The sequence below is a fragment of the Bacillus sp. SRI_025 genome, assembly GCF_057592095.1.
The window spans coordinates 287414-345084 of the sequence record NZ_JBYEGB010000003.1; the positions used below are offsets into that span (position 1 = coordinate 287414).

General features: G+C 42.3%; 54 protein-coding genes and 1 riboswitch (2 of these 55 running past the window's edge). Of the genes, 19 read left to right on the top strand and 35 right to left on the bottom strand.

Going from position 1 to position 57671, the window contains the following annotated elements; all coding sequences use genetic code 11:
- From carB to AC20OE_RS11225, 8 genes are all read right to left on the bottom strand, one after another.
- Positions 1-895, bottom strand: the beginning of a protein-coding gene (gene carB / locus AC20OE_RS11190) for a carbamoyl-phosphate synthase (glutamine-hydrolyzing) large subunit (protein ID WP_268503016.1). Its footprint begins 2186 nt before the window's first position; the window shows 895 of its 3081 coding nt (coding positions 1-895); its start codon is at positions 893-895; its stop codon lies off the left edge, out of view.
- On the bottom strand, positions 888-1949 hold the full coding sequence (locus AC20OE_RS11195; RefSeq protein WP_039177774.1) for a carbamoyl phosphate synthase small subunit: 1062 nt from the start codon (positions 1947-1949) through the stop codon (positions 888-890). Before AC20OE_RS11195 ends, carB begins: the two co-directional genes overlap by 8 nt.
- A 70-nt stretch (positions 1950-2019) precedes the next feature.
- Entirely contained in the window at positions 2020-3171 is a 1152-nt protein-coding gene (argD, locus tag AC20OE_RS11200; RefSeq protein ID WP_039177771.1) for an acetylornithine transaminase, read from the bottom strand.
- Complete coding sequence (gene argB / locus AC20OE_RS11205; RefSeq protein WP_039177767.1) at positions 3168-3944, bottom strand: acetylglutamate kinase; 777 nt, start codon at positions 3942-3944, stop codon at positions 3168-3170. Before argB ends, argD begins: the two co-directional genes overlap by 4 nt.
- A 14-nt stretch (positions 3945-3958) precedes the next feature.
- Positions 3959-5179 (bottom strand): bifunctional ornithine acetyltransferase/N-acetylglutamate synthase, encoded by a 1221-nt coding sequence (gene argJ, locus AC20OE_RS11210; protein WP_058838838.1) that lies wholly within the window; start codon positions 5177-5179, stop codon positions 3959-3961.
- Between the two features lie 22 nt (positions 5180-5201).
- Positions 5202-6239 (bottom strand): N-acetyl-gamma-glutamyl-phosphate reductase, encoded by a 1038-nt coding sequence (gene argC, locus AC20OE_RS11215; RefSeq protein ID WP_058838837.1) that lies wholly within the window; start codon positions 6237-6239, stop codon positions 5202-5204.
- Between the two features lie 263 nt (positions 6240-6502).
- The gene (locus AC20OE_RS11220) at positions 6503-6811 is read right to left on the bottom strand and encodes a metal-sulfur cluster assembly factor (RefSeq protein WP_024425066.1); all 309 of its coding nucleotides are present in this window, start codon (positions 6809-6811) and stop codon (positions 6503-6505) included.
- 46 nt (positions 6812-6857) lie between these two features.
- Positions 6858-7643, bottom strand: a complete 786-nt coding sequence (locus AC20OE_RS11225) for an alpha/beta fold hydrolase (protein WP_047201775.1) — start codon at positions 7641-7643, stop codon at positions 6858-6860.
- A gap of 137 nt (positions 7644-7780) precedes the next feature.
- Between AC20OE_RS11225 and AC20OE_RS11230 the strand changes: the two genes are divergently transcribed.
- From AC20OE_RS11230 to AC20OE_RS11240, 3 genes are all read left to right on the top strand, one after another.
- Positions 7781-8593 (top strand): Cof-type HAD-IIB family hydrolase, encoded by an 813-nt coding sequence (locus AC20OE_RS11230; RefSeq protein WP_487268857.1) that lies wholly within the window; start codon positions 7781-7783, stop codon positions 8591-8593.
- 88 nt (positions 8594-8681) lie between these two features.
- Complete coding sequence (locus AC20OE_RS11235) at positions 8682-8831, top strand: hypothetical protein (protein ID WP_024425069.1); 150 nt, start codon at positions 8682-8684, stop codon at positions 8829-8831.
- Complete coding sequence (locus AC20OE_RS11240; protein ID WP_024425070.1) at positions 8828-9019, top strand: DUF3813 domain-containing protein; 192 nt, start codon at positions 8828-8830, stop codon at positions 9017-9019. Before AC20OE_RS11235 ends, AC20OE_RS11240 begins: the two co-directional genes overlap by 4 nt.
- A gap of 50 nt (positions 9020-9069) precedes the next feature.
- On the opposite strand, the gene AC20OE_RS11245 is transcribed toward AC20OE_RS11240, so the two are convergent.
- Together AC20OE_RS11245 and AC20OE_RS11250 are read right to left on the bottom strand one after the other, a co-directional pair.
- Positions 9070-9525: a BsuPI-related putative proteinase inhibitor gene (locus tag AC20OE_RS11245; protein WP_039177744.1), complete on the bottom strand. Its 456-nt coding sequence runs from the start codon at positions 9523-9525 to the stop codon at positions 9070-9072.
- A gap of 14 nt (positions 9526-9539) precedes the next feature.
- Positions 9540-10382 carry a YitT family protein gene (locus tag AC20OE_RS11250; protein ID WP_039177740.1) on the bottom strand — a complete coding sequence of 281 codons (843 nt, stop codon included), beginning with the start codon at positions 10380-10382 and terminating at the stop codon, positions 9540-9542.
- 139 nt (positions 10383-10521) lie between these two features.
- Here AC20OE_RS11250 and AC20OE_RS11255 point away from each other — a divergent pair, with 139 nt between their 5' ends.
- Positions 10522-11379, top strand: coding sequence for a DegV family protein (locus tag AC20OE_RS11255; RefSeq protein WP_487268858.1), 858 nt, complete (start codon positions 10522-10524; stop codon positions 11377-11379).
- Positions 11380-11420: 41 nt separating this feature from the next.
- On the opposite strand, the gene AC20OE_RS11260 is transcribed toward AC20OE_RS11255, so the two are convergent.
- The 3 genes from AC20OE_RS11260 to AC20OE_RS11270 form a co-directional block, all read right to left on the bottom strand.
- On the bottom strand, positions 11421-13070 hold the full coding sequence (locus tag AC20OE_RS11260; protein ID WP_268473882.1) for a methyl-accepting chemotaxis protein: 1650 nt from the start codon (positions 13068-13070) through the stop codon (positions 11421-11423).
- Positions 13067-14044 carry a BMP family lipoprotein gene (locus AC20OE_RS11265; RefSeq protein WP_039177730.1) on the bottom strand — a complete coding sequence of 326 codons (978 nt, stop codon included), beginning with the start codon at positions 14042-14044 and terminating at the stop codon, positions 13067-13069. The genes AC20OE_RS11260 and AC20OE_RS11265 overlap by 4 nt, the downstream gene beginning before the upstream one ends.
- Before the next feature lie 343 nt (positions 14045-14387).
- The gene (locus tag AC20OE_RS11270; RefSeq protein ID WP_041089776.1) at positions 14388-15236 is read right to left on the bottom strand and encodes a CvfB family protein; all 849 of its coding nucleotides are present in this window, start codon (positions 15234-15236) and stop codon (positions 14388-14390) included.
- Positions 15237-15473: 237 nt separating this feature from the next.
- On the opposite strand from AC20OE_RS11270, the gene AC20OE_RS11275 reads away from it, so the two are divergent.
- The 4 genes from AC20OE_RS11275 (at position 15474) to AC20OE_RS11290 (ending at position 22489) form a co-directional block, all read left to right on the top strand.
- On the top strand, positions 15474-15965 hold the full coding sequence (locus AC20OE_RS11275; RefSeq protein ID WP_012009527.1) for a YajQ family cyclic di-GMP-binding protein: 492 nt from the start codon (positions 15474-15476) through the stop codon (positions 15963-15965).
- An 81-nt stretch (positions 15966-16046) separates the two neighbouring features.
- Positions 16047-16165: riboswitch (SAM riboswitch) on the top strand.
- Positions 16166-16243: 78 nt separating this feature from the next.
- The gene (locus AC20OE_RS11280; protein ID WP_487268859.1) at positions 16244-18085 is read left to right on the top strand and encodes a bifunctional homocysteine S-methyltransferase/methylenetetrahydrofolate reductase; all 1842 of its coding nucleotides are present in this window, start codon (positions 16244-16246) and stop codon (positions 18083-18085) included.
- The gene (gene metH, locus AC20OE_RS11285; protein WP_366204624.1) at positions 18069-21497 is read left to right on the top strand and encodes a methionine synthase; all 3429 of its coding nucleotides are present in this window, start codon (positions 18069-18071) and stop codon (positions 21495-21497) included. Before AC20OE_RS11280 ends, metH begins: the two co-directional genes overlap by 17 nt.
- Before the next feature lie 134 nt (positions 21498-21631).
- Positions 21632-22489, top strand: a complete 858-nt coding sequence (locus AC20OE_RS11290; RefSeq protein ID WP_366204623.1) for a GNAT family N-acetyltransferase — start codon at positions 21632-21634, stop codon at positions 22487-22489.
- A 43-nt stretch (positions 22490-22532) separates the two neighbouring features.
- On the opposite strand, the gene AC20OE_RS11295 is transcribed toward AC20OE_RS11290, so the two are convergent.
- From AC20OE_RS11295 to AC20OE_RS11320, 6 genes are read right to left on the bottom strand one after another with little or no spacing between them, the layout of a single operon-like run.
- The gene (locus AC20OE_RS11295) at positions 22533-24347 is read right to left on the bottom strand and encodes an IucA/IucC family protein (RefSeq protein ID WP_039177718.1); all 1815 of its coding nucleotides are present in this window, start codon (positions 24345-24347) and stop codon (positions 22533-22535) included.
- Between the two features lie 13 nt (positions 24348-24360).
- A complete protein-coding gene (locus AC20OE_RS11300) occupies positions 24361-25710 on the bottom strand; it encodes a lysine N(6)-hydroxylase/L-ornithine N(5)-oxygenase family protein (protein WP_064498280.1) in 1350 nt (449 codons plus the stop codon).
- The gene (locus AC20OE_RS11305) at positions 25685-26239 is read right to left on the bottom strand and encodes a GNAT family N-acetyltransferase (protein WP_024426511.1); all 555 of its coding nucleotides are present in this window, start codon (positions 26237-26239) and stop codon (positions 25685-25687) included. Before AC20OE_RS11305 ends, AC20OE_RS11300 begins: the two co-directional genes overlap by 26 nt.
- Positions 26236-28017 (bottom strand): IucA/IucC family protein, encoded by a 1782-nt coding sequence (locus AC20OE_RS11310; RefSeq protein ID WP_487268860.1) that lies wholly within the window; start codon positions 28015-28017, stop codon positions 26236-26238. The genes AC20OE_RS11305 and AC20OE_RS11310 overlap by 4 nt, the downstream gene beginning before the upstream one ends.
- Complete coding sequence (locus AC20OE_RS11315) at positions 28014-29501, bottom strand: pyridoxal phosphate-dependent decarboxylase family protein (protein ID WP_106025284.1); 1488 nt, start codon at positions 29499-29501, stop codon at positions 28014-28016. The genes AC20OE_RS11310 and AC20OE_RS11315 overlap by 4 nt, the downstream gene beginning before the upstream one ends.
- Positions 29488-30834, bottom strand: a complete 1347-nt coding sequence (locus AC20OE_RS11320) for an aspartate aminotransferase family protein (RefSeq protein ID WP_039177704.1) — start codon at positions 30832-30834, stop codon at positions 29488-29490. The genes AC20OE_RS11315 and AC20OE_RS11320 overlap by 14 nt, the downstream gene beginning before the upstream one ends.
- 386 nt (positions 30835-31220) lie before the next feature.
- On the opposite strand from AC20OE_RS11320, the gene AC20OE_RS11325 reads away from it, so the two are divergent.
- Positions 31221-31757 carry a serine O-acetyltransferase gene (locus AC20OE_RS11325; RefSeq protein WP_041089754.1) on the top strand — a complete coding sequence of 179 codons (537 nt, stop codon included), beginning with the start codon at positions 31221-31223 and terminating at the stop codon, positions 31755-31757.
- Here AC20OE_RS11325 and AC20OE_RS11330 read toward each other — a convergent pair.
- The 4 genes from AC20OE_RS11330 to AC20OE_RS11345 all read right to left on the bottom strand — a co-directional run bounded on the left by AC20OE_RS11330 (position 31752) and on the right by AC20OE_RS11345 (position 33817).
- Positions 31752-32009 carry a hypothetical protein gene (locus tag AC20OE_RS11330; RefSeq protein ID WP_039177699.1) on the bottom strand — a complete coding sequence of 86 codons (258 nt, stop codon included), beginning with the start codon at positions 32007-32009 and terminating at the stop codon, positions 31752-31754. The genes AC20OE_RS11325 and AC20OE_RS11330 overlap by 6 nt on opposite strands.
- A gap of 34 nt (positions 32010-32043) precedes the next feature.
- Entirely contained in the window at positions 32044-32313 is a 270-nt protein-coding gene (locus tag AC20OE_RS11335) for a hypothetical protein (protein WP_251181135.1), read from the bottom strand.
- 65 nt (positions 32314-32378) lie between these two features.
- Positions 32379-32936: a GNAT family N-acetyltransferase gene (locus tag AC20OE_RS11340; RefSeq protein ID WP_487268861.1), complete on the bottom strand. Its 558-nt coding sequence runs from the start codon at positions 32934-32936 to the stop codon at positions 32379-32381.
- Positions 32937-32950: 14 nt separating this feature from the next.
- Positions 32951-33817 (bottom strand): AraC family transcriptional regulator, encoded by an 867-nt coding sequence (locus tag AC20OE_RS11345; RefSeq protein ID WP_126682035.1) that lies wholly within the window; start codon positions 33815-33817, stop codon positions 32951-32953.
- Positions 33818-33930: 113 nt separating this feature from the next.
- Here AC20OE_RS11345 and AC20OE_RS11350 point away from each other — a divergent pair, with 113 nt between their 5' ends.
- Positions 33931-35307: an MATE family efflux transporter gene (locus AC20OE_RS11350; RefSeq protein WP_039177690.1), complete on the top strand. Its 1377-nt coding sequence runs from the start codon at positions 33931-33933 to the stop codon at positions 35305-35307.
- 227 nt (positions 35308-35534) lie between these two features.
- Here the strand turns inward: AC20OE_RS11350 and AC20OE_RS11355 are convergent, their stop codons facing one another.
- The 4 genes from AC20OE_RS11355 to asnB all read right to left on the bottom strand — a co-directional run bounded on the left by AC20OE_RS11355 (position 35535) and on the right by asnB (position 41345).
- A complete protein-coding gene (locus AC20OE_RS11355; protein ID WP_099663133.1) occupies positions 35535-36374 on the bottom strand; it encodes a phytoene/squalene synthase family protein in 840 nt (279 codons plus the stop codon).
- Positions 36367-37842: a phytoene desaturase family protein gene (locus tag AC20OE_RS11360; RefSeq protein ID WP_106025289.1), complete on the bottom strand. Its 1476-nt coding sequence runs from the start codon at positions 37840-37842 to the stop codon at positions 36367-36369. Before AC20OE_RS11360 ends, AC20OE_RS11355 begins: the two co-directional genes overlap by 8 nt.
- On the bottom strand, positions 37839-39356 hold the full coding sequence (locus AC20OE_RS11365) for a phytoene desaturase family protein (protein WP_126682038.1): 1518 nt from the start codon (positions 39354-39356) through the stop codon (positions 37839-37841). The genes AC20OE_RS11360 and AC20OE_RS11365 overlap by 4 nt, the downstream gene beginning before the upstream one ends.
- A gap of 147 nt (positions 39357-39503) precedes the next feature.
- The gene (gene asnB / locus AC20OE_RS11370; RefSeq protein WP_099663130.1) at positions 39504-41345 is read right to left on the bottom strand and encodes an asparagine synthase (glutamine-hydrolyzing); all 1842 of its coding nucleotides are present in this window, start codon (positions 41343-41345) and stop codon (positions 39504-39506) included.
- Positions 41346-41499: 154 nt separating this feature from the next.
- Here asnB and AC20OE_RS11375 point away from each other — a divergent pair, with 154 nt between their 5' ends.
- Positions 41500-42027, top strand: a complete 528-nt coding sequence (locus tag AC20OE_RS11375; RefSeq protein WP_487268862.1) for a DUF2777 family protein — start codon at positions 41500-41502, stop codon at positions 42025-42027.
- A gap of 38 nt (positions 42028-42065) precedes the next feature.
- Here the strand turns inward: AC20OE_RS11375 and AC20OE_RS11380 are convergent, their stop codons facing one another.
- From AC20OE_RS11380 to AC20OE_RS11390, 3 genes are all read right to left on the bottom strand, one after another.
- Positions 42066-42434: a YisL family protein gene (locus AC20OE_RS11380; protein ID WP_034282135.1), complete on the bottom strand. Its 369-nt coding sequence runs from the start codon at positions 42432-42434 to the stop codon at positions 42066-42068.
- Between the two features lie 92 nt (positions 42435-42526).
- Positions 42527-43432 carry a fumarylacetoacetate hydrolase family protein gene (locus AC20OE_RS11385; RefSeq protein WP_342503151.1) on the bottom strand — a complete coding sequence of 302 codons (906 nt, stop codon included), beginning with the start codon at positions 43430-43432 and terminating at the stop codon, positions 42527-42529.
- Between the two features lie 126 nt (positions 43433-43558).
- On the bottom strand, positions 43559-44206 hold the full coding sequence (locus tag AC20OE_RS11390; protein ID WP_487268863.1) for a CotG/ExsB N-terminal domain-containing protein: 648 nt from the start codon (positions 44204-44206) through the stop codon (positions 43559-43561).
- A 205-nt stretch (positions 44207-44411) separates the two neighbouring features.
- On the opposite strand from AC20OE_RS11390, the gene AC20OE_RS11395 reads away from it, so the two are divergent.
- From AC20OE_RS11395 to AC20OE_RS11430, 8 genes are all read left to right on the top strand, one after another.
- Positions 44412-45506: a CotH kinase family protein gene (locus AC20OE_RS11395; RefSeq protein ID WP_487268864.1), complete on the top strand. Its 1095-nt coding sequence runs from the start codon at positions 44412-44414 to the stop codon at positions 45504-45506.
- A 122-nt stretch (positions 45507-45628) separates the two neighbouring features.
- A complete protein-coding gene (locus tag AC20OE_RS11400; RefSeq protein ID WP_039177669.1) occupies positions 45629-45790 on the top strand; it encodes an aspartyl-phosphate phosphatase Spo0E family protein in 162 nt (53 codons plus the stop codon).
- 127 nt (positions 45791-45917) lie between these two features.
- The gene (locus AC20OE_RS11405) at positions 45918-46139 is read left to right on the top strand and encodes a spore germination protein (RefSeq protein WP_024425506.1); all 222 of its coding nucleotides are present in this window, start codon (positions 45918-45920) and stop codon (positions 46137-46139) included.
- Between the two features lie 14 nt (positions 46140-46153).
- Entirely contained in the window at positions 46154-46387 is a 234-nt protein-coding gene (locus AC20OE_RS11410; protein ID WP_003210877.1) for a spore germination protein GerPB, read from the top strand.
- 30 nt (positions 46388-46417) lie between these two features.
- Positions 46418-47032 (top strand): spore germination protein GerPC, encoded by a 615-nt coding sequence (locus tag AC20OE_RS11415; protein ID WP_039177664.1) that lies wholly within the window; start codon positions 46418-46420, stop codon positions 47030-47032.
- The gene (locus AC20OE_RS11420; protein WP_003210893.1) at positions 47029-47205 is read left to right on the top strand and encodes a germination protein GerPD; all 177 of its coding nucleotides are present in this window, start codon (positions 47029-47031) and stop codon (positions 47203-47205) included. The genes AC20OE_RS11415 and AC20OE_RS11420 overlap by 4 nt, the downstream gene beginning before the upstream one ends.
- Entirely contained in the window at positions 47205-47636 is a 432-nt protein-coding gene (locus tag AC20OE_RS11425; RefSeq protein ID WP_024425504.1) for a spore germination protein GerPE, read from the top strand. The genes AC20OE_RS11420 and AC20OE_RS11425 overlap by 1 nt, the downstream gene beginning before the upstream one ends.
- Positions 47637-47658: 22 nt before the next feature.
- Entirely contained in the window at positions 47659-47877 is a 219-nt protein-coding gene (locus tag AC20OE_RS11430; protein ID WP_003211468.1) for a spore germination protein, read from the top strand.
- Between the two features lie 47 nt (positions 47878-47924).
- Here the strand turns inward: AC20OE_RS11430 and AC20OE_RS11435 are convergent, their stop codons facing one another.
- The 5 genes in view from AC20OE_RS11435 to addB are tightly spaced (at most 25 nt apart) and all read right to left on the bottom strand, a layout consistent with a single transcriptional unit that may run on beyond the window.
- Positions 47925-48224, bottom strand: a complete 300-nt coding sequence (locus tag AC20OE_RS11435; protein ID WP_039177660.1) for an HNH endonuclease family protein — start codon at positions 48222-48224, stop codon at positions 47925-47927.
- 18 nt (positions 48225-48242) lie between these two features.
- The gene (locus AC20OE_RS11440) at positions 48243-51638 is read right to left on the bottom strand and encodes an AAA family ATPase (protein ID WP_487268865.1); all 3396 of its coding nucleotides are present in this window, start codon (positions 51636-51638) and stop codon (positions 48243-48245) included.
- Positions 51635-52810, bottom strand: a complete 1176-nt coding sequence (sbcD, locus tag AC20OE_RS11445; RefSeq protein WP_487268866.1) for an exonuclease subunit SbcD — start codon at positions 52808-52810, stop codon at positions 51635-51637. Before sbcD ends, AC20OE_RS11440 begins: the two co-directional genes overlap by 4 nt.
- Positions 52811-52835: 25 nt before the next feature.
- Complete coding sequence (gene addA / locus AC20OE_RS11450; RefSeq protein ID WP_487268867.1) at positions 52836-56540, bottom strand: helicase-exonuclease AddAB subunit AddA; 3705 nt, start codon at positions 56538-56540, stop codon at positions 52836-52838.
- A protein-coding gene (gene addB / locus AC20OE_RS11455; RefSeq protein ID WP_487268868.1) for a helicase-exonuclease AddAB subunit AddB crosses the window boundary here: on the bottom strand, positions 56518-57671 show its end. Its footprint extends 2356 nt past the window's final position; 1154 of the gene's 3510 nt are visible here — the last part of the coding sequence; its start codon lies off the right edge, out of view; its stop codon occupies positions 56518-56520. Before addB ends, addA begins: the two co-directional genes overlap by 23 nt.

The window sequence follows — 57671 nt, forward strand, 5'->3', positions numbered from 1 at the left end:
CCTCAATGACAAAGTATTCTTTACTGAGTGGATCAAGGGCAAATTGGATGTTGCAACCACCGACTACATCCAGTGCTGAAATGATTTTCAGGCTCGCTGAACGGAGCATTTGATAATCCTGATCCGTTAATGTCTGGGAAGGTGCAACGACAATTGAGTCTCCTGTATGCACACCAACTGGATCAATATTTTCCATGTTGCATACCGTGATACACGTATTTTGACGGTCTCTCATGACCTCATATTCGACTTCTTTAAAGCCAGCTATGCTTTTTTCAACTAAACACTGGTGAATCGGACTCGCTAAAAGAGCTCCTTCAATGAGCGGCTTAAATGCCTCTTCTGTTAGAGCGATTCCGCCGCCTTTACCGCCAAGTGTGTATGCTGGTCTTAGGATGACTGGGAAGCCGACTTCTTTTGCAAATTGAAGGGCATCTTCCGCATTATCCACAATTTCACTATCTGGCACAGGTTCGTTCAAATGCTTCATGAGAGCACGGAATTTCTCTCGATCTTCACCGTTTTCAATTGTTTCAACTGACGTTCCGAGCAGAGTTACCCCATGCTTTTTCAGCACACCGGCTTTTTCTAGCTCGACAGCAAGGTTTAAAGCCGTCTGTCCGCCAAGGTTGGCTAAAAGACCATCTGGTTTTTCCTTTTCAATGATTCTTGTCACTGAATCAACTGAAAGCGGTTCAAAATAGATTTCATCAGCAAATGACTCGTCTGTCATAATGGTTGCTGGGTTATTATTCACTAAGATGACTTTGTAGCCTTCTTCTTTTAAGGCCATACATCCTTGTGTTCCTGAGTAATCAAATTCTGCTGCCTGACCAATGATGATTGGACCAGACCCGATGACTAGAATGGTTTGTATGCTTTGATCTTTAGGCATGTGCGACTTCTCTCCTTGCTTGTTTCACTTTCTCAATAAAATCATCGAATACCCATTCACTTTCAGCAGGCCCTGGGTGTGCTTCTGGATGAAATTGAACTGACATAATCAGCTTTTCTTTATGAATGAATCCTTCTACAGATCCATCATTGACATGAAGGAATTTCACATCCACTTCTTTGTCATTCATGCTTTTTTCATTCACCACATAGCTGTGGTTCTGACTTGTCATAAAGACACGTTTGGATTCTGTATCCTGTACAGGATGATTCGCTCCCCTGTGGCCAAATGGCAGCTTATACGTATCCCCGCCAAGTGCTAGAGCGATTAATTGGTGACCTAAGCAGATTCCAAGTGTCGGGAATGTCATCATGATGTCATGAATCGTTTTTAAATATGGTGTCATGGTTTTCGGATCTCCAGGTCCGTTTGACAGCAGGATCGCATCTGGTTTGATCTCAAACACCTTTTCCATTTGTTTATATGGAATGACGGTTACTTTACAGCCGCGCGCTGCAAGCGAATCTGCAATTGATTTTTTAAAGCCAAAATCAATGAGCGCCACATGTTCCTCACCACTGCCTTGTGTGTAGATCTCGCTATCTGTCACCTGTGCGACGACATTGTCTTGTTTCATTGCAGGCGGCGTTTCGTTTTCGTCTACACTGAGCACAGCGTTCATCGTTCCATTTGCCCGGATGTTTTGCACGACTGCGCGCGTATCTGTATGTGTCAGAAGCGGAATATTCCACTTTTGTAAATAATCTTTTAAGCTGACCGCTGCAAGATGATGTGAAAAATGCTCTGCTGCCTCGTAAACAACCACCGCTTTTACTTGAGGCTTTTTGCTCTCAAAGTCTTCATGATTAATGCCGTAATTTCCGATCAGCGGATATGTGAAAACAATGATCTGACCTTTATAGGAAGGATCTGTGAGCACCTCTTGATAACCTGTCATACCTGTAAAAAAGACCACTTCACCTGTGATGCCAGCTTCTCCTGTCAGATCTCCTTCAAAAGAGGCTCCATCTTCTAAATTTAAATAACCTTTCATGCTTATGTCACCCCAAAATTGAATAATTAATGATACAAATGTATTTTTATACGTTTCTTTGTAAAAAAATTTACACCGAAACTGTTTTATTGGCTAATACTTGAACAATTGCTTCGATCGCTTGATCCAGCTCTGCTTTCTTCACATTCAGCGGAGGTAATAAACGAATGACATTGGGACCAGCTGGAAGCACCAGCAACCCCAGTTCTCTAAGAGCTGTGATATATTCACCGACTGGCTGACCACATTCAATACCTGCCATCAATCCTTTTCCCCGCACCTCTTTTACGATATTCAGCTGTTTGACATTTTGCAGCTTTTCTAACAAGTAATCACCCTTTTCTTTCACTTCTGAAAGAAACTCTTCTTGGAAAATTACATCGAGTGTCGCATTCACAGCGGCCATGGCAAGCATATTTCCACCAAATGTTGTACCATGTGAACCTGGGGAGAATGCATCTCCTAGAGCTTTTTTCCCTATAACTGCACCAACTGGAAAGCCGTTTCCTAACCCTTTTGCTGCAGAGATAATATCAGGATCAAGACACGTCTCTTCGTACGCAAATGCTGTTCCTGTACGACCGATGCCCGTTTGAATTTCGTCTACAATCAGCAGTGCTTCATGCTTTTCACAAAATGCTTGAACTGCTTCTAGAAATTCTGGTGTCGCTGGATTCACTCCACCTTCACCTTGCACAACCTCCAGCATCACCGCTGCCACATCATCGACTGCACAGGCTGACATAGCGTCTGGATCATTAAACGGTACATAGTGAAAGCCTTCTAGCATAGGACCAAAGCCAGTTTTGATTTTATCTTGACCTGTGGCAGCCATACCAGCATACGTGCGCCCATGGAAAGAGTGCAAAAATGTGATGATATTTGTTTTCCCTGTCGCTTTACGTGCTAATTTAATGGCACCTTCATTTGCCTCTGCGCCGCTATTGCAGAAAAAAACGAGATCGCCTGAACTGTTTGCTGCCAGCTTTTCTGCTGCTTTTTCTTGCAGACCATTTTCAAACAGATTCGACACATGCCAGACGTGATCAAGCTGTTCCTTAATGGCTTGATTGACCTTTGGATGATTGTGGCCTAAATTTGTTACTGCAATGCCTTGGATAAAGTCTAAATATTTTTTCCCATTTGTATCGACTGCCCAAGAACCTGCTGCCTCTTTAATTTCAACATTCCACCGTCCATAATTTTGAAAAAGATGACTCACAGGACCGCCTCCTTTTGTTTTACGATTCTTGTGCCTTTAAAGGTTTCTCCTGTAAAGATACTGCCTTTGCCATTTACGATCATCACTTCATCTACATCACCTGATAAAGCACTCAAAGCGGATTGTACTTTTGGAATCATTCCCCCGGAAATAATGCCTTCATCAATGAGTGAAAGGGCTTCTTGTTCGGTGACGACATCTAATAGTTCACCATTTTTTAAAATGCCTTCAACATCTGTGACAAACATGAGCTTATCAGCTTTCATGGCTCCGGCGACAGCTGATGCTGCTAAATCAGCATTCACATTTAAGGTTTGGCATTCTTCCGTCATAGACAGCGGCGCAATTACAGGAATGAATTGTTTCTCCATGAGTGCTTCCGCCATTTCTGGATGAACTTCTTTGATTTCGCCAACGTACCCATAAACGTCTTGATCAAGGAAATCGGCGACAAGCATCTGCCCATCTTTACCGGATACGCCGACAGATGGTATATCATGCTTTGCGAGCTCTGACACAAAGTATTTATTGACTGTTCCCGAGAGAACCATTTCGGCTACCTCTAACACAGGCTTCGTTGTTTTACGCTGACCGTCAACAAATTCTGTTTTCACTTCTAATTTTTGCAGCATGTCGGTGATTTCAGGTCCTCCGCCATGCACGATAGCCAGCTTAAACCCAGCAGCTTGAAGTGAGCGGACATTTTCATAGAAGGTATCTGAAAGTTCTCGAATGACACTGCCTCCACACTTGAACACGATCGTTTTATCCATGTCTATCTCCTTCTTTATGTGCGATAGCTCGCGTTAATTTTCACATAATCATAGGTGAGATCACAGCCCCAAGCTGCTGCTTCACCATTTCCCTCACTCATTTGAATGAAAATCGTAATCTCATCCTGCTCTAGATATGCTTTTGCTTCCTCTTCTGAGAATGGCTGCGGTTCATTGTGTTTGAATAAACATTGTCCGCCTAAATAAACTTCTACCTCTTCCGGAGTGACGGAAGCTGCGCTATGACCAATGGCTCCAACGATTCGGCCCCAGTTAGCATCCGTACCATATATGGCGGTTTTGACAAGACTTGAACCAACGATTTTTTTCGCAATGATGCCGGCTTCCAAATTATTTTTAGCACCAGCGACTTTCGCTTCGATTAATTTCGTTGCACCTTCTCCATCTCTCGCAATCTCTTTGGCTAAATCCTCACAAGCTAGTTTTAATCCTTCTTTAAACAATGGCCATTCTGGATGCTCTTCATTGAGTACATCGTTTTCTGCCATGCCATTTGCCATCACGAGCACCATATCGTTTGTCGACGTTTCTCCATCGACGGTAATTTGATTAAAGGTCACATCTGTAATGTCACGAAGCGCTTGCTGTAACGCTTCCTGTTCGACATTTGCATCTGTTGTGACAAAGCCAAGCATTGTCGCCATGTTCGGGTGAATCATGCCAGAGCCTTTTGCTGCGCCTGAAATGATGATCTCTTTTCCGTCTATCGTAAGGGTGTATGTTGTATTTTTAATGACAGTATCTGTCGTTAAGATCGCTTCTTCAAAATGGCCTTTTTCGGCTTTTGCTTCTTTTAACTCGGCGATGCCCTTTTTGATTTTATCCATCTCCAGACATTCCCCAATGACACCAGTAGAAGAAACAGCAATGTAATCAGGTACTACACCTAACATATCTGCACAGGCTGCCTGCATGTCGTACGCGTCTTTTAATCCCTGCTCACCAGTACATGCATTGGCGATGGCACTATTGACAATGACACCTTTTAATTGTCCTGTCTTTTTTAAGCTTTGTTGTGTGACTTTGAGAGGCGCAGCTTGAAAGTGACTTTGTGTGTAGACCGCTGCACTTGCTGCTGGTACTTCGCTGACGATGAGGCCAAGGTCTTTTTTTGAATAGCGCAAGCCAATGTGAATCCCCTTCGCTTCAAAGCCTTTTGGTGATGATACGTCACCGTCTATTTTGACAATGCTTTTTTCATTCAATTCGATCATGTTTGTTGTCTCCCCTGTTCTCTTATGGATAAAGAGGTGTCATTGTGAGGCCCGCCTCTTCATGTAAGCCTTTGATGATGTTGAAGTTTTGAACCGCTTGGCCGGCCGCGCCTTTCATGAGATTGTCTATGACCGACACGATTGTAAGTCTCCCTGTTCGCTCATCTAAATGAAAGCCAATATCACAGAAGTTACTGCCATATACTTCTTTCGTTTGTGGATAAACGCCGTGATCTCTCACTCTGACAAAATAGGAATCTTCGTAAAAGCCTTTCATTCGCTTCATCAATTCTTCTTTTGTGACATCCGTTTTTAACTGTGTATACATCGTCGCCATAATCCCTCTTGTCATCGGGACAAGATGCGTAGAAAATGTGACGTTCGCCGTCTGCGGATTCCATTCTCTTAATATTTGCTCTATTTCTGGCGTATGCTGATGCTCATTCACCTTATAAATTTTAAAGTTATCGTTTAGTTCTGAAAAATGCGTTCCAAGTGAGGCAGATCGTCCGGCACCGGACACCCCTGTTTTTGCATCTATTATAATCATAGATTCATCGATGACATTCTGTTTGATGAGCGGTGCTAAACCGAGAAGAACTGCGGTAGGAAAGCAGCCCGGATTGGCAATCACTTCAGCTTGTTGAATTTTGTCACGATTCAGTTCGGATAAACCGTACACCGCTTGTTGAACAGATGCTTCATCCGCTGCCCTTCGTTTATACCAAGCTTCATAGGTGTCTCCATCTTGAATGCGCAAATCACCTGATAAATCAATGATCGGCACTCCTTGATTCATAAGCTTTGGCGTCAGTTCACTTGATACGCCTGCTGGAGTCGCTAAAAACACAGCATCTGTCTCTTGCACAATAGCAGCCGGGTCAATGGTTTTTAATGTTTGGTCAGTAATCGCTGTTAGATGTGGATAAGATTGACTGTATGATTGCCCATCACCACTTGATGAATACAATATACATTCCTCCACATGCGGGTGATGCTTGAAGATACGAACCAATTCCGCACCACCGTACCCTGTAGCACCTATAATACCTATTTTCAACGTCAATACACCCTCTTGATCTTTGTGAAATTATTTAACATTATAACATGTATAAAAATTAATTCAATTGTATATTTAATATTTGTTTTCATTTTTTTTCAACAAAAAAACCGCATATCTTCATGAGACATGCGGATTTATCTTTCGTTTTTGATATAGATGACCATGAGCGCACTGCATAAATATAATATAGAGCACCTTAATTTTTCATAAAAAAAACCTGGCATGAGTTTATCTCATACCAGGCATTTTTCATTTTGTGCTTATTGAATACCGAGCGCGATTTTTGCGTATCTTGACATTTTGTCTCGTGTCCAAGGCGGATTCCATACGATGTGAACTTCTGTTTCTTTTACTTCTGGAAGATCACTTAATGCTTTTTTGACTTCATCCACAATAATTGGTGCAAGAGGACAACCCATTGATGTTAAGGTCATGGTGATATCCGCTTTTCCATTCTCATCAAGATCGACATCATAGACAAGTCCAAGGTTGACGATGTCGACATTCAGCTCAGGGTCAATCACCTGTTCTAGGGCGCCTAAAATATTTTCTTTCAATGCTTCATCCATGATATCCACTCCTTTTTCCATTAGTATAACGTACTTTTTGTTATGACTAAACGTTTGTGCTTTTCAGATGAGTCACAAACCAGTCAATCGTTTCAAACATCGCTTGTCTTGAGACCTTATGGCCAGCTTGTCCATCAGTGATAAAGCGAATCAGGTGCGGATCCTGCTTATATTGTGTGGACGCTAACTCATCGTATAGGGATTTTGCGTGCCTGTACGGGACCACAGGATCATTTTCTGCATGCCAGAATAACAGCGGTCTTTTGTTTAATCGATCCGTTTGCAGCGTTAAATCATATGGACGCAGGGCGTCTAATTGCAGATGAACCTCTTCGTCTGTAATGTCTTTCATCAACCCTTTGTGACGCATGTCCATGATCTGTGCTTTTAGAAACGTCGTATAGTTCGGACTCCCCATCAGGCTGACAGCGGCTTTGATCCAGTCATGTTTGGCAAGTGCACCAAAGGTAGTGATGCCGCCCATGGAAGTACCTGCAACGCCTATCAAATCGGCTTCAATCAATTGTTTTTCTTGAAAGTATGTTTTGAGTATATCGATTTCACGAATTTCGTTCAGGACAATTTCCCAGAACTTTGATGCCAGTTCCTCTAAGCTGAGGTTTTCTGATCTTACACCATGATAAGCACAGTCAGGCAAAATGACTCTCATGCCTTTTTCCGCCAGATGGAAGGCGAAGTGTAAATTATGCTCTCGTGCACTTGTAAATCCGTGAATAAAAAATACAAGCGGCAGCGGTTTGTCTTTATTTTCAGCTTTTACGATATGTAAAAATGGAATATCGCGCGTAATTTGCTCATCAATGGTGATCACAGCCTATGAATCCTCCTTTATCATTCCCGTCTTTGTTTATTTTAACATGTAGACAACAAAGATGTGATAAAGATACACTATAGAAAGAGGCGCTAACATGAATTGCCTCCTATCACTTACAGATCAAAGGAGATTTTATGGAGACTAAACCTTATCTAATCGCACTTGACCTGGATGGCACATTATTAAAAGATGATAAAACCATTTCTGCGCACACACTTGACGTCATTCAAAAAGTGAGAGACAGCGGGCATCACGTCTGTATATCAACAGGCCGGCCATTTCGATCCAGCTCTCCTTATTATCAGCAATTACAGCTTGATTCACCAATTGTGAATTTTAACGGAGCGTTTGTCCATCATCCTCTTGATGAGAAATGGGGCAGATTTCATACGTCACTTGATCTTCAAGTGGTCAAACAGCTTGTAGACATTAGTGAAGAGTATAAAGTGCACAATGTGTTAGCTGAAGTGTTAGACGATTTGTATTTCCATTATCATGATGAAAAACTCATTGATATCTTTAATATGAATGCAAACAAAGTCACTGTTGGGGACCTAAGGGACAACCTTGGAGAGAATGTGACGAGCGTGTTAATTCATGCAAAAGAAGAGGACGTCGGAGCTATTCGAAGCTATTTATCAGATGTTCATGCAGAAGTGATTGATCACAGACGCTGGGCTGCCCCGTGGCACGTGATTGAAATCATTAAAACAGGCATGAACAAAGCTGTTGGATTGCAAAAGATCAGTGATTATTACGGTGTTCCTAAGGAGCGGATTATGGCATTCGGAGATGAAGACAACGATTTAGAAATGCTTGAATTTGCTGGATGCGGTGTGGCAATGGGCAACGGAATTGATGCCGTGAAACGTGTTTCAAATGAAGTCACTGATACGAATGAACAAGACGGGATTGCAAAGTTTCTAACGAATTACTTCTCGCTTTAATTTTTCCATTCATACATAGCAGATGGAAGCGGGCATACTACCGTTAGACAGGTTGTCCTGTCAGCTTGTGTAAAGGGGCGGATTCCGAATGGGTAAAAGAAGCAAATCGAAACGCTTTATACAACAAGGTAAAGATTCAGTCAGTCTTCATGACGCACGTTTTCCTTACCGTTCGACACTTGAAGAAGCGTCAGACAGAGGAAATATGAAGACTGATGCTTCTGGAGGTTCATTGTGAGAAACGAACTTTTTGATCAAGCCAAATCATTTACTGAAGAAGCTCTTACTTCTTCATTTTCATCTGGGTTAGAGCGTCAACAGGCAGTCAAACGAGCGAAAAATGCCGTATCCTCTGCATTTGCCAATTCAACAGATGCAGAAAGAAACCAGCTGCATACCTTCCAAGACTTGCTTGATGATCTCTGACATAAAAAAGCTGTCCACATTTGATGGACAGCTTTTTCTAATTCCCATGCTTATTTGACTTGGAATGTTTTCTTCTCCGTGATTTGTTTCAGCCCTTCTGCTTTTCCTTTAAACGTTACAACCGCTTCGTATGTTCCGGGCTTTACACCGTTTGACCACGTGTCTTGAAAATCATAGGCCTCGCCTTTTTTCAGCACAAAAGTTTGGATGGCCTGTGTGAACATACGGTCTTTAGAATAGCGATATTGTTCGTTCCCGTTTTCATCATACACACTGAGCTCGAATTTTTGGCTTGTGTTAAAGGTAAATTCAATATCTCGATCTGATTCATTTTTCAGTGACATGTTAAATTGAACTGAAGAACCTTTCTGGACGGGGTCTACTGTGAGTACAACCGTTTTTTCTCCCATTTGACCGGAAACCTCCTTGTCTGGTTCATCCTTTTTTTGTTGTCCACAAGCGGCTAAAAACAATAGAATGAGAAGAAGTACCAACCCTTTTTTCATCTGCTACCCACCTTTTAATCTCGTCTGAAAAATCCAAGAATATTGGTTGTCTGCACAATATTTGTAAAGGCTTTTGGATCGACTTCTTTAATAATTTGTTCAAGTTCATACAGCTCATACCTTGTAATGACGATCACCATCATTTCCTTTTGCTCGTTGGTGAATGCGCCTTTTGCAGGTACAGTCGTAATACCTCTGACCATTTTTCCGTAAATGGCTTCTTTGATTTCATCTGCTTTTTTCGTCACAATCATCGCGGTCAGCTTCTCATGTCTTGTATGGATGGCATCAATGACCCTTGTGGTCACATATAATGTGACAAGCGTATATAATGCTTTCTCCCAACCTTGTAATAATCCTGCTGTAAAAATGATGATCCCATTTAAAATGAAGAAATACGTGCCAACTGGTTTGTCTTTCCATTTTGCTAATACCATAGCAACGATGTCGAGTCCGCCTGTCGATGCCCCGTATTTGAGCGTGATCCCAATCCCTACGGCGGATATGACACCGCCAAACACAGCATTTAATAAAATATCATGGGAAACACTCGTTTCTGGTAAAACGCCAAGGAAAATGGTTGTTAGTGCAACACTGATGATGCTGTACAAAGTAAAGGAACGGCCAACTTTCATCCAGCCTAAAATGCCGACTGGAATGTTTAAAATAAATAATAGAATCCCTGTTGATACATAAAATGGCGCATATTGATCGATTAAGCTGGATAGCAGCTGGGCTACCCCTGTAAAACCGCTCGCATATACGTCAGCTGGGATTAAGAATAAATTCAGTCCAATCGCATTGAGTAATGCACCAATAACGACGACAATGAGTTTTTTTGCTTCTCCAATGAACATGTTGTCATTCCTCCACTTACCATTCTCTCTATGGTTTTCCCTAAAATTTAGAATTTGAACACGAAAAGATGATTTCTATGATATAGTTAGGCTAAAAAGATGTAAAATATGGCTTATTTTTTAGAAAGAAGGGATTTATATGACTGTTCATATCATAGCAGACAGTGCTGCTGATCTGCCTCTTTCTTATTATGATGAACATAACATAACGCTCATTCCGCTCCGCGTGTTGCTTGGCGAGCAGGAATTTGAAGATTTGATCACCATTGAACCAAAACAAGTATTTGATGCGATGAGACAAGGAGCCAGTCCAAAAACGTCACAGGCTTCACCAAACCGGATCAAGGAAGCCTTTGTTTCTGCCGCTCAAACCCATACATCTGCCATCTATGTCGCTTTTTCATCAGAGCTTTCAGGTACATATCAGACAGCTGTGATGATGGCAAATGAAGTGAAGGAAGAATATCCTGATTTTGATTTACGAATCATTGATTCTAAATGCGCTTCACTCGGCTATGGGCTTGCTGTCAAACACGCTCAGTCACTTGCCATTGACGGAAATACAATACAAGAAATTGAAACGTCTGTAAAGCATTTTTGTGAATCTTTACAACATATTTTTACTGTAGACGATTTAACGTATTTAGCAAGAGGCGGAAGAATCAGTAAAGCGTCCGCATTTGTGGGCGGTTTGTTAAGCATTAAACCCATTTTACATGTCGAAGATGGAAAACTCATCCCGCTAGAAAAAATCCGCGGACGTAAAAAGCTGCTGAAACGCATTATTGAACTAATGAAAGAACGCGGAACGGATTGGCCTAATCAAACGGTTGGCATTAGTCATGGTGATGATCCTGCACTTGCAGAAGACATGAAACAACTGATTGAAGACGAATTTCATCCTAAAGAAATTGATATTCATATCATCGGCGCCGCTGTGGGGTCCCATTCAGGACCTAGCACGCTTGCGATCTTTTTTACAGGCAAACGATCATAAAAAGCACCCTTCCCTGACACAACACGGGAAGGGTGTTTTTCTTATGAAAGTTTAAATCGCTGGACGGTTTCATTTAACCTTGCCGTCATACTCATCAATTCTTCAACTTGTTTGTTCATTTGATGGAACGATTGCAGCTGTTCATTGGCTGAGGCAGAAATTTCTTCACTGCCAGCTGCTGTTTCTTCTACTACTGCACTAATATTTTCAATCGAGTGCAGTACTTGTCCGCCAAGTTCTGTTGATTGGATAATTTGGTCATTTAAGACCGCCATTTCTTGTTTAATATGCTGCGCTTTTGTTTCTATATCTTCAAAGGAGTGTGAGGTTTTGTCCATCGCATCCTGCTGCTGAAGTGAAAGCTTGACCCCTTCTTGAACCGTTTGACTAATGGATTGAATCCCTCTTTCAATATGACTGACCATGTCAAAAATTTGCCTTGTTGCATTAGACGATTCATCGGCAAGCTTGCGAATTTCATCTGCTACAACGGCAAAGCCTTTTCCAGCTTCGCCTGCTCTTGCCGCTTCAATGGCTGCGTTTAAGGAAAGTAAGTTTGTTTGGTCCGCAATGTCAGAAACCGTTTTGGCCATGGCTGAGATTCCGCTGGCGTATTGCGTGAATTCTCCTGCTGATTCTTCGATTTGTCTCGTGGCATGTGTATTTTTTTCAATCGCTGATTTTGTTTCTGTTAACGTGTGCTTTCCGCTTTCTACGGCTTCAATGGCATCCTCTGTACTGCGGATGACCGTTTGTGAGCGTTCAGAATTTTTACGTCCATGCTGGTCCATTTTCTCAATCAAGCTGACGCCATGCTGGAGATCTTCTGAAATCGCTTGTGACCCATTGGCCATTTCGTCTGTTGAGACAGATACTTGATTGGCAGATTCCATCATCTTTTTATTTTCATCATTCAGGTGGATCGAGAATGTCTCTACTCGGCTTGAGACATGGCTGATTTCTTTAATCAGACTAATCAACTGATCTGTCATTTGATTAAAGGATTCATTCAAGCCGCCGATTTCATCCTTACGCTGAATATCTGTCCGCTCCACAGCAAGATTCCCTTCTGCGATCTGCTTTGCTCTGTAGGATAGTGATTTGATAGGTGTCACGATGGATCGCGTTAGTCCAATATTCAAAAAGACGGCAATGACAATCAGTGTGAGGGCTGAGACGAGTGCACTTGTAATAATCCATTGTACATTGTCTGCTGCATCCTCTAGATTTTGTTTATACGCTTCTTCTGCTCTTTTATTCATCGTATGCACATCGTTTAAAACGCCATCAATTCTTGCTGCCACACGTCTTGCATCCGAGGCGTTTTTTTCGCCAATGGCATTGTTGGCTTCTTTGGTCCACGTGTCATATTTTGAATTTAACCTTGTTAATGCCTCTTTGTTCAAATTTCCAGCATGCTTGTTTAACGTTTGCAGCTGTTTTTTTGCTGTAGAAATATCGTTTTGAACGATCTCTAGCTGTTCATCTGAAAGTGTCATCGAATAATTGGTCATCGCTTGCTCGACACTTTCAAAGCTTGCCTTCGTTTTTTGTACGTTTAATAAGGTTTGGACATCTGCTTCATTTGATGATTGGATCTTTGTCATGCTGACAATGATAAAGGCGATGACGCCAACTGCTAAAAGAAGTGAGATAAGTGAGTTGAGTAAAATTTTGACGCGTAAACTCATGATGCGCCCCCCTCTTCTTTTAGAAGCGTCTGCTTCAGACCATTTAATTTTTTGGTCAGTGTCTCAGCATTTTTTAAGATCCGGATTTTTGCCATATCGATTCCATCATTGCTTAAGTCATAGACAACATGACCGCTTTTAATTTGATTGTTCTTGACGACCTGTTCGCTGAATTGATAAACCACTTCATCGACTTTTTTCACCATAGATGAAATCACAGCTTTTTCCGCAGTATAGTACTGATCGCTGTCCACACCAATGGCATATTTGCCTTGCGATTGCGCTTCTTTTAATACACCAACACCTGAATAACCGGCTGCGGCATATAAAACGTCTGCTTTCTTTTTGATCATATCTTTGGCTATTTTACCGCCCTTGCCTGCATCACTAAATGTACCTGCATAGGTAGATAAGATTTTGATTTTTGGATTGACTGATTTGGCGCCTTTTTGAAACCCTTTTTCAAAACGATGAATGACGTCTGCATCAACACCGCCAACAAATCCAATGACATCGCTTTTTGTTGTCATCGCAGCAAGTGCACCTGCTAAATAGCTGCCTTCCTCTTCTTTAAACGTCACAGAGGTCACATTTTTCAGCTCAGATACGGCATCGATCAGAAGAAACTGCTTCTTCGGATATTTCTTTGCGACTTTTTCTAGGTCTTCTTGCATACTAAAACCTACACCGATAATGAGATCATTACCATCTTTTACGAGTTCTGTCAGCCCTTTTTCATATGTATCAGTTTCTGCAATTTCTCTATAATCAAATTCAATGCCAAGCTCATCACGTGCTTTTTCTAATCCTTTAAATGATGAATCGTTAAATGATTGATCACCAAGACCATCATCTGTGAGCATAACGCCAATATGCTTCGCAGTTGATTTTGGCGACCCCTCCTGTTGATTACCGCATGCGGCGAGCACCATAAGCATGGCTGCCATCAGAAGCAATGAAATCTTCACTTTCATCCAAAAACACACTCCTTTTATCATCCTTACTCCTTTTTTATCGGATTTGAGGGGCGTTGTTTCAATGCTATAGTGAAGGTTTTCATGACTTTTTTCATAGAAAAAATCCATTATTTAAGACAAAAATAAAAAAGTGAGCAAATGCTCACTTTTAGATCATTGACAAAGGGCTAAAACGAACTTTATTTTAGAACTTTGTCTTCTTTTCAGCGTGACCTGAAAACCTTTGCAGCCCTAGGAAGGACGAGTACCGGAGCGGAGCGAATTGAGTATTCGTGAGCACCGGCACGCAGGACTGACACCGAATGCGAGGGTTTGTCTGCACGCTGAAGTGAGCAAATGCTCACTTTTTCTCGTATGTCCAGCCTTCTTTTTGGTAAACGAGATCATTTTTCATCAGATGACCTAGTGCTCGTTTAAAGGCGGCTTTGCTCATTTGAAATCTTTCGCGGATATCCTCTGGATCACTTTTGTCTCCGTAAGGCATGGCGCCGTTTCTTGTTCTCATATAGGTTAAAATTTCTTCTGCATCGACAGATAATGCATCCTGTTTTCTAGGAAGCAGAGAAACGTTCACGGTTCCATCCTCTTTCACTGCAATAACGCGTCCTGTAACGGTCGATCCTAGTCTTGGCTCTTCCTTTCGTTCCGTGCGGTGAATAAACCCTCGCACACCTGTATCTGTCAACATAAAAGAACCTGTCGCAATTAAACGATAGATTGTTCCAGTAATTTCTTTGTTCATTAAGGTTTCTGGTGCCTCAGTAAACAATTCACTGATCACGTCTTCTGTGGCTGGTTTTGCGAACATTCTGCCGTAACTTGTGACTTTCAGCATACAGTAGAGTTTGTCTCCTTTTTTCGGCCATGCTTCCTCAAATGGCGGGAGGTGTTCTGTTGCCACAAGTGCATCCTTTGACAGTCCAACATCGACAAATGCGCCCATGTCTTCTACCACGTCTACAACTTCTACCCAGCCATATGTATGTGCGTTAATTGTAGGAATTTTCATTGTGGCAGCGAGTCTTTCTTCATGATCTACATATAAATAAACCTCTACTTCATCTCGGTCATCAAGATCCTCTGTCATTTCACTGCGGTGCAGGAGAACCGAATCTTCACCATCTGTCAAAAAGTAGCCGTATTCCATTTCGTTCTCTATTTGCAAGGTCAGTTGCTCACCTGGTCTCATGTTCTCTTCCTTCCTATCTGCCCATAAAAGAGCGTTCGTTCATCTTTTGATTCACTTTATTCTACTATACTTCTCCCCGCATGAACATCTCTAGTTCTGTTAGCTAAAGTGGACAAACTGGTCACGATTTATACCGCAGCCGGCTGAACTCTTTGCCTCAACTCTTCGATAAAGTTTCTTCTTCGCCTATTGGCATGATAAAATAGACGCAATATCAATACTTGGAGGTCATGTGTGATGGCAAAAGAAAGCTCATTTGACATTGTATCGAAAGTCGAACTGCCTGAGGTGCAAAACGCTGTTCAAGCAGCGCTGAAAGAAATTAAAAACCGTTATGATTTTAAAGGAAGTAAAAGTGATATTTCTCTCGAAAAAGAAGAACTTGTTCTCATTTCTGATGATGACTTCAAGCTTGAGCAGCTAAAAGATGTACTTGTGACAAAGCTGATCAAACGAAATGTGCCAACTAAAAACATCGATTACGGAAAAACCGAGCATGCCCTTGGCGGTACAGTACGCCAGCGTGCGAAGCTGATCAGCGGGATTGATCAAGACAACGCTAAAAAGATCAACGCACTCATCAAGCAGTCTGGCATCAAAGTGAAATCACAATTTCAGGATGACCAAGTGCGTGTGACAGGGAAAAATAAAGATGATTTACAAGAGGTTATTTCTCTTATGCGTAAGGCTGATTTGCCGATTGATGTCCAATTTATAAATTTTCGATAAATTTCAAATTTTCCATTGATTATTTCTGCATTTTTCGTTACAGTTGATGGAAGTTCAATTCATTGACATGTTCATATTGCTTTCTTATCAAGAGAGGCAGAGGGACTGGCCCTGTGAAGCCTCAGCAACCGGTGTAGTAGAAATCTATTTTCTATGACCAAGGTGCTAAATCCAGCAAGCAACTGCTTGGAAGATAAGGAGAAGAATTACGATACAGCCAAAAAGTCTTCTTCTTATCAGAAGGCTTTTTTTGTTACATAGAAATAAGGAGGAATACAATGGGCCTATTACAAGACTTACAAAATCGCGTGCTGATAGCTGATGGAGCGATGGGAACACTTTTATACTCTTACGGCATTGACCGCTGTTTTGAAGAATTAAATTTATCGAAAGAGGATGAAGTGAAACGCGTGCACGAAGCATATGTGCAGGCAGGCGCTGACATCATCCAAACGAACACATACGGTGCGAATTATATTAAACTGTCCCGCTACGGCTTAGAGGAAGAAACGAAACGCATCAATACAAAAGCGGTACAAATTGCAAAAGCAGCCGCTGGCTCCGCTTATGTTCTCGGAACAATTGGCGGCATTCGAACGTTTAACAAAAATGCCTACTCTATAGAAGAAATCAAACGAAGCTTTAGAGAGCAGCTGTACATCCTATTAAATGAAGAGCCTGACGGATTATTGCTTGAAACGTATTATGACATAGAAGAAGCGAAGGCTGTTCTCCAAATTGCTCGCAAAGAAACGACTCTCCCGATTGTCATGAATGTCTCTATGCATGAACAAGGCGTTTTGCAGGATGGTACCCCGCTGAAGGATGGTTTATCTGAGTTATCATCTCTTGGTGCAGATGTCGTCGGCATCAACTGCAGGCTGGGCCCTTATCACATGATTCAGGCACTCGAAGGCGTTCCACTTTTAGAAAATTCGCATTTATCAGTCTATCCTAACAGCAGTCTCCCCTCTCTTGAAGAAGGCAGACTCGTCTATGATACAGATAACGATTATTTCCGAAAAAGTGCACTTGAATTTAGAAATCAGGGCGCACGCATTATCGGAGGCTGCTGTGGAACAACACCTCAGCATATTAGCGCAATGGCTGAAGCGATCAAAGATTTAGCACCGATCACTGAAAAAGAAGTGAAAGTGTTAAAAGAAGAAATCATTTCCATCCAAGATCAGCGCACTGAGCCAGGTCTTGATGAGCTGGCTGTGGAAAAACGATCGATTATCGTAGAGCTCGATCCGCCGAAGAAGCTGAACTTCGAAAAATTTCTCGTTGCTGCAAATGAATTAAAGAATGCTGGCATTGATGCGTTAACGTTAGCCGATAATTCTCTTGCGACTCCGCGCATTAGCAATGTCGCTTGCGGCGCATTATTAAAGCAGCAGCTTGATATGCGTTCTCTTGTTCATATCACATGCCGCGACCGTAATTTGATTGGGTTACAATCCCATTTAATGGGGCTCGATACTCTTGGATTAACCGATATTTTAGCGATCACAGGCGATCCATCTAAAATTGGAGACTTCCCAGGTGCAACATCTGTGTATGATTTAACCTCCTTTGATTTGATTCGTCTCATCAAGCAATTTAATGAAGGCCTTTCTTTCTCAGGAAAGCCTCTTGGCAAAAAGACCAATTTTTCAGTGGCTGGCGCGTTTAACCCAAATGTGCGTCATATTGATAAAGCGGTCAAACGTCTTGAGAAAAAAATCGAATACGGCGCTGATTATTTTATTTCACAGCCTGTTTATTCTGAAGAACAGCTTGTGAAAATTCATGAGGAAAGCCGCCACTTGGATAAACCAATTTACATCGGAATTATGCCGTTAACAAGCAGCCGAAATGCAGAGTTTATTCATCACGAAATTCCCGGCATCAAATTATCTGATTCTATTCGTGACATTATGGCTAAGGCTGGCGAGGATAAAGAAAAGCAGCGAGCAGAAGGTTTAGCGATTGCCCGCTCTTTATTAGATACAGCCTGCGAATTGTTTAATGGCATTTATTTAATTACTCCTTTCCTTCGATCAGATTTAACAGCAGAACTGACCACCTACATCCATCAGAAAGAAAAGGAGTCTAACATCCATGTCAACTATCACTGAACAGCTCAAAAAACGCATCCTCGTCCTTGATGGTGCAATGGGCACAATGATTCAAAACGCCAACCTGACAGCAGAGGACTTTGGCGGAGAAGAGTATGAGGGCTGTAACGAGTATTTGAATGTGACAGCCCCTCACATCATCCGTGCGATCCATAGGGAATACCTCGAAGCAAGTGCCGATCTCATTGAAACAAATACGTTCGGCGCGACAAAGCTCGTCCTTGATGAATATGGGCTTGGCCACCTTGCCTATGAACTCAATGTTCGAGCTGCACAGCTGGCAAAGGCTGAAGCAGACCGTTTCTCCACACCGGATAAGCCACGTTTTGTTGTAGGCGCAATGGGCCCAACAACGAAAACATTATCTGTAACAGGCGGCACAACCTTCAGTGAGCTCGTCAGAAACTATGAAGAACAGGCCCACGCTCTAATTGACGGAAAGTGTGATGCCCTTCTTTTAGAAACAAGCCAAGACATGCTGAATGTAAAAGCTGGTTTCAAAGGAATTCAGGAAGCCTTTCAGCAGACGGGCATTCAATTACCACTCATGGTATCAGGAACGATTGAACCAATGGGCACCACCCTTGCTGGTCAGGATATCGAAGCCTTTTATATCTCTCTTGAGCATATGAAACCCATCAGTGTGGGCCTGAACTGTGCGACTGGTCCAGAATTTATGACAGACCACATCCGCACGCTCTCCTCCATCGCAAAGTCAGCGGTGAGCTGCTATCCGAATGCTGGTCTCCCAGATGAAGAAGGCCAATATCATGAATCCCCTGCTTCTCTTGCTAAAAAAATCGCTGCCTTTGCTAAGGAAGGCTGGTTAAATATTGTCGGCGGCTGTTGCGGAACGACACCTGCACATATTCAAGCATTGTCAGATGAAGTACGCACGATTCAGCCGCGTCATATCACTCGCGAATCACCGCAGCATACCGTATCAGGAATTGAGCCCCTTATTTATGAGGATTCAATGCGTCCTCTTTTTGTAGGCGAACGGACCAATGTCATTGGTTCTCGCAAATTCAAACGGCTCATTGCGGAACAAAAGTTTGAAGAAGCAGCAGAAATTGCTCGTGCTCAGGTGAAAAATGGCGCTCACGTCGTTGATGTGTGTCTCGCCGATCCAGACCGTGATGAGGCAGCAGACATGGAAGGCTTTTTACAAGAAGCGATGAAAAAGGTGAAAGCTCCTTTTGTCATTGATTCAACGGATAAACACGTGATTGAAAAGGCACTCACCTATTCTCAAGGGAAAGCCATCATCAATTCTATTAATCTTGAGGATGGCGTGGAACGTTTTGAAGAGATTCTACCTCTTGTGAAGCTATATGGCGGTGCACTTGTTGTTGGCACAATTGATGAAATAGGAATGGCTGTGACAGCAGAACGAAAGCTTGAAATTGCTATACGTTCGCATGATTTGTTAACGAAGAAATATGGAATTCCTGCAAGTGACATTATTTTTGATCCGCTTGTCTTTCCTGTAGGCACTGGAGACGAGCAATATATTGGCGCCGCTGAAGAAACGATCAAAGGCATTAAAATGATCAAGGAAACCCTGCCCGAGTGCCTCACCATTTTAGGCATCAGCAATGTATCTTTCGGACTTCCGCCTGTTGGCAGAGAAATCTTAAATGCCGTCTATTTGTATCACTGCGTGCAAGCAGGACTTGACTATGCCATCGTGAATACGGAAAAGCTTGAGCGCTTCGCATCCATTCCAAAGGAAGAAATCAAACTAGCTGAAACCTTGCTTTATGAAACAAATGACCAAACACTGGCTGAATTCACCCAATTTTACCGCGGCAAAAAGAAAACGGAGAAAAAACCAAAGGTCTCCTTATCACTTGATGAAAGGCTGGCGCTCTACGTCGTCGAAGGAACGAAAGAAGGTCTCATCGATGATTTATCCCTTGCTTTGGAGCAATATGAATCGCCGCTTCATATTATCAATGGTCCGTTAATGCAGGGAATGGCTGAGGTTGGTCGTCTTTTTAATCAAAACGAACTGATTGTCGCCGAGGTGCTTCAATCAGCAGAGGTCATGAAAGCATCTGTTTCGTTCCTTGAGCAATATATGGAAAAGCAGCATGCGAGCGGGAAAGGAAAGATTCTTCTTGCGACCGTAAAAGGAGATGTCCATGATATCGGGAAAAACCTTGTCGACATCATTTTGAGCAATAACGGCTTTCAAGTAGTCGACCTCGGCATCAAGGTGACACCTCAAACATTGATTGAAGCTGTGCAAAAGGAAAAACCAGATATGATCGGATTATCAGGCTTACTTGTAAAGTCCGCACAGCAAATGGTATTAACCGCTCAGGATTTACAAAAGGCCAATATTTCTGTTCCTATTTTGGTCGGCGGTGCTGCCCTTTCTCGCAAATTTACGAAAATGAAAATTTCGCCTCATTATGATGGACCTGTTCTTTATGCAAAAGATGCCATGGACGGTCTGTCATTAGCCAATGAGTTAAAAGCGAATCCACTGCAATTTCAAACAAAGCCCGAAGAGGAGCCAGTGGCACCTTTCAAGGAGAAAGAAGGAAAGCAGCCGAAAGCTGTCATTGAATTACTAGAAAAACGCGCAGCCCTTCCTCAGGCACCGGTATTTACGCCAGAAGATACCGCACGCCATTATGTGAGGGACATCGATTTGCATCATATTATGCCTTATGTGAATGAACAAATGCTCATTGGTCATCATCTCGGCTTAAAGGGAAAGGTCAAAACCTTATTAGCTGAACAGCATCCAAAAGCATTGGAATTAAAACAGCTTGTCACAGATCTTCTAAACGAAGGCAGAGAGAAAAACTGGTTTGCGCCAGCATTTGTGTATCAATTCTTCCCTGCCGGTTCAGACGGAAATGATTTGCATATTTATGATCCCGAAAAGCCTGACCGCATCATTGAAACGTTCCAATTTCCAAGGCAGGAGAAGCTCCCGTACCGCTCCATTTCTGATTATGTACGGAAAAGTGATGAAAACGAGAAAGATTATATTGCCTTATTCGCCGTCACAGCTGGCGCGCGTATACGTGAAGTCGCGCAGCAATTTAAGCAGGAAGGAGATTATTTAAAAATGCATGCTGTCCAAGCTCTGGCACTTGAGCTTGCAGAAGGATTAGCTGAAAGAACCCACCAAGTGATTCGTGACAAATGGGGCTTCCCTGACCCAGTCGATTTTACAATGGAAAAACGATTCCAAGCAAAATATCAAGGGCAGCGCTATTCCTTTGGTTATCCAGCGTGTCCAAATCTTGAGGACCAAGAAAAGCTGTTCAAGCTGCTTCAGCCTGAAAAAATCGGCATCCACCTGACAGATGGATTCATGATGGAACCTGAAGCATCTGTTTCAGCGATCGTCGTCTCCCACCCTGAAGCTCGATATTTTAATGTTCATTAAGTCTAGAACCTCCGTGATTGGGGGTTCTTTTTTGATACACGCTGAGAGGAAAAGGATCTCCCTTTTCCTTTTTCTTATGCTTTCTTATGGTACGATACATATAGATGAAATCAGCTAAGAAGGAGTTGCGTGTATTGGAAAACGTTGTACAACGAACATTAACACTTGACGACATACCCGATCTTATCGCATTGTCAAAAGAGGTCGACTGGCCTGATTACAATGCGGATGAGCTTACATCTCTTTTAACAAACGGATATTTTACTGGTTTTTCAACAACGGATGGACAAGTCATCTCTTGTGCGGGACTTTTTCAATATGATAAAGCAGCATCAATTGGTGCAGTTATTGTATCTGAGACGCATCGCGGCTTAGGCCTTGCACGGAAAATGATTGACACCCTGCTTCGCCGGAGCGATCAAAGCGTTCCTGTCGTTTTAACCGCTACTGTACAAGGACAGCCCGTTTACGAAAAAATCGGATTTCAAACGACCGGCTATATTCATACATACAAAGCACAGACCACGAATCCATCGGCTTTTCGTGTGTCAGGTGGGATTCACCTTTCTCCTGCTGATGAAGCGGACCTTCCGTCTATTGAAGCACTTGACGAAAAAGGTGCAGGCACCAATCGATCTAGCTTTATAAAAAAGCGAATGGAACGAGCATCGTTCCGGCTGATCGCAAAGAATGAGCATCATGAAACAACTGGCTTTGCATTTGGCATCGAAACCCCTGCTAATCTCATGATTGGACCGCTTACAGCAAACGATGAACAAACCGCTCTCTCGCTCATCCAATCACTCATCTCGTCTTATTCAGGGACAATTCGTTTAGATATGCAGCAAGAAACAGCTGAGCGCCTGCATGAAACACTTGTTGAAGCAGGATTTACAAAAACAAACGTAGCCCATTTCATGATGATTCGCGGGAAAGAAAAACTAAATGATCCCGCCCTTTTCTATTTCCTTGCCTCTCAAGCATTTTCTTAAAAAACAAACAAGCTGTAGACACTTGATGTCTACAGCTTTTCTATTACTTCTCTCCAACTGACGAAAGAACATGAGCGAGTGCATTTGTGACCTTCCCATGCTCTGATGCATGCGGGCGGTCATCTCCATCTCCATAGCCATAATCAATCATTCGATTACGATTTAAGCAAAGCTTTGTCAGCTTCGGCTGGAATAGATCAAATAATTCAAAACGGTCTTTTAGCTGCGGAAATTGATTTTGATACTGCTGAATTTCTTCAGCAAGCAAACGCCAAAGAGTCGTTTCATCTAACAGATCGTGATTGTCTAATACGTTGGATACATAGCGCAGATTGCAAATAAATAATCCTGTAAAGATAAATTGTACTAGACCTTCTGGCGGCTCACTACGCAGCACTTCTTTTAAATCTTCTTCTAGTGAAGCTAATTCAGGCAGCGGCTGGTCACTTATATTCACATCATCCACGAAATCTTTGATCGCTAAACGATGCGGTTGATGATTTTTCAACACAAGAATCGTATTTTGACCATGCGGTGAAAAGACTGTGCCGTATTGATACATAAAGTGCAAAAGTGGCGGCATCACGACATGGAAGAACTTCGCCATCCATTCTTTTGCGGAGAGACCTGATTTTTCAATCAACTGCTTGATATACGGCTCACCTTCATGATCCTCATATGTGAGTGCCGCAAGTGTAACAGGGCTCTCCCCTTCATCTAAGTACGTATAAATGCTTTCTCTAAAAATGACACCGAGCATCTCTAGATATTGATACGGCGCACCAGGCAGTTTGCTGTAGTATGGATGATCGACATTGATACTTGCATTCTCACCTGGTAAAATGACGCGGCACACATCAGATAAAAATGAGTCTTGATCGGCAATCCCTTTAATATGCGCTGTAATGCGCGGGGCAATGACCGTACGTTCTGATGGAAGTCCACGGTATACAAGTGTATTTAAAATACTCATTGGCAGTTTAATATGATGCTTGCCTTTGTTTGAGATATTTGTAAAGGTTCTGATCGACTGCTGCGGGATATATTGATCCAGCCCCTCTCCTAAATACACAATCCGGCGCAAGGCCAAATCTTCCGGAAAATGCTGAATAATCATATGCGTCCACTGCCACTGATGGACAGGCATCATATAATAGTCAGCTGCATTCAGTCCTTCATCCTTTAACACACGTTGAAATTGACGAATCGTGACTTCATCTAATTCTTTGGCGATCACCTGCTCATAGTTTTCATGATCGACTGCATGGAATGTCGCAAGTTCCCTGTGAACAGCAATCCAAGACAGCTGCACACATTCTTGACGTTCTGGTGCATAGGCTAAGTAATCATCGTAGCTGAATCCTATACGCCCTTTGTTATACACAATCCAAGGATGGCCTGTCATTTCTCCTTCAATCCATGCATAATCCGTATCTGTCAGCTCATCCGCACGAAGTGCTTTTTTCGACAGCAAATGGACATCGGCTAACAAAGTATGGTGAAGCTCTTTGATAAGATGGCCTGTTGTGTCAGAGGACATTGGAATGATCGGCTGAATGTCTAGTAAAAACACAATGGCACTGACATCCTTTGACCACTTTCCATCCTGACAGTACTCAATTGATTCAGCGATTGTATCAAAACTATCAAACAACCGAGGCTTTGCCAGATAACGATATTTCTTATGTTCATGAATGATTAATTCATACTGGGCAATGCCATCCTTACGATCCAGCTCGACAGGATGAAGCATGTCCTCATACATGTATTCGGACAGCATTTTTGCCACCATTCTCTGGTTTGCCTTTTTCCAAGCAGCAGGATTCACCGCTTTTTTCAATTCATCTTGTACACTCATCGCTTCATCCTCCTTAACCTTTGATTTCTTCAAATGTGTGTGCGTTCTTGTGTGTACCAAATGTCTGGAAGACGTGCTTTTGATAAAGTGGATACACGGTTTGACGAGCAAGTTCATTGATGATCACACTGTTTCGATAAGCCCCCAGCCCCAAATCTGGAGCGCCGACCCCATGTGTATGAAGCTCTGCATTTTGTACAAAAATATCATTTTCACCCATCGTATTTGTTTTCAAACGATATTCACGTTCCACTTGGAAACGTCCTTGATCATCCCATTGAATGTGGTGAGAAATAGGGTTGATAAATGGCGGCAGAACGGATTGATAGCCAGTCGCCAATACAACAATATCCGTCTCATGCGTAAATGATTCTTCCTTGACCCATTGCGTGCAGGAAAGTGATAATCCGCCCGCTGTTTCCTCAATCAAGTTGACCTCCGTCATGGCTTGAAGCACTGTGTTCAACTGCGTTCCGCAGGCAGAACGTTCATAAAGCAAATGATAAATATCACGAATCATCGCCGAACTGATGCCTTTATACAGCAAGTCTTGCTGTTTTAATAACGCATCCTTTTTTGTTTGCGGAAGCTCATAAAAGAAATCAATATAGTCAGGGGAGAAATACTCAAGCCCTAGGTTTGAATATTCCATTGGGAAAAATCCTTTTGACCGTGTGAACCAGTGAATATCCTTCGCTTCATCATCTGATAAAATGTCATAAAACACTTCTGCTGCACTTTGACCAGAGCCGATAACTGTGACAGATTTCCCTTTGAAACAACCTTCTTTCTTTCGTTTTAAATAGTCAGCTGAGTGAAAAACCTTCTCTCCTAAAGCTGGCTGGAGCGATGCTGGCACCGCCGGCTGCGTGCCAATTCCTAAGACAAGATGTTTGCTTTCAAACACCTCTACAGTTTGGTCATTCACATGACGGACATGCACTTCATACCGCTTTTCCCCTGCCTTTTCAATCAGTGAGACAGATTCGACGTTCATGCCAAATCGGCAAGAGTCTAACTGATCAGCGACCCAGCGGCAATAATGACTGTATTCCTTGCGCGGGATATGGAAGTCCTCTAGAAAGTAAAATGAATACAAACGGTTTTGTTCCTGCAAATAGTTGAGAAAGCTATATTTGCTTTTCACATCTGCCATGCTGACAAGGTCCGCTAAAAATGGGACTTGTAGTGTCGTTCCTTCAATGAGCATCCCTGGGTGCCAGTGAAAGGCTTCACTTCTTTCAAAAAACAAAGCGTCGATTTCATTTACCTCTTCAGATAATGCGGCAAGTCCAAGGTTAAACGGGCCAATGCCGATCCCAATTACATCCACTATATTATTTTGCTTGTTGAACCGCGTCATGGTTATACTTCCTTTCGAATCGTTCTCGATCACAAAACATCAAAAGACCTGTTTTATCCGGTAAAGTGACTGGTTTTACACGTTCAAAGCCGCATTTTTCAAATACATGAATCATTTTTTCATTGCGAATATCCGGCTCAGCGACGATTTTTTCTGTTCGTTTGTTCTGCTCAAATTGAAATGCTGTCATTGCCTGAAGGAGCGGCGCAGCAAATCCTTTTCCCACATAATCCGGCTCCCCTATTAACAGGTGAATGCCTTGATCATGCGGAGAAGGCTCATAGTAGGATTCAATGATATCTCCTTTCACGTTGTAAGCCTCAAAATAACTCATTGGCGTCCCATCAATCGTGCCTAAATAAAGGGTTTGATGCGGATCATGTATTGCCTGATAAAAATGCTTTTCAAAAGCAGGAAACGGAATATTCAAATGCCAAAATGGGTGAACATACTCTTCTTGCATCCATTTATGGACAAGCTGGACGTCTCTTTCATATTCAGCACGAATAAACCTAATACGATGCCTCATCCAATCAGCGCCTCCTTATGTAAAAAGAGCGGATTCAAGACAGCTGTGTAACGAGACTGTGTTTCCAGAGAACCTGTCAGCTCATCCATATCTTCAAATCGTGTCAGCAAATTCGCTTTTGAAGGAAGTTCTTTTGAACGGAGAAGGCTGTTTGTCAGATCAGAAGCTCCGTACTTCTCCTCATGAGCAAGCAATGTATCTCTCACGAGTGCCAGCAAGTCTTCTTCCTTTGCTAGTCCTTCTGTGCCAAAGCCATTAATGAGACCAAATAAATGATTAAAGAAGAAATAATAACGGAGTCTCTCAACGGCTACATCATCCGCACAAATGGTTTCACTTCTTACGCTCAAGTTTTGAACTAGATTTGCGAGCTTATCTTTTTTTGATTCACTATAATAGTAGCCTTGGTTATCACGGTAATAGAAGGTGTCTGGATAACCATCCTTCATTTGCACAACAGCATTTTGCTGATGGGCCTCGAGTGCAAGACCATACGTTTCAAATAGCCAGAGCATCGGCTTTAACGAAATGGTTAAGTATTGTTTAAACCAATCTTGGCTGACCGCTTCTGTTGACCGGCCTTCTGCATCTGCAAGTTTATGAATAATTCCTGCTAATCTTGATTTTCCTCCGTACGCATGATCCTGACATAGCCCAGCAATTAAGCTTGCGCCTTTTTCACGATGCAAGAATGGATTTTGACGAATGACCACTTCAAAGCCAGATTCCGCTTCATCTCCTCGAATAGATAGATATGCAGGATCTTCAATGACCCGGAATCCAGAGAATTTTTCATATAAAGAAACGCCTAATTCTGTTTTTAAGATGCGGGACATCTCTACTCCTCGATCCAGTTCCTTTTGTTTATTGATGCGTAACGAGTTCGTAATTTTCACAGGAACAGAGAATTTGAGCATGTAAGCAGAATCCTTTTGATAGACCGTTCTAAAGGATGAGGTCGCTGTGTATTCAGACCCTAGCGGTCCTAAATAAGTCAGTTTCCCCTCCTCTATATAACGCTTCACGAATGCCTTCTCCATGACCACTTTGACTTGCAGCGGATGAATTGGAATGAACACATATTCTCCGTTTTCTGTTAACCTATTCAGTCTCTCTGTTTCTTCTGGCACTTGACGCGAAAGCTCTTCTAACATGAGACTTGCCGCAGGTTGTGAAATAGATGAATCCTGAAGCACAATCGAATGGTGCGCTTTAAAGTAATGAAGCTGGAAAGCCCCTTTCAGCTCAGGAGAATAGACGGCTTCCTCCTCTTCTGTCATCCCTTGTCTGCTTTTTGGTGTAGGATGTGTTAAATGTCCAAGGAGAAGTGACTGTTCAGCCTCGATGTACTCAAAATCAGCTTGAGATAAAGCAGCTTGATCACTTTCTCTCTCCCTTAAGAATCGTTCAATATTTCGGCAGCTTAAAATGATGCGAAGCATGAATTCATCCTCTGCATCTGTGCGGCCATATGCAATGAGAAGCTCCTTTGAACATAAAGCAACAAGTGTCGTGTAATCGACGATCGTCCCCTCTTGCTGGCTTCCACTCGGACGAAAGCGAATCGGAAAATCAAAGAGATGGCGGCCTACAGTTGAAAAATATCGGATCGGAATCACAAGCTCAAGGTCTTGCTTTGCTAGTTTTGCCACGAATACAAGCGAACCATCTGCTTTCGTCTCTTTTTTTGCAGATCGATCGATTCCTGTTTCACGTAAAAAACAGTTTAAAAAGCTTTGCATAGTTGCATTTTCAGCCATTTGTTTATATTGACTCAACGTAGTACCCTCCCGGATTGAATATGAGCAATCCCGATATCAACGATGTCAGAAAGGATTTCCTCAATATGTGTGATTGTCGTTCTCGGATTTAATAAAGTGAATTTCAAGCATGTTTGACCATCCACCACTGTTTTTGCAATGACAGCAGTTCCTGATGTGAATAGCGTTCGATGGATGATTTTATTGATGTCATCCGCACCCTTAAATCGAAACACCACTGCATTGATTTCTGGCTCAGGATTGATCACTTCAAGGTGATCATTGCTCTCGATAAGCGCAGCCACATCCTTCGCAAAATCAATGGTATGGTCAATCATGTCACCAAACCCTTCCTCCCCAATCAGACGAAGAGAAAGAAGCAATTTCAGTGCATCAAAACGGCGCGTCGTTTGGACAGATTTATTGACGAGATGTAGTATTCCATCCAGTTCATCTTCTTTTGGATTAAGATAATCTGCATGATAATTGATCAAGCCGAAATGCCTTTTATCCTTCAGCAAAAATGCTCCGCAGGAGATCGGCTGATAAAATTGTTTATGAAAGTCGATCGTGATGGAATCAGCCAGCTCAACACCATCTAATTTATCTCGGTAGTTTTCACTTAATACAAGCGCTCCACCATAGGCAGCATCTGCGTGTATCCACAGACCGCATGGTTTGACGATGTCATACACATCTCGAACCGGGTCAATACTGCCAAAATCAGTTGTCCCGCAAGTCGCCACTAGCGCAAAAGGCAGGAGATCCTGTTCCTTTAACTCAACTAGTTTCTTCTTCAAATCGTTGAGGTCCATGCGGTGATGCTCATCTGTCTCTATCAGAACAACCGCCTGCTCCCCTAAGCCTAGCTGGGATGCAGATTTTTTCACAGTGAAGTGAGCATTCTTAGAGCAAAGAATTCTCATACGGTGAGCCTCACTCGGCAAGCCTTTCTGCTGAACATTCCATTGCCATGTGTTCTCACAAAAAGCATCTCTTGCAAGAAGCAGCCCCATGTAGTTAGATTGGGTTCCACCGCTCGTAAATGTCCCATCTGCTAAATTTCCATAAGAAAACTTCGCACATAGCCACTTTAAAATTTCCTCCTCAACCAAAGATGCAATACCGCTTTGATCAAAGGAATCCATTGATTGGTTAAATGAACTTACTATCACCTCTGCGGCAAGCGCAGGTATAAGCGGCGGGCAATGCAAATGTGCCAAGCATTTAGGATGCGATACATCAACCAGATGTGGCAAAAGGTGCTGCTTTATATCTTGAAAGACAGATTCAATTGATTCGCCAGACGGTTGAAACTGAAATAATGATTCGACACTAGCCGCTAATTTCCCAGGCAATATTCCACTGTATGGGCCTTGGTCTTTTTGCCACTGGTCCAGTAAGCTGTCGATAGATGTATGAAGAGCCGCTTGGAAGGACTCTCTTCCAAGCTGGCTTTGATTGATAAATAATGAATCCACAGAAGCTTTAGTTGATTGCATCGTAAACGGCCTCTTTGAAAATAGCAATAACTTGTTCAAGCTGTTCTTCAGTCATGATCAATGGCGGTAAGAATCGAATGACGCTGCCGAAACGGCCTCCTGTCTCTACAATTAAGCCTTTATCGAAGCAATTCTTTTGAATGAGACTGGCTAGCTCAGGATTTGCTGGATAACTTCCATCCACATCCTGCTTCTCATTTGGATTAACTATTTCAGCACCAATCATTAATCCTCTTCCTCGAACATCACCGATAGCAGGTACATTTTTTTGAATGTCTTTTAGATGAGCCTGCATACGATTCCCTAACTGGTCAACATGATCAAGCAGATTCGTTTCTTTTATAAATTTAAGCGTAGCGGTTCCTGCAGCCATTGCCATTTGATTTCCTCTAAATGTGCCAATGTGTGCCCCTGGATTCCATTGATCCAAATCTTTATCATAAATCACAACTGAAAGCGGCAGACTGCCACCAATGGCTTTAGATAATACAATGACGTCCGGCACAATTCCTGCATGTTCAAAAGCAAACATCTTACCTGTTCGGCCAATGCCTGATTGAACCTCATCGATGATGAGCGGAATGCCTTTTTCATTTGTGATTCTTCTCATTTCTTGCATCCATTCAATAGATGCTGGAATTGAGCCTCCCTCACCTTGTACTGCTTCAAAGATCATACCTGCTGGCGGAAGAATACCACTTTCAGGATCATTTAATACACGCTCAATATAAGAGCTGGAAATGCGGTGTGAATCTTTCCCGCCAATTCCGAATGGGCAGCGATATTCATATGGATAAGGCATGAAATGCACATCTGGGATTAACCCTTGCACTCTTTCCTTTGGAGACAAATTCCCGCTTAATGACATCGTGCCATGTGTCGCACCGTGATAAGCACCGTGGAAAGAAAGAATGGAACGATTTCCTGTCGCAGTCTTGACTAATTTAATCGCAGCTTCTATGGCATCACCGCCAGTTGGTCCACAAAATTGAATTTTTGCTCTCTTTGCAAACTCTTCTGGCAGGTGAGAAAAAATTTCATTCACAAACTCTTCTTTAATTTCTGAGGTTATGTCCAACGTATGCAATGGCCTTTTTTCATGAAGCATACGTTCAATCGCTTCTATCACAACCGGATGATTGTGGCCAAGTGCAAGTGTTCCTGCGCCTGCTAGACAGTCATAAAACTCTCTGCCATCCGCATCTGTCACGATCATGCCCTCGGCTTTTTGCATGGCTAATGGGAACCGTCTCGGGTAAGACCTTGCATTAGATTCTCTTTGACTTTGCTGCTCTAAAAATTGCTGATTTTTAGAAACGGTTTTGATGGACATAATAAAACACTCCTCCAATTGATAAAGATTATCATTTTCATTTACTAGCCTAGAGGATGTGAGATAGGAAAGTCAATTGTATTCAAAAAGATGATTCGAAAAGCATATGAATACAATATTCTCTTTTTAATGAGTATTTTCGAGTAATTTTTACAAACCTTACTGCCATAAGGAGATGGAACGCATGAGACGGATTGACATTGAAAAAAATTACAAATCATTTTTCCTGGTTCATTTGTTCTATTCAATTCAAAGCGCTCATTTTATGCAGAAATTTGGATGAAATGAAGGTAGAAAATTGAAGAAATCACACTGTTTTTTCTTGATATAAATGGTTTGGATGGTATAATTTCTCTGAAACATAAGGGATGGAGAGGGGAATTTTGATGATTTTAACAAAGCACGATCTTCACCATTACTTAACGCAGGATAAGAAAGCATTAGCTATCACGCGCAGAAGGCCAAAATGGTTTGGGGACGATATATGGAAATATCAAAGGTATTTACGAAAATATGAATACTATTCTAATAGCGGCGCTACATTGCGCAAATGGTTTTACCGCTATTTACATAAAAAGAAAGGGATGCAGCTTGGCTTTGATATCCCAATTGGCGTCTTTGGCCCCGGCCTTAGAATCAATCATACTGGCCTCTTAATTGTAAATAAGCACGCAAAAATTGGGGCATTTTGTGATATTCATCAAGGGGTGAATATTGGTCAAAACCATTCCGAAAAGGATGTACCAACCATTGGAGATCACGTATGGATTGGGCCCGGTGCTAAGCTGTTTGGAGACATTTATATTGCAAATCATATCTCAATTGGAGCAAATGCCGTGGTGAATCATTCCTTTCATGAAGAGCAGATCGTCATTGCTGGTGTGCCGGCTCAAAAGGTAAAAGAAAAAGGCCCTTCTTCATGAAGGCGCCTGATAAAAAAGAATTACACCGATTAAAACAGAGATGAGCAGCATGAGATAAAACAAGATGGTTAAAATCAAGATCGTCCAGCCCAGCCCCTTCCTCTCTGTCTTGATCAAATAAATGCCGAGTACGATGGTACTAAAAAGCACGCCTAAAATGGCCCACAGCCATTTGTCTTTGTGATGCTTTGGCGCATCAAACCATAAATAGATAGCAACAGCAAGTGAAACGAATAGACCCGTTATTCTCAAGATTAAACTCCCCCTTATTATGTATACGCGCTCTCTATGATGCGTTTGAGTATCCGATGATCAGCAACAGGAAGTAAAAGACATAGACTAGCATAACAATAGAATAGATGATGATGGACACGATCAGAACTGTCCAGCCCAATCCTTTTCTTCCTGTTTTGATGAGGTATATCCCAAATGCAAAGAGCCCGAATAAAAGACCTAAAATAGACCATAACCATTTATTTTTCCCATGTTTTGGTGCATCTATCAATAGATAGATTGCGGCTAAAATAGAAACAAACCATCCAGTTATCCAGCCCACATTCTTCTGCCACCCTTCTTCAGTTCATTCCATTATATGATACTTTTTTCCTAAAAAATAATGATTCAGAGGATATTGCGCGGGAGGCTTCGCCATTCTTCTCTCAGCATTCCGTAGCGCATCGAATCATAATACTCTCCTTGATAATAACGAACCTTTCTCAGTCTCCCCTCAAGGACAAATCCGCATTTCTCTGCGCACCGCATCATCCGTTCATTCCCTGACCAAGTGGTTAGACCAATTCGAGGGATATCAATATGCGTAAATAATACATCAATCCATAGATTTAATGCCTTTGTCCCAATGCCCCCGCTCCAAAAGCGTGAGTCATAAATGACAATGCCGCATTCAAGCCACCGTGTACGTTCATTCTCCCAATAATATGATATGGTACCTTTGATATCACCGTCTATTTCAATGCCATATAGCTTTTGGGGAATGGATTCATCCTGTAAGTAACGTTTCTTAAATGCAGAAAGCGGGATTTCGTGTTCATAAAAATAAGGGGCATTCCATTTTCGATAGGACTGGTCTGGTGCTTTAAATTTTAAATGCCACACTGCCTCTAAATCCGTTTCGGTTAATGGACGTATATTCACAAGCTCTTCCTTTTCTCTTTTCATCTGTTCACGTCCCTTTACTTTGTCGTTCTTTTTGCTAGATGACGGTACTCAATCGGCGTCATACCTTCATTTTGCCGAAATAGCTTAGAAAAATAAGTAGGGTCGTCAATGCCTACATGCTCTGCAATGGCTGCAATTTTTTCATTCGTTGAGGCAAGCATGCTTTTAGCTTTTTCGATCTTGAGACGATGGCTGTACTGGTTTGGCGTCAATCCGTACACCGTCTGCATACACCTTGTCATGTAGTCAGGATGATAGTGCAGTTTCTCTGCAAGCTGCTCCATATTCAATTTCTCCATAAAGTGATGCTCAAGATAGTGAACCACTTCTGATGCGACAGTCTCCTTTGCACTTGGAATATGGAATGCTTCCTTTTGCAGGTGAATGAGCAGTTCCTCAAATAGAAGCTGTTTTTTCAGCGGAAGTTCAGATGCATCATGATTTAATGCGCTCATCGCTGAAAGGTGTTTTTCTAACACACTTCGTCCCTTCACTTTTCCTAAACGAGGCAGGCTAAATTCATATGTTGCCGGCTTTTCGAAGGTGGCTTGGTTTTGTTTCATATCAATCCAGTGTTCTCTTGGCCGGTTCGTCAGCTCAAATCGGTCAATTGAGAAATGCAGCCACTCATAGTAGGTATCCTCTTCACATGGCAGATGTCCGCCATGAGACAGGCCCGGTGAGAGAATCATATATTCACCTTCTTTTACGTGAAAAGCCTCCTCGTCCTCTGTCATCCATAGTTCACCTTTTGTGACATAGAGAAGATCAAATACAGCGAAGGTTCTTGAGATATGTCTTTCTCCTTGATGAAATATCCCTTTACCTGAAGCTATATAAATAGGAAACGGCGGTACAGTAAATGTAATAAATCGATTCATATTCATCCCCTTATGAAGTCGTATTTCTCCAATAAGTTTCGGTTTCATCTCTTCTTATTATAGTCGATGCAAGGTACACTATAAATCGGATTTACACGAAAGGGGGCTTTGTGATGAAATCTCAAACCCTGTCATATGAAAAGGTTCAAGCCAAAGATGAGAAAACGCACCCTTCATTATTTGCATTAACTTGGCCTATTTTTATCGAAATCTCTTTATATATGCTCATGGGAAGCGCTGATACACTTATGCTCAGCCAATACTCTGATAACAGTGTGGCCGCAGTAGGTGTAAGCAACCAGCTCCTGAATTTATTAATTGTCATGTTCAGCTTCATTACAACAGGAACGACCATTGTGATTGCGCAGCTTCTAGGAGCTGACCGCAAGCAGGAAGCGACTCAAGTCGCCTATGTCTCACTAGGGACCAACTTCTTGATCAGCTTTGTCATTAGTCTCCTCATGTTTATGTTAGCTGTTCCAATTCTGCACATGATGGGCTTATCAAGTGAACTCATGCCGGATGCGGCGGTCTTTTTACAAATTGTCGGGCTGCTTTCTTTTATTCAAGCACTTATTATGACGTATAGTGCTATTTTAAAAAGCTACGGATATACAAGAGACACGATGTATGTCACCATCGGAATGAATTTGCTAAACGTTGCCGGCAATTATTTGGTCATTTTTGGTCCGTTTGGCTTTCCGGTATTAGGTGTCATGGGTGTTGCCTTTTCAACCTCGCTTGCTCGATTGATCGGATTGATGGCGATGATTCTCATTGTCCGCCGCCGAATTGGACTGCGCTTTTCGCTGAAGAGCATGTTTCACATCCAGCGTACGCATTTAAAAAGGCTGCTGAAAATTGGCATTCCTTCTGCTGGAGAGCAGCTTTCTTATAACGGCTCTCAAATGATCATTACATTGTTTATTACATTTATGGGGACGCAGGCTTTAGCAGCAAAGGTCTACACTCAAAATTTGATGATGTTTATTATGTTATTTGGTGCAGCCATTAGCCAAGGCACACAGATTTTAATTGGGCGCCATATTGGAGCGAAAGAATTCGATGCGGCCTACCGCAGATGTATGAAAAGCTTATACTGGGCCATTGCGATCTCTCTTCTTTCTTCCACTGCTTTATCTTTATCATCGACGCATTTGCTTACGTTTTTCACTAGCAATCATGAAATCATTCAAATCGCCGCCACACTTCTCCTATTGACGATCATTTTAGAGCCGGGACGCTCTTTTAATATGGTCATTATTAATTCATTGCGGGCTGCTGGTGACGCGAAGTTTCCAGTGTATATGGCGATGATTTCAATGTGGGGAATTGGGCTTCCGATCGCTTACTTGTTAGGCATTCAGCTTGAAATGGGGCTCATCGGGGTTTGGATTTCTTTTATCGTGGATGAATGGGTCAGAGGCATCTTTATGTATAGGCGCTGGCGTTCCAGAGTATGGACGGAGTATCGTTTTTCTTCCACATAAAAAGGACTGCGGGGTGCAGTCTTTTTAGATTGTTGACAAAGGGCTAAAATGGTTTTGATTTTAGCCCTTTGTCTTCTTTTCAGCGTGATAGAAAACCTTTGCAGCCCTAGGAAGGGCGGCTACCTTTGCGGAGCGAATTTGACATTCGTGAGCACCGGAGCGCAGACCTGACAACGAATGCGAGGGTTTGTCTACACGCTGAAAGGACTGCGGGGTGCAGTCCTTTTTTACGTAATATCTTCTAAAATAAGTGCTTTTTCCTGTTTTGAAATAAATGCTCGCTCTGTAAAGACGCGGTATTCGTTTTCTCTTGTTTTATCTAAGATGGCTTTATAAAAGTGGGCTGCTGCTTTCACCGGTATACGTGAATATAACGGGAATTCATGAAGATGGTCAAAAAACTCCTCATAGTATGCCTCTGCCTCAAAAGCAATGTACTCCCAGACGTGCTGAAAAGCTTGATTGACAATCCCTTCCTTCAATTCTTGCTCTGTGTACCCGAATTGATCCATCACTTGCTTTGGCAAATAAATACGGTCTCTTTCAGCCTGATCTTCGCCGATATCTCGAAGAATGTTGGTTAGCTGCATAGCGATCCCTAACGAAATGGCTGCTTCTTTTAGCTGCTCTTTTTTACGCGGTGCAATAATGGGAAGGAGCATGAGTCCAACGGTACTAGCAACATGATAGGAATAGATGAGCAGTTCATCTAACGTTTCGTATCGCTGCTGCTCTAAATCCATCTCCTGTCCTTGGAGCAGGTCACGAAACGGGGCTTCATCCATCCGAAACTCTTGAAATGTATGCTCTAGCGCCACCCATATCGGATCATTCCGGTCTACCTCACCTTGTAAAAATTGATCAAACGTCTTCCGAAAGGATGCAAGGTCCTCTTGTGGCGAAGGCGACTCATCTACAATGTCATCTGCTCTCCGGCAAAAGGAATACACGGCCCAGACGGCCTGTCTTTTCTTTTTAGGCAGCATGGAAAAGGCCCGGTAAAACGTTTTTGAATGGGTTTGAATGGTTTCCTCACACACTTTTAATGCTGTTTGTACATCAACCACTTAACTTCACTTCCTTTCTATCATTCAAATCTTTTAGTAGTACAGAAGCCATGAGCTTCGCACTTTGCATCACGATCGGCACCCCGCCGCCCGGATGGATGGAAGCACCTGCCGCATAAAGATTGTCTGTCTCACTGACCTTCACTTGCGGGCGGAAGACACCTGATTGAAACAAATTAGGCGCAAGTCCAAAGCTGCCGCCTTCAAACAATCCTTCTCGCAAGGAATCATTTGGTGTCCTGACCTTTTGCCAGACAATCGACTCTCGCAATCCCGGAAAACCTCTTTTTTCAAGGACACCCACCATGTTCTCGACAAAATCTGTCTCCTCTTCCCAGTTGATATGATCTCCTGAAGGAACGGGAACGAGCATGTATAGAACACTGCAGCCATCTGGGGCAAGAGATGGATCAATGATCGATGGATTAAATGTATAAAATGACGGGTCTTGAGGAATCGTTTTCGTTTGAAAAACCTCTTTCATATGCTGATCAAAGTGTTCTCCCATAAAAAATTGATGAACAGGTGCTTCCTGATACATCTTGTTTAACCCAAGATACACCATCACACAGCCAGAGGACGGCACGTATTTCCGGCGATCTTGTTCGTCTAAACCAAACTGTTTTAACGCAGCTGGATAATCTCCATTGATCACAAATGCATCAGCGGCTACATGTTCATCATTCACTTTTGCTTTGACTGCCCGTTTTCCCTCAAACACCAATTGCGTAACTTCTTCATTTTTTCTTACATGCACACCCATTTTGATGAGCTGCCCTTCCAATATATCTACTAAACTTGCATAACCGCCTTTTAAATAGTAAATTCCATGTGCGTGCTCACTATATGAAACAAGCGAATAAATAGCCGATGCTTCATACGGGTTTCCCCCAACATAGAGGGTTTGAAGTGCGTATGCATCTCGAAGGCGTTCGTCTGAGAAATATTTTTTCAGAGCGCTTTGTACCGTTCGATATGCCTTTAATTTCATTAAAATCTTCATATTGGCTTTTGTAAAAAATGTACGTTTTTCGTGAAATGATTTTTCTAGAAAAGCTTTCTGCCCTTCTTGAAACCGGTCCGTCATTTCTTCCATAAACCTCTGGAACCCTTGATCTTCTTTTGGAAATACACGTCTGATTTCATCTAGCTGACGACGTGCATCAGAGTATTTCGTATAGGAGGTTCCATCTTGATATTGAATTGTGTACAGCGGATCAAGCTGCAGCAGGTCAAGAGATGATTCGTCAATTCCTACCTCATGTAAAATGCCTTTTAACATGTCAGGAAGTAGGACAATGGTCGGACCTTCATCTACTTTATATCCTTTCTCACGTACAAAAGCAAGTCTCCCGCCAAGCCATTCATTTTTTTCGACAAGGGTGACATCATGTCCCGCTTTTTTCAAATAAAGCGCTGAGATCATTCCGCCAATACCGCCACCTGCAATCAATATATGTTGTTTCATGAGGCGCTCCCCTTTTCTTGATGCCGCATTGTTTTGTGTGAATGTTTCTCTTTTGAAAGAATGGCATTTGTCGTGATACGCGCTGATTCTAAAATGGTTGGCAGTCCGCTTCCTGGATGCGTTCCTCCTCCAACGAGCCAGCAGTGCTTTAATTCATCAAATTCATTGTGCGGCCTTAGGACCATCATCTGCGTCAGCTGGTGGCCAAGGTTAAATGTAGCTCCTTCATATACGTAAAGGTCTTCCTCCCATTGCTTCGGTGTGATCATCCGCTCAACTTCTATATGCTGCCTGACATTCTGAAAGCCGGTTTTCCGCTCCAATGTATCCAGCACAAGCTCTCTAAATTCATCTTGATGCGCTTCCCAGTCAATACCGCTTTGGTTATTGGCAACTGGAGCAAGCACATAAAGAGCTGATTTTCCTTTTGGAGCAAGTGAGTCATCGGTTACACTTGCATTTTGAATATAAATAGACGGATCATCTGGCAGCTCATATGTTTTCGTAATGCCTTTGACGAATCTAGCATAATCATCGGAAAAAACAATGGTATGATGCGGTTCATCGTACATGGTATCCAATCCTAAATAGAGCATAAAGGTAGAGCATGAGAATTTTTTCTTTTTTAGTTTTTTCTCACTGTATTTCTTTAAAAGACCTGGCTCGACAAGCCTTGTCATCACATGTGCAAAGTCTCCATTGACGACAACCTCATCTGCTTGTATTTCTTCCCCAGATTCTAAACGAATGCCTTTTACTTTCCTTCCCTCCGTGAGCAGCTTTTCGACGCCAGCTGACAGATGAATCTCTGCTCCAGCTTCAACCGCCGCCTTTGCCATCGCTTCTGACAGCTGATTGACACCGCCCTTCGGATGGAATACACCTGTATCATGCTCCATAAACGAAAGGATTGAGAACGCACCAGGGCATTCCCACGGCGACATTCCTAAGTACTTTGATTGAAATGTAAAGGCATATTTCACTGATTCATTCGAGAAATAGTCTGACAGTACATCATACAAACTTTTATTTAGCGAAAGCTGTGGAAGTGCTTTGATCACCTTCGGGCGAAGGTAATGATGAAAGCGGTCCATTTTACTTTGTAAAATTGGTGTGAGCCGATCCATTTTGCGCTTTGTATCCTTCATAAACCTTAGATATCCTTCGCCCTCACCCGGCGCAAAGGCTTCTAATCGTTTGTACATTTCATCGCGATCTCGAATCATATCCAGCTGATTGTCTTGAAAAATTAATCTATACATCTCTTTTAATTCAATCACATCGATATAGTCATAAAGATTTTTACCAGCAAAGGTGAACAGCTCCTCTGCAATATGAATCATGCTGAGAAAGGTAGGACCTGTATCAAACGTGAAATCACCAAGCTGAAACTTAGCATTACGTCCGCCGACAAAGGACTGTTTTTCGTATACATGAACTTCATGTCCTTTGCTTTGAAGCATCATAGCTGCCGCAAGTCCCCCTGGTCCCGCTCCGATCACAATGATTTTCATTATCCTTTTTCCTCCAAATTAATTCACTTTAAGTTAATTATACAAATTAGAAAGACTAGATCAACTTTTGATGTGCTCAAAAAGTCTCATGTTATGTATCAAAAAAGCCGGCTTCCTTTCAACAAGTACAAGAAAGCCGACCCTTTATTACGCTTCTATATCAATTCGATACGTTTCAAACCAATGATGAATCTGTGCTAGATGGGCAATCAACTGCGGGCCCTTCATGAGCTGGCCATACCAAGGCACATGAAAGGAAGCTCCTTCCGTTTCAATCAGCTGCTTTAATTGATGTGGATCTAAAAATTCGTGAAGTACAGAATCTTTTTGCGCGAGACAATTTGTTAGCATCTCTTTCACAGCCTGAGTATAGGCTGGATGATGTGTTTTCGGGTAAGGACTCTTCTTTCGATAAAGCACTTCATTCGGTAAAATTCCCTCTAATGCTTTTCGTAAAACCCCTTTTTCACGATTTCCATGCATTTTCATTTCCCAAGGAATATTCCACACATATTCGACAAGGCGATGATCTGCAAATGGCACACGTACCTCAAGACTAGCACCCATACTCATTCGATCTTTTCGATCAAGCAGTGTTGTCATAAACCAGATCATATTTAAGTAAAAAAGTTCTCTCCGGGCTTTATCGACTCCCGTTTCTCCATCTAAAAGAGGCGTTTCTGCCACCGTTTCTTCATATTTGCTTTGTGCGTATTCCTTAAGTGACAGCTTTTTTTGCCAAGAGTCTTGCAGGAGCTGCGTTCTTGCTTCTGTCGATCTCATCCAAGGGAAACTATTTGTTTCATTTGCCATGTGAAACCAAGGATAGCCGCCAAAAATCTCATCAGCACACTCACCTGATAAACCAACAACGAAATCCTTTTTAATTTCTCGGCAGAATATAAGTAAAGAAGAATCGATATCTGCCATCCCAGGTAAATCTCGAACCTCAACCGCTTCCTTCAAATAAGCAGCCAGCTCTTTTTGACCGATGATACAGTTGTGATGATTTGTTTGAAACGCTTTGGTCATTTGATCAATCCATGGGCCATCAGCATTCGGCTGGAATTGACTTGCTTCAAAGAATTGATCATTTTCTTCGTAGTCAATGGAATACGTATGAAGCGGTGCTTTCCCTATTTTCTCAAAGTGCTTAGCGGCAATGGCAGTAATGGCACTAGAATCGACGCCGCCAGATAAAAATGTACATACAGGCACATCAGAGACAAGCTGTCTTGTCACAGCATCTGTAAAGAGATGCTTAATGTGCTGTGCGGTGTCATCAAGTGAGTCAGTATGCTCCTTGCTTTTGACATTCCAGTATCTCCACACGCGCAGGCCGTCTTTTGAAAAGGTCAAGGCATGTGCAGGTCTCAGCTCTTTTACCCCTTTAAACACTCCTTGGCCTGGTGTTCTTGACGGCCCTAAGCCAAAGATCTCCGACAGCCCTTCATGATCGACTTTTGCTTTGATATCAGGGTGAGCAAGAAGTGCTTTAATCTCTGAACCAAATAAGAAGGAATGATGACGTTCTGTATAGAAAAATGGCTTGACACCGAGCCGATCTCTCCCTGCAAATAACAATTCACGCTCACTATCCCAGATCACAAATGCAAAAATGCCATTAAAATGGGAGACACACTCTTCCTTCCATTCTGTATAGGCATGAAGAAGAACTTCTGTATCAGAATGCCCAAGAAAGCGGTGCCCCCTTTTTAACAATTCTTTTCTTATATCCTCCGTGTTATAGAGCTCTCCATTGTATACAATCGTATAAGCATGGTTTTGATGTGTATATGTCATCGGCTGCTTTCCGCCTTCTACATCTACCACCGCTAACCTTTTATGCCCGAAAAGAACATGCTCACTTTTCCACGTATTTGTATCATCTGGCCCTCTTTTAGATAATGTATCTGTCATTTGATTGATTACATGATCCTGTTGGATGAGCTGCTTTTTAAAGTCTGCCCAGCCTGTAATTCCACACATCATCATCAGCTCCCATCCGTTTTTCCTCAAGTGTTCTCATTCAGCCTTTCTTAGTTTATGCATCGTCTCCTTGATAGTTGATTTGTCCTTTTTTCCCGGCGTATAGGACAGGCTTGATTTGGTAAGAAAAGAAAGAGGAAAGGAGCTTTTGCAAATGGAGAATCGAATGAAGCAGCTTGAACGCTGCAGCAGAAGATGGTGTAACGGGTATTTGCTCATTGAAAACGGACATTGTCTGATTGAAGATGAAGAAGGAGAGATCATGCTGCCAGAAAGTCTTCAAAGCACAATGATCTGTTTGAAGGAAAATGACCGATGGACAAAAGGAGAATTGCTTGGTTCCATGGTTCTTCATGAAAACGGGCAGCTAATAGAAGTACAAGGAGGAGAAAAAATTCAATATACGGCGTCCCTTGCCAAAGGCTGGCTCGATCTTCTCATGTTCGTACCGGAGAACGTCTTTGATCACATCCTTGAGCAGGTAGAGCAGCTTGGTTTTTCCGTCTATGATTGTGTCTTCTCTTCCTTTCATTCATTGCAGCGCGTCCCTTTCTTTCAGTTTTCGGCAGATACGCAATCACTTGCACTTCAATGTCACCATGACCCTGCCTCCAGTCACATTCGTTTTGAATGGACCACTTCAGATGGACAACGGATCGTTTCACAATTTGATGCCACATAAAAAGGACACTGCTTCGTATAAGCAATGTCCTTTTTATATTAAAAGATATGGAAACCGATCGGCAGACGTAAACCGAGAAGAATGGTCACAATCGCAAATACGATAAAACCAATCAACACACCAGTCACCGATTTTCCTTTTTTCTTGCGCACTAGGACCATTTCCATGAAACCGATCACTAGGATACCGAGAATCATTTTTCCGATATACTCGCCCCCGAAACCTGGAATTTTCATTCCTGTGCGAACATACAGCTCTACGCCTGTTGCGATAATGATCAAGTAGAATAAGCGAACGATCATGTGCACAATTTTAGCGCCTTTGTCGTTTTTACCTGCTAGAGCAAAGGCTACGAAGAATAAAATAATCCCCAGCACCCATGCTGTGATATGTAAATGTGTTCCCATTTGTGATTTCCCCCTTTATCAGAACAAGTACCTTCTCATCGTACCACGAAATAAGTCGAACACAAAGCGACAATCCTGTGTCATCATGTGCTTTATTTGACGTGATTTGTCAGCGTCCCAATCGGTTCAATCGTGATGTCAATTCGATCTCCAGAAGCTAAAAACTTAGGCGGTTCAAAGCCCTTCCCTACCCCAGAAGGTGTACCTGTTGCAATGATGTCACCAGCTTCTAGCGTCATCCCTTTTGAAAGAGTGGAGACGATGTTCTCAATTGTGAAGATCATTAATTCCGTACTGGCAGACTGACGAACCTCTCCGTTTACCTTTGTTTCCACATGGAGCGCACCATGATCCTCGATCATTGATTTATGAACGATATAAGGTCCTATCGGGCAGGTTGTATCTAAGCTTTTGCCAATGAAAAATTGTTTGTGTTTTTTCTGCAAATCTCTTGCCGTCACATCATTTAAAATGGTGTAACCAAATATATAATCTTGTACCTCTTCAGGAGCAATGTTTTTCCCTGATTTGCCCATCACGATAGCAAGCTCTCCTTCATAATCCAATTCACTTGTCACATCTTCATGAAGACGAATCTCATCTTCGTGTCCAATGACAGAAGTAGGTGCCTTTGTAAAAATCATCACGTCTTTAGGAATATCCGCCGCACTTCCCATTTCCATAACATGATCTTGATAATTCTTTCCGACACACATGATGTTTTTAGACGGCTTTGGAATCGGGGCATGGAGTTTCACGTCCGAAAGCGGATATACATAAGAGCCGCGGTCTTCTTCTTTTTTCTCAGCCCAATCAAGAAGCTGCCCCACATGTTCTACAAACTTGTCCCCCATTTTGATGCACTCAGATAAAGAGTTTGGCAGTGTCTCAAGCTCAAATAATTTGGCTTCTGCCTTTTTGACGTCCATCACCCATTCATCATCAATGACTACCCCAATAAACATGCTGCTATGTATCTCACCTGTAAAAAACTTCATGTCTTCCCCTCACAATCTTCATTTCGCTAAGTTATGATGTCTCATTTTATTTCTCTATGAAATAAAAAAAACCCTTTTTTATCATACTCTCTTTTAAAAAGGGTTTCAAAAATGATGATTGAATGCCTAGCGGAAACGGCGGTATTCCCACATATATCCTTGGTCCCATTTACGCTCAACATTTCCTGTTCTTTGAGAACGATGCTTTTTCTTTCCACATCTATGGCAAGATCGGCTGCGTTTATGGTGATGAGAACGTTTAGATCGATGACTGCGGCGTGACTTGCGACTCTTCTTATGATGGGATCTGTGCTTGCTGCGATGTGACTTGCGGCAGCTTTTCTTATGATGCGATCTGTGCTTGCTGCGATGTGACTTGCGGCAGCTTTTCTTATGATGCGATCTGTGCTTACTGCGATGTGATTTGCGGCAGCTCTTCTTATGATGCGATCTGTGTTTGCTGCGACATGACTTTTTCGGTTCGCTCTTTTTGCTTCTGCAAGATTTTTTGCTTTTATATGACTTTTTACTCTTCATGCTTTTCTTAGAGCGATAACTTTTCTTTGAACGATAGCTTCTGTAGCTTTTTTTACTACGGCGTGATTTACGGCGTCCACCACCGCCAAAGAACCAATGACCGCGATTTGAATGACGAGAACGAGCTGACTTATGCGAACGTTTCGATTCTGGTTCACGATCTAAGTGATGATCACGTCCCTCACTTCGAAGTGAAGCCACTGCATGTTCAATGTGCGAATGATCAAATGTACTCACGAACAATTCCCCTCCAGTCTATGCTTCGACAAAACAAACAGACAAAGCTGTTTATCTTCTCTGCTTTATGTTACGAGACTCGGTAGACAAGTGTTCGTGACGAATGCCTCTTTCCTTTAAAACTCCATGAATACCTACCAGCCGGTACAGGACATTCCTTCACTTTCATATTGTAAAGAAGAGCATATAGGAGGCTGATGAACGTATGAACACGGAATCTTTAAAACAACTTGATATGTGGATTCATCCAAAGGACCTGATTGAACTAAAAAAAGACATTTGGAACGATGAACCTGTTGAAGCTATTCTGAAAACAGGCCAAACCAAATCACATATTTATGCTTCATACCGCGGTTCACACATTAGAAAACTTAAGAAAAAATCCTATAAAATTGAATACCGAAAGCCAAAACAAAGACAAGGCGAATCCATCTTTCATTTAAATGCAGAGTACAATGACCCTTCGTTTATCCGAAACAGACTATCCTTTTATTTCTTTGAGCAGATGGGGGTGCTTAGTCCAGCCGCTTCTCATGTGTTTCTCACCATAAACGGAAGAAAAGAAGGCATTTATTTGAAAATAGAATCCGTCGATGAGTACTTTCTTCAAAAACGGCAGCTTTCAGGAGGCGGCATTTATTATGCGGTTGATGACGACGCGAACTTCTCCCTTTTGAGTTCTTTTGATAAAAAGCCAAAAAAGCACCTTCTTCTCGGATACGAGAAAAAAACGGGGACGTCTCAACATGATCAGCAGCTGAGCGAATTTATTTACTTTCTCAACACAGCAAGAGATGAGACTTTTGCAGAAAAAATTGAACAATACCTAGATGTGACACAATATTTCCACTGGCTCATCGGTGTGGTATGCACACAAAACTTTGATGGTTTTGTTCATAATTACGCTCTTTATGTGAATGAACAAGGGCGGTTTCAAGTACTTCCTTGGGATTATGATGCAACATGGGGTCGTGACATTCATGGAGAAGAAATGGCGTTTGATTATATCCCAGTAAACGGCTTTAATACATTAACTGCTAGACTACTAGATATCCCTTCGTTTAAAGAAGCCTATTACACACTTTTCCAGCATGTACTCGATACACATTTTGTAGAAGACCGGCTCTGTCCAATCATCGAGAAATGGCATGAATCGATTGTGGACCGAATTGGAGATGATCCATATACGAAAGATCGAAAAGACATCCTACCATCTGAACGAGACTTAATCCGGCAGTATATCAACAAAAGACGACGTTATTTACAGGCTGAGATCAGAAAAGAGAAATTTGGTACGTAAGAACACTTTCGAATTTTGTCACTTTATTACTCATATTGACGAAACAGCTTTTTTTATAGAAAAATAGGGTATACTAACCATATCCTTCTATTTGATAAAAAATGTGAGAGTTGGCGTCCGTTATGATCAATTATGAAATTGAACAAAAAAGATTACATTTAATTGAGACTGCAAAAAAATTCGGGATGAATGCCGAAGAAACCATCAGATGCAGTCAAGAGCTTGACATGCTCTTAAATAAAGGCATCAAATCCACCTCTAAAGATTGCTCAAAAAAAGGGTAAGCCATACATCTAATTCCTCTCATGAAAAGCTTTCAAAAAGACAATCACACATTAAAAGACCCATCATAAGCTATGGTGAAACGCCCAAAAACAAAGTGCCCTAATTTTATAAAGGATGTGCACCGCTATGCCGGCTATTGTGGGAGCCTTTAAAGTAAATGCCGTCGGAACGAGCGGAGTCGTTCATGTTGGAGACTGTATCACCATTTCTCCAAATAGTCAGGTTAAAACGTTTGCTGGCGCAGGCAGTTTTAATACAGGTGATCAATTGCAAATTAGCAACTACAAAAGTGTGACAAATACGTACGACAGTGATGTCATAGATCAACCGCTTGTTGGTAACTTGTAAGGAGTGAGGATCCGTTGAACTTCTATATTAATCAAGCGATACAAATTAATTATTTACGTGTGGAGTCTGTGAGTAACTCCTCTGTTCTGCAAATTGGGAGTGCTGGATCCATCAAAGCCCTTTCCAACCTGTATAACACGGGAAGCTACGTAGAAGCAGCGCCTGCCGCAGCAGGTACACAAGGAATTGAAGAATCTCAAGGCGCAAGCACAGCACCTTTTGTACCGCTTCAGTCACCAACAACTTAAGTCATCTGCAATCCCCGGAGGTGTAGGTAAATGTATGATTATCAGAGCAACGCTTCACAAGTATATGGCATCATTCAAAAACAATCGCAACAAATCATGATGCTTGAAAAAAGGCTTAACGAGCTTCAGCAAGAAATACAAATGATCAAAGATAAACCGACAACGAATATAGAACGGATTGATTATCAATTTGATCAACTGAAAATCGAACGGCTGGAAGGGACGCTGAATATCGGCCTCAACCCATCTGATCCAAACAGTGTTCAAAACTTTGAAGTGGGCCAAACAACAACCCCGGGAATTGGAATGATGCAACAAGAAATGGCTGATCAATTTTTCAATCAAACACGGCAGCTTGTCGATGCATTTTTAAATGAAGAAGCTCCAGAACTTCTTGAAGAACTAGAGCAGCGATATGAAGGGTCCCTCGATGAAAGCAACAAACACCATATCATTGAGGACATTCGCAAGCAAATTGACAGCAGGATCAAATACTATGCGGGACAGCTGCCTCACCGGGAAGATATGACACCGTTGCAGCGTTCAGAGCAAATTGCTGAATATGTGAAGCATGATGTAAAGCGGGCGATTGAGCACTTTTTAGCCCATATTCCAAGTGAAACGAAAGGAGAGGAAAACGGATGAATTTCACAGTTGTCAACCGCAACATTGAGACCGGAAGCATTAAAGTAGTCGGGGTATCGTCTTCTTCCTTATTTATCATCGGGGACACAGATCATGTACAATTATCCTCAATTTTCGATACGCCGCCAGAATCTCTGATTATTGGCCCGTTTGTTCCTCTAGCACCTCGATAATGATCAAGCGCACATCTCAAGTGAAGTTCTCAAAGGTGAATTCTGTCGGGATTTCGAGTGTGGTTCAAATCGGTGATACTCAGGAGCTATGCCCGAAAGTCAAGGTGTTAGCTGTTCAACGAACCATTAGTTTGTTTTATGGCTATGAAGCAGAAAATTTAGATGCGAAAGAATTTGAAGTGTATTATGAGCCTATTCCATTGATGCTCCCAGAACGATCAGTGAGAACAGCCTTTTACCATGAAAAGCCTGTGATTAAAGTGTCTTCGATCCATGTAGAAGGGGTATCATCGTCCTCTGTCTATCAAATCGGCTCTACTTGTCGAATGAATGGCGTTGCGCGAGTGAAGCATATTAGGGAGCTATTTAGCAATGATGAAAGTCCGCAAAACTCACAAATGGACCTACCTGCGCATATGATGGTGATATGACTTCGAATAAAGGATGTCGATTATGCCAGCAATTGTCGGACCCATTTACATTAACTCTATTTCTGGAGGCGTCGTAAACGTCGGTGACTCATTCTACCTGTCGCCTAAAAGTTCGTCAAAATCTGCTTTAGGCTCTGGAGCGGGGAATACCGGAGATTTCTTGATATTAAATAATGGCATTAGCGCCACCAACTATGTGGATCCTGACTTAAACGATCAGAATATGGTAGGCAATGCATGAAGCAGCTCCTCTACACCCATTTCAAATAGAGGAGCGCTTTTTTATGCTTATTTCTTTCTGCGCTGTCTCGATTTTTTTGTTTTAACCAGCTTGCTTGCCGGCTGTTTCCGAATCCATTTGATGTACGAAGCAAGCTTTTCATCCTGCCTCAGTGCATCAATTGTGTTCAAACGTGCGGCAAGCTCCTGGTTTGTAAAAAGGGCATGTACTTGTTTATGACAAGGGATGCACAAGAAGGCAGTCGGTAAAAAAGCACCACCCTCTTCTCTTGGCGTTAAGTGATGTTCTGTGAGCAGGACATCTTGTCTTCCGCACAGCTCACATAATCCAATTGTTTGCTTTGCCACCGTGTCATCACCTCAAATTTACATTAATTCCATTGAGACTGTTGTCCCTTTCCCGCTTGGATCTGCTGGATGGACAATCAGTTTCTTAGGCAGCCGCATTTTCAATTCTTCCACATGGCTGATGACACCAACAGCTAAGTTTTGGGATTGTAATTTCTCTAATGCGGTAATGACCGTATCAAGCAAGTCTTGATCAAGGGTACCAAAGCCTTCATCAAGGAAAAAGAATTGTAGCGGAAACTCACCTCTCAGCTGAATCTGCGCTGAAAGAGCTAGTGCAAGCGCAAGCGACGTCAGGAAGGTTTCCCCGCCGGACAAGCTGGACACTGGACGTCTGACACCGCCATTCGCATCATCACGCATGACAAAGCCGCCTTCTGAATCAACCTCAATCGCATACCTTTGTCTTGTCAAAATACCAAGACGGGCAGATGCATCACGACTGACACTTTCCAGCTGTTCTTCTGCTAAGAACTCAACAAATGTATTTCCTTTAAACACAGTTTGCAGCTTATCAAGCCGATCAATTTCTTGCTGCAGCTCCGCTAAGCGTTCATGAATACTTGCAAATCGCTGGTGATTTTCTTCCATCACACGCAGATGTTCATAAGCAGAGCCGCTCATCACTGTTGCTTCTTCTAATGCCTTTTCTGCCGCTTCTTTCCTCAGTTGAATATCAGTCCACTGCTCTTCATCTAGTGACTCATCTTTCAGCAGTTCAGAAATTCGCTTTAAGTTTGCGGCACATTGCTTTCTTTTATCCTCAAATTCATCAATTTCTTGTTTAACTGATTGACGTACTGCCTGATTCAGGAAAGCAGATTCAATCTCTTGAGGCTTATCAAAAGGAGAAGACTCCGATTCTTTATCCCATGCTGCTCGTGCTTCTTGTTTTCTTCGTTCAGCCTCTTGAAGCTGACGCTCACTGCTTGAAAAATAGCTTTGTGCCTGACTAAAGAGCTCCTGCGCATGCTGTAATTGCTTGTACGATTGCTGTTCCATTTCATTGAGACGAGCAAGCGTGTGTTCAACCTCGATCAGTTCTTCAGAAATGGAGACAGCTTTTAATGGATATCGCCCTAAATCTGTTTCATATTGATGAATGAGCTTTTGCTGACTTTCCAGCTGATGCGCTAGTTTATCAAGTTCCTTCTCCACATCGTATATGACTGTTTGCAGCTGTTCTTTTGCCTGCTGTTTTTCTTCTAAAAATGAAATGCTTTTCTCAATCCGCTCTTTATAGCCTTCCGCTTGCTGGTCCTTTTCATCTATTTGCTTTTGCATCTCTTGTACTTGATGCAAAGTAAAGTGCGGGAAGGCCTGTTCAAATTGAGATGTTTGCTCTGAAAGCTCAGATTGAAGCTCCTTGATCAGCCCGTCTAATTCTTCGATACGCTGCTGTTCAAATGTCATTTGATCTTTTATCTTGTTTGTCTCTGCTGCTTGATCATGTGTTTCATCCATTAAACGAGCTCGTTTACGATCAACTTCTTGAATATCTTGTTTCAAGCCTTTCCATTCTTGCATGAGATACTGCAAGGACTCCGGATTTTGCACTGCTTCTACTGCTGCCGCAACTTCCGCACCTGGAGCTTTCTGAGATAAAAAGGCAAATTGTTTTACTAATTGATTAGCGTGCGTTTCCAATAGCTGCTTGGCTGCATACATGTCTCTTGTGTATTCCTCTGCCTGCTTAAGCTCTGTGTCCATCCGTTGAATCACTTCATCGATTTGTGCCACTGTTTCTTCATGGTCATTGTTTTCCAATGCCTTTGAGTTATGATGAACCGATCCACAAACAGGACATGGCTCACCATCTACAAGTTCTGCCGCTAATTCTTTTCTTAATTCCGCCGCCCTAACAGCATCACGCTGTTTTAATTTTTCGAGCTTCTGACTTTGTTCTCTTTTACTCCATTCTGTAAAAGCCCGTTCGAATTCACATACATAGAAATAGAGCTGTTCAATCGCTTGAAACGATTGGTCTATTTTTTCATGATGGTCTTTTTGCTGTTTTTGAAGCTTTTCAAATGCTGCTGCGGTCTGTGTTGATCGCTTTTTGAGCTCCTCCATCTTTTGTTCTTCCTTGTGTATGCTTTGATGTATTCTTTGAACATTTTCGCTTAATCGCAAAGCATCCTGTACACTTTTCCGTTCTTTTACAGAGACTTGTAATGGCTCCAGCTCACGCTTCAGCTGTGTTTGTTTTGCCAGTGCACGTTCTAACAATGATTGGAGATTGTCTGCTTCTTCTTTTTTTTGTAATAATTGCTGCGCTGTATTATTTTTTCTCTGTTCGATTGCCGTCTTTTCCTGAAGAGCCGCCTCTTTTTTTCGTTCAATTTCCTTTAGCTGAATCAGCTGCTCTTTCTTTTGGAGAAGTTCCGGCTCAGTTTCTATTTTCTTTTGTCTGGTTTGCTCATAGTTCTGCGTCATTTGATCATAGATCGTTCGTTGATGCAGAAGCTGATTTTCTGCTTCCTGCTTCTCTTTTAATGCTTGAGAAAGCTGATTTTCAGCCTTTGTTAATGCATCCGCATAGGGCTTTAATGCCTCTGCCTGCTCAGCAATATGAAGCTTGGCCTTTTTTTCTTCCATTGATGGTGCCAGTTGATTCAGATGGTTTAGTTCCGTCTCATAAGCTTCTTGTTCTTTTTGATAATGCCAAATTGTTTGCGCCTTTGTAAAAGCAGTGAACGCTTCATCCCGCGCTTGTTTTTTCTCATGAAAAATAGCCTTTGCCTGCTCTGCCACTTCCTTTGCCTTTGCGAGCGCCTCTGGACCAGCTTCACCTAAACCATTCAGCTCAGCAAGCAGTTCATTTTTTTGTCCATACTGATTCTGCGCCTTTGCGCGCAAACGTTTGACGAGCTGATCCCCATACTTTTCCAGGTTAAACAAACGCTGAAGCATTTGTCGTCTATCGGCTCCTTTTAAGGAAAGGAATTCTGCAAACTTCCCTTGGGGCAAGACAACCGCACGCGTAAAATCATCAATGGTTAACCCGAGTAATTCCTCTATTTTACGATTGACCTCACTCGCTTTATCTGCAAGGACTGTCTGCGAATCACCAATTTCAATCAGACGGCATAGTGTCGTTCTGACTTTCATTTCATCCGCCCGCTTAAAAGCACGTTCGACTTTATAAGAAATATGGTGTTCCTTCTGCAAAGCGAACGTAAAGGAAACTGACAGTTTCTCTTCCGCTTGGTTCAAAATACCATGTGTATTATTTAACGCACGTTCCACTTTGCCATAGAGTGCCAGGGTCATTGCGTCTAATATGGACGATTTTCCGCTTCCTGTCGGTCCAAAAATGCCAAACACACCTGCATCACATAATGAGCTAAAGTCAATTGTTTGTTCTTCTCTGAAGCTATGAAGTCCTTTAATGGTTAGCGTAATCGGCTTCAAGTCGCTTCCTCCTCTTGCATTTCATTGGCGAACTCCAAAAACAACTTGACTGTTTTTTCATCAGGAAGTCCGCCGCCTGTCTGGCGCTCATAAAATTTCACGAACCGCTCTTCGATCGAGAGCTTTTCGATTTGCTTTTGTTCTTCCAATTGCTGCAGTTCTTTAAATTTTGGTCTAATATGGACAAACCCGCTATGCTGCTTTCGGAGCTGATGGATTTCTTCTATAGAGAGCTGATCTGTTAAATGAATCTCTAAATCAATCCATGCCTGAAGATCCCGTTTTTCATCCAGCCACTCGTGTACTTGACTCAGTCCCTCAGTCGCCTTCCATTTCACAAGTGGTCTTCCGCTTGATAGCAACACTTCTTTCCAGCTTGCTTTTTCATTAGGTTTCGCCTCAACAATCGTGACTGATTTGGCATATCCTGATTCAGAAAAGCTGTAAGCAAGAGGTGACCCGGAATAGCGGGCGATCGTTTTGGCACGCTTGATGGTTTGCGGCCTGTGCAAATGACCAAGAGCCACATAGCAGGCTGCTTCTGGCAGACTTTCAGCCGCAACGGTATATGCACCGCCTACTTCAATCGGTCTTTCTGAATCTGTTTGACTTCCTCCTGCCACATAAATATGGCTCGTTGCGATATTGACCGTATCGGCTTGAAATTGAGTGCTTAAATGCTGGAATGCTTGCTGTATTTTTAAATTGTAATGATCACGAAGCACTTTCTCTTCAAATGTTTCAGCCAGCACCTCGTTTAGTCTCGCTTCAGACGGATAAGCGAGTGCTGCAATGGATAAACGTTCACTCGAAGAAGGAACATCGACGCGGATGATATCATTTGTCGGATATCCAATTAAATGAATCCCCTGATCATTTGTTAAAGGAGATGCGGCGGATAGTCGATCCGGATTATCATGGTTGCCTGAGATGACCACGACCTGACGTTTTCCTTTATCAGATAAGGCGGATAGACTTTCATAAAAAAGCTGCTCTGCTCTAGCAGGCGGATTCACTGTATCAAAGGCGTCTCCAGCCATGACAATGACATCAATGTGTTCGTCTTTTACGATTTGATACAGCTCATCTAAAAACTGTGCTTGCTCATCAAGCCGGCTTCGGCCTTCAAGGGTTTTTCCTAAATGCCAATCCGCCGTATGCAGAATCCTCATGTGATTCACCTCTCATTCCGAAACTTTATAATGAAATTTCTATATTCCCATCAAAGAAATAAAGAATTTTCTCCTCTAATGTTCTGTTTGTTAAACGTTCTACTGCTTTTGCATATAACGCTATTTGAGTTTCATAGCGCTTTTTCAATATAGGCACAGCTGCTGCAAGGCCTCCTGTAAATCTGCCTTGCACTCTATCGGTCTTATAATCTAGTAAATATAGCTTTCCGTCCGTTTCAAATAAACAGTCAATCATCCCTTGAATAAGGACAGGCTCCCCCTCTGCATCAATATGGCTGTATACCTCTTTAACAGGTAACACCATACTAAATGACACTTCTCGTTTCACCCAATCCGCTTTTCGCAGCTTTTGACCAATAGAAGTAGAGAAGAAAGCTGCAATTCCTTCTTGATCAATTGACTGGACTTGCTCATTTGTTAGCAAGTCTCGCTGCTGTAAGGAATCGAGCAGCTGCTGTATACGTGAATCATCGTAGGGCTCGTCAGAAGGAAGCGCAATATGCTGCATGACTGTGTGCATTGCGGTGCCTTGCTCTGCGGCAGTGAGTGCTTTTTTCTTCATGAAAGCCGGCCGGTCATACAACGTGGCACGAGCTTTTCGAAGAGAAGAAGGAACACTGTACTCATCCTGTATTTCTTTCATTCTCTTTATCTCGGAAACAGACTGCTTTGTGCCGACTTGTGAGGCCGCTAGATATGGGTATCTCCATGAAAGTCTCTCTGCTACTTTCTCATCAGCATCACCATATTCTTCAACAGGCAGCCCCTCCATCAAAGCTTGTACCACCTCGTCTTGCTGCTCCTTTTCAAGTGACATATCTTCTTTTAGAAGATCGGAAGCTTGAGTAAATGAGATTGTGAATGCTGATGGATGCGAAAGAACAACATCACCTGTTTCTTCTAAAATAGATGACATTGCTTGGTGACGGATGAGAGCAGGACCAATAAAATCTAAGTATGTTTTCGATTGATAACGTTCAAAATCAGGGAGTAGCCAATCTTCTCCGGTTGCAGCATTTTGCCATTTGCTTAATGCTTTCACCTGATTTTTGACAGAGCCGACCAGAAATAATTTTTCCTTAGCTCTTGTGAGCGCCACATATAGAACTCTCAGCTCTTCAGATAATAGCTCTTTCCTCATCTTTTTTTTCATCGCTACAAGCGGTAATGTTGCATAACTAATTCTCAGCTCAGGATGGATATACTTGCTTCCAAAACCTAGCTCTTTATCAAGTAAATAGGACTGGTTTAAGTCCATCATATTAAAGTTCCTGCCGAGTCCTGCGGTAAAGACGATTGGAAATTCTAACCCTTTACTGCTGTGAATTGTCATCATGCGAACAACATCTTCTGTTTCACTGAACGTTTTTGCCGCACCAAGATCATCTCCACGCTCCTGCATTCTTTCGATAAAACGAAGAAAACGGAACAGTCCTCTAAAGGCAGCTTTTTCATACTGCTTTGATCGATCATAAAGAGCGCGGAGATTCGCCTGTCTCTGCTTGCCTCCAGGCATCCCGCCAACGTAATCTAGATACTGTGTATCGCGGTATACTTCCCAAATCAATTCCGCTACTGAATGATTCATCGAGAAATCACGCCATTTACGCAGCAACCTGAAAAACCGTTCTAGTTTTTTGCATGTAGGGTGATCTGAATGTGTCACCCTCATAAATGCCTTCACAGCATCATAATAAGTGCCTTTTTTATCACTCGTGCGAATCATTGCCATTTCATTTTCGTCTAAATGGACAAGTGGTGATCTTAATACAGCTGCAAGCGGGATATCCTGATATGGATTATCAATGACTTTTAACAGAGAAAGAATGACAGACACCTCTGTTGCTTCAAAATAACCGGAAGAAAGATTCGCATACACAGGGATTCCCTGTTTCTTCAATTCCTCCATCATTTGCGGGGCCCATGGCATAGAACGAAGCAAAATCACAATATCCCGATACTGCAAGTTACGGGTCATTTGCTGTTTTGCATCGTACACTTGAAATGGCTGCTCCACCAATTGTCTTATTTTTTTAGCAATGACTCTCGCTTCAAGCTGTACGGTCTCTAATTCTTCTCGCTCTTCGTCAGTTTCTGCTTCCTGTTGATCTAAATGGACAAGAAGCATTTCTGTCGTTGTATCTTCGCTTTCTGGATAACTCGCTCCAAGCTTTAATTCAGCTTGTTCATCATATTCAATTTCTCCAACTGTTTCCCCCATCAGCTGTTTGAACAAAAAGTTCGTACTGTCTAACACATCTGAACGGCTGCGGAAGTTTTTATTTAAATCGATTCTCTTCCCTGTTTCTTTGCCGTCTGGTGTAAATTGTTTATATTTGTTTAAAAAGAGCATGGGCTCAGCCAGTCTAAAGCGATAAATGGACTGCTTTACATCACCAACCATAAACAGGTTGCCGTCTGCGGCATGTTCCCCTTTAGATACAAGCTTTAAAATCGTTTCTTGTACAAGGTTTGTATCTTGGTATTCATCAACGAGCACTTCTTCAAACTGCTGTTGATAGTACTTGGCCGCTTCTGTTTCGATCAAATTTCCTTCCGCATCCTGCTCTGCTAAAATGCGTAAGCAATAATGCTCTAAATCCGAAAAGTCCACGATTGATTTTTCTTGCTTCGCTTTTTCGAAACGCTGTCCAAATTGGATGACAAGCTCCACAAGTGTTTCGACCACCGGCTTCATTTCAGCTAAGCTTTTCAAATGCTGGGCTGGACTGCGCATAAAGTATTCATCTTTAAGTTTTTCTAATTGTTTTTTTGCTTGATTGCGTGCATCTGTGGCTTTTTCTAACAGCACAGGGTCATATTCGTCCCCTTTACATGTTTTGAGCCTTTTAAAATTGATGTTTGGCAAAAGCTCGTAAAGCTTTTCAAAATCATTTTGGTGCCTGATTAATTCATTGACTTGCTCTAAATCATCTATAAAATTTTCTGCTCTCGGTGCCGGGCCGCCCGGTTCTTTTGATAGGGCGAGAGCTCGTTCGAGTAGTTCGAGACAGCTTCGAAAAACGAGAGAAAGATCCTCTTTGATATATGGGTAAAACGGTAATTGTTCTACTTTTGTTTGAGCATCTACATCATAAAGAGAAAGAAATGCCCTCATCCATTGCTCAGGTGAAGGGTGAGATCTGGAAAACTCATAAATTCTCTTCACAAGCCATTGCAAGTCTAAATCATGACGGTCAGAAGTATAGCGATCAACCAGTTCAAAGAACGATGGCTTTCCAGCCTTATATTCATCCTCAAACAGTTCATCTAACACTTCATCTCCTAATAATTCTCCTTCTGTTTGATCAGCCAAACGGAAGCCTGGATCAAGGTCAATTTCATAATAAAAGGTGCGCAGAACCTGCAAACAAAAGGAGTGCAAGGTAGAAATATTGGCACGATTCATGAGCGACAGCTGTCTTCTCATATGAAGGGACCCGGGGTTTTTCGCTAATTCCTTTTCAAGTGCTTCTGTGATCCGATGCTTCATCTCTGCCGCAGATGCATTTGTGAAAGTCACAACGAGCAGACGATCCACATCAACTGGATCTTCTGGACGGGTCATTTTTCGAATCAGCCGTTCAACCAAAACAGCTGTTTTACCTGACCCTGCTGCCGCCGCAACAAGAATATCTTGTCCTTCTGAAACGATGGCTTCCCACTGGTCATCCGTCCAAGTACTGTTATTCGGTTTTGGTATTTGCATACTGATCCCCTTCTTTTTTGATCCGGTCTATCACAACATCATCCTTTTCAGATGAAAGCACTCTAAATTCATTATCCTCTATCGATTCATCAAATTGGCAAATAGACTTAAATGAACAAAAGCGGCATGGTGTTTGATCCTTCAATTTATATGGATTAATGGCAACTTCACCATTTGTAATTCTTTCGCCTGCTTCTTCAAATGTACGCCGAACGTGCTGTGTGAGTATATGGAAATGATCTTCACTTAAAACAGCAGAGTCAGAACGGAAAGATCCGTCCTTTTTCAAACCTGCTTGAATGACTTGTGATCTTCCTGATTCAAGCGTTTGATCCATTAGCTTTACCGCTTCTACATCTTCAAGCAATAGACCTTTCATTTTAAATTTCTTGAATATTTCCTGCTCAATTTCATCCTCTGCAAGCGGAATCGGTGCTTGAATGAGCGGATCATGGATATGGAAATATAAAATGCCAGCTGGCGTTGCTTCTACACCGAGCCATTCCTTCGAATACGTAATGGTTAAATCTAAGTAAGTGAGCATTTGCAAGGCAAGCCCATAGTATACCTCTGCTAGATCAAGACCTTTCTCACTCGATTTGTAGTCGACGATTCTCAACAGCAGCCCTTTTGAACCTTCTGCTTTATCTACTCGGTCAATTCTTCCGACAAGCTCCATCGTGCAGCCATTTTTCAATTGAAAAGTGAACGGCGGAAGAGGTCCTTGGCCGCCAAACCCTAACTCAAGTCCAACGGGAGAAAATCCACTCACTCTTGCATGCTCACTTAAGATAGAAGAGACTCGAATTAAGATTTTTTGGAGTTTTTCTTTAATATAAGCATGCCGATTAGAGCTTAAGAGGATTTCCTTTTGAAGACGCGGAGCAAGCTGTTCGATTGCATGTCTTGAATAGTTGACACAGTCATCCTTCGTTAAGTTTTTCCAATCCTTTTTTTGTTCAACAAGCGTATCTGAAATATGCTTTAAAGCCGAGTGAAACAGCTGGCCGATATCGGGTGCTTCCAATTTATAAAATTGCCGATCCTTTAGTTTTAACCCGTGGGAAGCAAAGTGAGAAAATGCACACGCATTGAATTTCTCCATTCTTGAAACACTGCCTTGAATGTGAT

Coding starts and splice junctions, on each gene's coding strand:
- AC20OE_RS11350 (WP_039177690.1), top strand. CDS start 33,931: ATGAAATCTCAAACCCTGTCATATGAAAAGGTTCAAGCCAAAGATGAG.
- AC20OE_RS11425 (WP_024425504.1), top strand. CDS start 47,205: ATGATCAAGCGCACATCTCAAGTGAAGTTCTCAAAGGTGAATTCTGTC.
- AC20OE_RS11270 (WP_041089776.1), bottom strand. CDS start 15,236: ATGAGACCAGGTGAGCAACTGACCTTGCAAATAGAGAACGAAATGGAA.
- argB (WP_039177767.1), bottom strand. CDS start 3,944: ATGGATAAAACGATCGTGTTCAAGTGTGGAGGCAGTGTCATTCGAGAA.
- argJ (WP_058838838.1), bottom strand. CDS start 5,179: ATGATCGAATTGAATGAAAAAAGCATTGTCAAAATAGACGGTGACGTA.
- addA (WP_487268867.1), bottom strand. CDS start 56,540: ATGCAAATACCAAAACCGAATAACAGTACTTGGACGGATGACCAGTGG.
- AC20OE_RS11235 (WP_024425069.1), top strand. CDS start 8,682: ATGGGTAAAAGAAGCAAATCGAAACGCTTTATACAACAAGGTAAAGAT.
- AC20OE_RS11395 (WP_487268864.1), top strand. CDS start 44,412: ATGAACACGGAATCTTTAAAACAACTTGATATGTGGATTCATCCAAAG.
- AC20OE_RS11250 (WP_039177740.1), bottom strand. CDS start 10,382: ATGTTCATTGGAGAAGCAAAAAAACTCATTGTCGTCGTTATTGGTGCA.
- AC20OE_RS11320 (WP_039177704.1), bottom strand. CDS start 30,834: ATGTCCATCAAAACCGTTTCTAAAAATCAGCAATTTTTAGAGCAGCAA.
- AC20OE_RS11415 (WP_039177664.1), top strand. CDS start 46,418: ATGTATGATTATCAGAGCAACGCTTCACAAGTATATGGCATCATTCAA.
- AC20OE_RS11340 (WP_487268861.1), bottom strand. CDS start 32,936: ATGAAAAGAGAAAAGGAAGAGCTTGTGAATATACGTCCATTAACCGAA.
- AC20OE_RS11195 (WP_039177774.1), bottom strand. CDS start 1,949: ATGAAAGGTTATTTAAATTTAGAAGATGGAGCCTCTTTTGAAGGAGAT.
- AC20OE_RS11220 (WP_024425066.1), bottom strand. CDS start 6,811: ATGGATGAAGCATTGAAAGAAAATATTTTAGGCGCCCTAGAACAGGTG.
- AC20OE_RS11260 (WP_268473882.1), bottom strand. CDS start 13,070: ATGAGTTTACGCGTCAAAATTTTACTCAACTCACTTATCTCACTTCTT.
- AC20OE_RS11295 (WP_039177718.1), bottom strand. CDS start 24,347: ATGAGTGTACAAGATGAATTGAAAAAAGCGGTGAATCCTGCTGCTTGG.
- AC20OE_RS11405 (WP_024425506.1), top strand. CDS start 45,918: ATGCCGGCTATTGTGGGAGCCTTTAAAGTAAATGCCGTCGGAACGAGC.
- AC20OE_RS11365 (WP_126682038.1), bottom strand. CDS start 39,356: ATGAAAATCATTGTGATCGGAGCGGGACCAGGGGGACTTGCGGCAGCT.
- AC20OE_RS11420 (WP_003210893.1), top strand. CDS start 47,029: ATGAATTTCACAGTTGTCAACCGCAACATTGAGACCGGAAGCATTAAA.
- AC20OE_RS11360 (WP_106025289.1), bottom strand. CDS start 37,842: ATGAAACAACATATATTGATTGCAGGTGGCGGTATTGGCGGAATGATC.
- AC20OE_RS11380 (WP_034282135.1), bottom strand. CDS start 42,434: ATGGGAACACATTTACATATCACAGCATGGGTGCTGGGGATTATTTTA.
- AC20OE_RS11345 (WP_126682035.1), bottom strand. CDS start 33,817: ATGAATCGATTTATTACATTTACTGTACCGCCGTTTCCTATTTATATA.
- metH (WP_366204624.1), top strand. CDS start 18,069: ATGTCAACTATCACTGAACAGCTCAAAAAACGCATCCTCGTCCTTGAT.
- AC20OE_RS11255 (WP_487268858.1), top strand. CDS start 10,522: ATGACTGTTCATATCATAGCAGACAGTGCTGCTGATCTGCCTCTTTCT.
- AC20OE_RS11385 (WP_342503151.1), bottom strand. CDS start 43,432: ATGAAGTTTTTTACAGGTGAGATACATAGCAGCATGTTTATTGGGGTA.
- sbcD (WP_487268866.1), bottom strand. CDS start 52,810: ATGAGGATTCTGCATACGGCGGATTGGCATTTAGGAAAAACCCTTGAA.
- AC20OE_RS11400 (WP_039177669.1), top strand. CDS start 45,629: ATGATCAATTATGAAATTGAACAAAAAAGATTACATTTAATTGAGACT.
- AC20OE_RS11280 (WP_487268859.1), top strand. CDS start 16,244: ATGGGCCTATTACAAGACTTACAAAATCGCGTGCTGATAGCTGATGGA.
- AC20OE_RS11230 (WP_487268857.1), top strand. CDS start 7,781: ATGGAGACTAAACCTTATCTAATCGCACTTGACCTGGATGGCACATTA.
- AC20OE_RS11325 (WP_041089754.1), top strand. CDS start 31,221: ATGATTTTAACAAAGCACGATCTTCACCATTACTTAACGCAGGATAAG.
- AC20OE_RS11315 (WP_106025284.1), bottom strand. CDS start 29,501: ATGCAATCAACTAAAGCTTCTGTGGATTCATTATTTATCAATCAAAGC.
- AC20OE_RS11275 (WP_012009527.1), top strand. CDS start 15,474: ATGGCAAAAGAAAGCTCATTTGACATTGTATCGAAAGTCGAACTGCCT.
- AC20OE_RS11430 (WP_003211468.1), top strand. CDS start 47,659: ATGCCAGCAATTGTCGGACCCATTTACATTAACTCTATTTCTGGAGGC.
- AC20OE_RS11265 (WP_039177730.1), bottom strand. CDS start 14,044: ATGAAAGTGAAGATTTCATTGCTTCTGATGGCAGCCATGCTTATGGTG.
- AC20OE_RS11245 (WP_039177744.1), bottom strand. CDS start 9,525: ATGAAAAAAGGGTTGGTACTTCTTCTCATTCTATTGTTTTTAGCCGCT.
- AC20OE_RS11305 (WP_024426511.1), bottom strand. CDS start 26,239: ATGAGGCATCGTATTAGGTTTATTCGTGCTGAATATGAAAGAGACGTC.
- AC20OE_RS11375 (WP_487268862.1), top strand. CDS start 41,500: ATGGAGAATCGAATGAAGCAGCTTGAACGCTGCAGCAGAAGATGGTGT.
- asnB (WP_099663130.1), bottom strand. CDS start 41,345: ATGTGTGGAATTACAGGCTGGGCAGACTTTAAAAAGCAGCTCATCCAA.
- AC20OE_RS11300 (WP_064498280.1), bottom strand. CDS start 25,710: ATGACGCGGTTCAACAAGCAAAATAATATAGTGGATGTAATTGGGATC.